Source organism: Nocardioides proteolyticus (genome assembly GCF_051280635.3).
GTDB lineage: Bacteria > Actinomycetota > Actinomycetes > Propionibacteriales > Nocardioidaceae > Nocardioides.
Map to the genome: position 1 here is coordinate 167,903 of NZ_JBNBPO030000001.1, position 56,306 is coordinate 224,208.

Annotated in this window: 53 protein-coding genes (2 of these 53 running past the window's edge); 17 read left to right on the top strand and 36 right to left on the bottom strand. The window is 74.2% G+C overall.

The window, feature by feature from the left end:
• Positions 1-70: the end of a response regulator gene (locus ACPOLA_RS00835; protein ID WP_435768450.1), read on the top strand. 617 nt of this gene lie to the left of the window's left edge; the window shows 70 of its 687 coding nt (coding positions 618-687); its start codon lies beyond the left edge, outside the window; it ends in the stop codon at positions 68-70.
• A gap of 179 nt (positions 71-249) precedes the next feature.
• A complete protein-coding gene (locus ACPOLA_RS00840; protein ID WP_435768451.1) occupies positions 250-726 on the top strand; it encodes an anthrone oxygenase family protein in 477 nt (158 codons plus the stop codon).
• Between the two features lie 220 nt (positions 727-946).
• On the opposite strand, the gene ACPOLA_RS00845 is transcribed toward ACPOLA_RS00840, so the two are convergent.
• The 11 genes from ACPOLA_RS00845 to ACPOLA_RS00895 are packed head-to-tail and all read right to left on the bottom strand — an operon-like array spanning position 947 to position 10,289.
• Positions 947-1,708, bottom strand: coding sequence for a 4'-phosphopantetheinyl transferase family protein (locus ACPOLA_RS00845; protein WP_435768452.1), 762 nt, complete (start codon positions 1,706-1,708; stop codon positions 947-949).
• 59 nt (positions 1,709-1,767) lie between these two features.
• Positions 1,768-2,220, bottom strand: a complete 453-nt coding sequence (locus ACPOLA_RS00850) for a carboxymuconolactone decarboxylase family protein (RefSeq protein WP_435768453.1) — start codon at positions 2,218-2,220, stop codon at positions 1,768-1,770.
• A 1-nt stretch (position 2,221) separates the two neighbouring features.
• Positions 2,222-3,121 carry an NAD(P)-dependent oxidoreductase gene (locus ACPOLA_RS00855; protein WP_435768454.1) on the bottom strand — a complete coding sequence of 300 codons (900 nt, stop codon included), beginning with the start codon at positions 3,119-3,121 and terminating at the stop codon, positions 2,222-2,224.
• Positions 3,118-3,864: an SDR family oxidoreductase gene (locus ACPOLA_RS00860; RefSeq protein ID WP_435768455.1), complete on the bottom strand. Its 747-nt coding sequence runs from the start codon at positions 3,862-3,864 to the stop codon at positions 3,118-3,120. Before ACPOLA_RS00860 ends, ACPOLA_RS00855 begins: the two co-directional genes overlap by 4 nt.
• A gap of 29 nt (positions 3,865-3,893) precedes the next feature.
• Entirely contained in the window at positions 3,894-5,366 is a 1,473-nt protein-coding gene (locus ACPOLA_RS00865) for an aldehyde dehydrogenase (RefSeq protein ID WP_435768456.1), read from the bottom strand.
• A complete protein-coding gene (locus ACPOLA_RS00870; RefSeq protein ID WP_435768457.1) occupies positions 5,363-6,010 on the bottom strand; it encodes a hypothetical protein in 648 nt (215 codons plus the stop codon). Before ACPOLA_RS00870 ends, ACPOLA_RS00865 begins: the two co-directional genes overlap by 4 nt.
• A 1-nt stretch (position 6,011) precedes the next feature.
• Entirely contained in the window at positions 6,012-6,209 is a 198-nt protein-coding gene (locus tag ACPOLA_RS00875) for a ferredoxin (RefSeq protein WP_435768458.1), read from the bottom strand.
• Complete coding sequence (locus ACPOLA_RS00880) at positions 6,209-7,621, bottom strand: cytochrome P450 (protein WP_435768459.1); 1,413 nt, start codon at positions 7,619-7,621, stop codon at positions 6,209-6,211. Before ACPOLA_RS00880 ends, ACPOLA_RS00875 begins: the two co-directional genes overlap by 1 nt.
• Before the next feature lies 1 nt (position 7,622).
• Positions 7,623-8,405, bottom strand: a complete 783-nt coding sequence (locus tag ACPOLA_RS00885) for an SDR family oxidoreductase (protein WP_435768460.1) — start codon at positions 8,403-8,405, stop codon at positions 7,623-7,625.
• Position 8,406: 1 nt separating this feature from the next.
• Positions 8,407-9,690: a cytochrome P450 gene (locus tag ACPOLA_RS00890; RefSeq protein ID WP_435768461.1), complete on the bottom strand. Its 1,284-nt coding sequence runs from the start codon at positions 9,688-9,690 to the stop codon at positions 8,407-8,409.
• On the bottom strand, positions 9,690-10,289 hold the full coding sequence (locus ACPOLA_RS00895) for a TetR/AcrR family transcriptional regulator (RefSeq protein WP_435768462.1): 600 nt from the start codon (positions 10,287-10,289) through the stop codon (positions 9,690-9,692). The genes ACPOLA_RS00890 and ACPOLA_RS00895 overlap by 1 nt, the downstream gene beginning before the upstream one ends.
• Positions 10,290-10,402: 113 nt before the next feature.
• On the opposite strand from ACPOLA_RS00895, the gene ACPOLA_RS00900 reads away from it, so the two are divergent.
• The 7 genes from ACPOLA_RS00900 to ACPOLA_RS00930 all read left to right on the top strand — a co-directional run bounded on the left by ACPOLA_RS00900 (position 10,403) and on the right by ACPOLA_RS00930 (position 19,718).
• Complete coding sequence (locus ACPOLA_RS00900) at positions 10,403-11,254, top strand: LLM class F420-dependent oxidoreductase (RefSeq protein WP_435768463.1); 852 nt, start codon at positions 10,403-10,405, stop codon at positions 11,252-11,254.
• Positions 11,255-11,257: 3 nt separating this feature from the next.
• A complete protein-coding gene (locus ACPOLA_RS00905) occupies positions 11,258-12,520 on the top strand; it encodes a hypothetical protein (RefSeq protein ID WP_435768464.1) in 1,263 nt (420 codons plus the stop codon).
• A gap of 124 nt (positions 12,521-12,644) precedes the next feature.
• The gene (locus tag ACPOLA_RS00910; protein WP_435768465.1) at positions 12,645-14,405 is read left to right on the top strand and encodes a sigma-70 family RNA polymerase sigma factor; all 1,761 of its coding nucleotides are present in this window, start codon (positions 12,645-12,647) and stop codon (positions 14,403-14,405) included.
• Between the two features lie 50 nt (positions 14,406-14,455).
• Positions 14,456-15,139, top strand: a complete 684-nt coding sequence (locus ACPOLA_RS00915; protein WP_435768466.1) for a sortase domain-containing protein — start codon at positions 14,456-14,458, stop codon at positions 15,137-15,139.
• A gap of 291 nt (positions 15,140-15,430) precedes the next feature.
• Positions 15,431-16,840: an HNH endonuclease signature motif containing protein gene (locus ACPOLA_RS00920; RefSeq protein ID WP_435768467.1), complete on the top strand. Its 1,410-nt coding sequence runs from the start codon at positions 15,431-15,433 to the stop codon at positions 16,838-16,840.
• A 213-nt stretch (positions 16,841-17,053) separates the two neighbouring features.
• Positions 17,054-17,725 (top strand): ICP22 family protein, encoded by a 672-nt coding sequence (locus ACPOLA_RS00925; RefSeq protein ID WP_435768468.1) that lies wholly within the window; start codon positions 17,054-17,056, stop codon positions 17,723-17,725.
• A gap of 154 nt (positions 17,726-17,879) precedes the next feature.
• Positions 17,880-19,718: an N-acyl-D-amino-acid deacylase family protein gene (locus ACPOLA_RS00930; RefSeq protein ID WP_435768469.1), complete on the top strand. Its 1,839-nt coding sequence runs from the start codon at positions 17,880-17,882 to the stop codon at positions 19,716-19,718.
• On the opposite strand, the gene ACPOLA_RS00935 is transcribed toward ACPOLA_RS00930, so the two are convergent.
• Entirely contained in the window at positions 19,694-20,146 is a 453-nt protein-coding gene (locus tag ACPOLA_RS00935) for a nuclear transport factor 2 family protein (RefSeq protein WP_435768470.1), read from the bottom strand. The genes ACPOLA_RS00930 and ACPOLA_RS00935 overlap by 25 nt on opposite strands.
• A gap of 43 nt (positions 20,147-20,189) precedes the next feature.
• Positions 20,190-21,380, bottom strand: a complete 1,191-nt coding sequence (locus ACPOLA_RS00940) for a saccharopine dehydrogenase family protein (RefSeq protein WP_435768471.1) — start codon at positions 21,378-21,380, stop codon at positions 20,190-20,192.
• 93 nt (positions 21,381-21,473) lie between these two features.
• On the opposite strand from ACPOLA_RS00940, the gene ACPOLA_RS00945 reads away from it, so the two are divergent.
• From ACPOLA_RS00945 to ACPOLA_RS00965, 5 genes are read left to right on the top strand one after another with little or no spacing between them, the layout of a single operon-like run.
• Positions 21,474-21,995, top strand: a complete 522-nt coding sequence (locus tag ACPOLA_RS00945; RefSeq protein WP_435768472.1) for an RNA polymerase sigma factor — start codon at positions 21,474-21,476, stop codon at positions 21,993-21,995.
• A complete protein-coding gene (locus ACPOLA_RS00950) occupies positions 21,992-23,899 on the top strand; it encodes a beta-propeller domain-containing protein (protein ID WP_435768473.1) in 1,908 nt (635 codons plus the stop codon). Before ACPOLA_RS00945 ends, ACPOLA_RS00950 begins: the two co-directional genes overlap by 4 nt.
• 29 nt (positions 23,900-23,928) lie before the next feature.
• Positions 23,929-24,195, top strand: a complete 267-nt coding sequence (locus tag ACPOLA_RS00955) for a DUF2277 domain-containing protein (RefSeq protein ID WP_435768474.1) — start codon at positions 23,929-23,931, stop codon at positions 24,193-24,195.
• Positions 24,196-24,198: 3 nt separating this feature from the next.
• Positions 24,199-24,756 carry a protein-L-isoaspartate O-methyltransferase family protein gene (locus ACPOLA_RS00960; RefSeq protein ID WP_435768475.1) on the top strand — a complete coding sequence of 186 codons (558 nt, stop codon included), beginning with the start codon at positions 24,199-24,201 and terminating at the stop codon, positions 24,754-24,756.
• 20 nt (positions 24,757-24,776) lie between these two features.
• Complete coding sequence (locus ACPOLA_RS00965) at positions 24,777-25,625, top strand: Sir2 family NAD-dependent protein deacetylase (RefSeq protein ID WP_435768476.1); 849 nt, start codon at positions 24,777-24,779, stop codon at positions 25,623-25,625.
• Here the strand turns inward: ACPOLA_RS00965 and ACPOLA_RS00970 are convergent.
• The gene (locus ACPOLA_RS00970) at positions 25,612-26,298 is read right to left on the bottom strand and encodes an iron-dependent transcriptional repressor DtxR (protein WP_435768477.1); all 687 of its coding nucleotides are present in this window, start codon (positions 26,296-26,298) and stop codon (positions 25,612-25,614) included. The genes ACPOLA_RS00965 and ACPOLA_RS00970 overlap by 14 nt on opposite strands.
• 85 nt (positions 26,299-26,383) lie before the next feature.
• On the opposite strand from ACPOLA_RS00970, the gene ACPOLA_RS00975 reads away from it, so the two are divergent.
• Together ACPOLA_RS00975 and ACPOLA_RS00980 are read left to right on the top strand one after the other, a co-directional pair.
• The gene (locus ACPOLA_RS00975) at positions 26,384-27,097 is read left to right on the top strand and encodes a hypothetical protein (protein WP_435768478.1); all 714 of its coding nucleotides are present in this window, start codon (positions 26,384-26,386) and stop codon (positions 27,095-27,097) included.
• Positions 27,094-28,695, top strand: coding sequence for a glycoside hydrolase family 13 protein (locus ACPOLA_RS00980; protein WP_435768479.1), 1,602 nt, complete (start codon positions 27,094-27,096; stop codon positions 28,693-28,695). Before ACPOLA_RS00975 ends, ACPOLA_RS00980 begins: the two co-directional genes overlap by 4 nt.
• Positions 28,696-28,705: 10 nt before the next feature.
• Here the strand turns inward: ACPOLA_RS00980 and ACPOLA_RS00985 are convergent, their stop codons facing one another.
• The 5 genes from ACPOLA_RS00985 to ACPOLA_RS01005 all read right to left on the bottom strand — a co-directional run bounded on the left by ACPOLA_RS00985 (position 28,706) and on the right by ACPOLA_RS01005 (position 35,546).
• Entirely contained in the window at positions 28,706-29,158 is a 453-nt protein-coding gene (locus ACPOLA_RS00985) for a MarR family winged helix-turn-helix transcriptional regulator (protein ID WP_435768480.1), read from the bottom strand.
• Positions 29,155-30,849 (bottom strand): MDR family MFS transporter, encoded by a 1,695-nt coding sequence (locus ACPOLA_RS00990; RefSeq protein WP_435768481.1) that lies wholly within the window; start codon positions 30,847-30,849, stop codon positions 29,155-29,157. The genes ACPOLA_RS00985 and ACPOLA_RS00990 overlap by 4 nt, the downstream gene beginning before the upstream one ends.
• 349 nt (positions 30,850-31,198) lie before the next feature.
• On the bottom strand, positions 31,199-33,181 hold the full coding sequence (locus ACPOLA_RS00995) for an ABC transporter ATP-binding protein (protein WP_435768512.1): 1,983 nt from the start codon (positions 33,179-33,181) through the stop codon (positions 31,199-31,201).
• A gap of 26 nt (positions 33,182-33,207) precedes the next feature.
• Positions 33,208-34,947, bottom strand: a complete 1,740-nt coding sequence (locus ACPOLA_RS01000; protein WP_435768482.1) for an ABC transporter ATP-binding protein — start codon at positions 34,945-34,947, stop codon at positions 33,208-33,210.
• On the bottom strand, positions 34,947-35,546 hold the full coding sequence (locus ACPOLA_RS01005; RefSeq protein ID WP_435768483.1) for a TetR/AcrR family transcriptional regulator: 600 nt from the start codon (positions 35,544-35,546) through the stop codon (positions 34,947-34,949). The genes ACPOLA_RS01000 and ACPOLA_RS01005 overlap by 1 nt, the downstream gene beginning before the upstream one ends.
• 225 nt (positions 35,547-35,771) lie before the next feature.
• Between ACPOLA_RS01005 and ACPOLA_RS01010 the strand changes: the two genes are divergently transcribed.
• A complete protein-coding gene (locus ACPOLA_RS01010) occupies positions 35,772-36,566 on the top strand; it encodes a serine/threonine-protein kinase (protein WP_435768484.1) in 795 nt (264 codons plus the stop codon).
• On the opposite strand, the gene ACPOLA_RS01015 is transcribed toward ACPOLA_RS01010, so the two are convergent.
• The 17 genes from ACPOLA_RS01015 to ACPOLA_RS01095 form a co-directional block, all read right to left on the bottom strand.
• Positions 36,547-38,028, bottom strand: coding sequence for an oligosaccharide flippase family protein (locus tag ACPOLA_RS01015; protein WP_435768485.1), 1,482 nt, complete (start codon positions 38,026-38,028; stop codon positions 36,547-36,549). The genes ACPOLA_RS01010 and ACPOLA_RS01015 overlap by 20 nt on opposite strands.
• Complete coding sequence (locus tag ACPOLA_RS01020; RefSeq protein WP_435768486.1) at positions 38,025-39,104, bottom strand: GNAT family N-acetyltransferase; 1,080 nt, start codon at positions 39,102-39,104, stop codon at positions 38,025-38,027. The genes ACPOLA_RS01015 and ACPOLA_RS01020 overlap by 4 nt, the downstream gene beginning before the upstream one ends.
• Positions 39,101-39,877 (bottom strand): phosphotransferase, encoded by a 777-nt coding sequence (locus ACPOLA_RS01025; protein WP_435768487.1) that lies wholly within the window; start codon positions 39,875-39,877, stop codon positions 39,101-39,103. Before ACPOLA_RS01025 ends, ACPOLA_RS01020 begins: the two co-directional genes overlap by 4 nt.
• A gap of 4 nt (positions 39,878-39,881) precedes the next feature.
• Positions 39,882-40,886 (bottom strand): UDP-glucose 4-epimerase GalE, encoded by a 1,005-nt coding sequence (gene galE, locus ACPOLA_RS01030; RefSeq protein WP_435768488.1) that lies wholly within the window; start codon positions 40,884-40,886, stop codon positions 39,882-39,884.
• A gap of 1 nt (position 40,887) precedes the next feature.
• A complete protein-coding gene (locus tag ACPOLA_RS01035) occupies positions 40,888-41,706 on the bottom strand; it encodes a hypothetical protein (protein WP_435768489.1) in 819 nt (272 codons plus the stop codon).
• Complete coding sequence (locus ACPOLA_RS01040) at positions 41,703-42,794, bottom strand: glycosyltransferase (protein WP_435768490.1); 1,092 nt, start codon at positions 42,792-42,794, stop codon at positions 41,703-41,705. The genes ACPOLA_RS01035 and ACPOLA_RS01040 overlap by 4 nt, the downstream gene beginning before the upstream one ends.
• Positions 42,791-43,912, bottom strand: a complete 1,122-nt coding sequence (locus ACPOLA_RS01045) for a glycosyltransferase family 4 protein (protein WP_435768491.1) — start codon at positions 43,910-43,912, stop codon at positions 42,791-42,793. The genes ACPOLA_RS01040 and ACPOLA_RS01045 overlap by 4 nt, the downstream gene beginning before the upstream one ends.
• A complete protein-coding gene (locus ACPOLA_RS01050; RefSeq protein WP_435768492.1) occupies positions 43,909-46,731 on the bottom strand; it encodes an oligosaccharide flippase family protein in 2,823 nt (940 codons plus the stop codon). The genes ACPOLA_RS01045 and ACPOLA_RS01050 overlap by 4 nt, the downstream gene beginning before the upstream one ends.
• A 40-nt stretch (positions 46,732-46,771) precedes the next feature.
• Positions 46,772-47,920, bottom strand: coding sequence for a cellulase family glycosylhydrolase (locus ACPOLA_RS01055; RefSeq protein ID WP_435768493.1), 1,149 nt, complete (start codon positions 47,918-47,920; stop codon positions 46,772-46,774).
• Entirely contained in the window at positions 47,917-48,723 is an 807-nt protein-coding gene (locus tag ACPOLA_RS01060) for a polysaccharide deacetylase family protein (RefSeq protein ID WP_435768494.1), read from the bottom strand. Before ACPOLA_RS01060 ends, ACPOLA_RS01055 begins: the two co-directional genes overlap by 4 nt.
• Positions 48,720-49,280: a hypothetical protein gene (locus tag ACPOLA_RS01065; RefSeq protein WP_435768495.1), complete on the bottom strand. Its 561-nt coding sequence runs from the start codon at positions 49,278-49,280 to the stop codon at positions 48,720-48,722. Before ACPOLA_RS01065 ends, ACPOLA_RS01060 begins: the two co-directional genes overlap by 4 nt.
• Complete coding sequence (locus ACPOLA_RS01070; protein WP_435768496.1) at positions 49,280-50,626, bottom strand: O-antigen ligase family protein; 1,347 nt, start codon at positions 50,624-50,626, stop codon at positions 49,280-49,282. Before ACPOLA_RS01070 ends, ACPOLA_RS01065 begins: the two co-directional genes overlap by 1 nt.
• Positions 50,617-52,770 (bottom strand): glycosyltransferase, encoded by a 2,154-nt coding sequence (locus ACPOLA_RS01075; RefSeq protein ID WP_435768497.1) that lies wholly within the window; start codon positions 52,768-52,770, stop codon positions 50,617-50,619. Before ACPOLA_RS01075 ends, ACPOLA_RS01070 begins: the two co-directional genes overlap by 10 nt.
• A complete protein-coding gene (locus ACPOLA_RS01080) occupies positions 52,767-54,104 on the bottom strand; it encodes an AAA family ATPase (RefSeq protein WP_435768498.1) in 1,338 nt (445 codons plus the stop codon). The genes ACPOLA_RS01075 and ACPOLA_RS01080 overlap by 4 nt, the downstream gene beginning before the upstream one ends.
• A 9-nt stretch (positions 54,105-54,113) precedes the next feature.
• Entirely contained in the window at positions 54,114-55,157 is a 1,044-nt protein-coding gene (locus ACPOLA_RS01085) for a glycosyltransferase family 4 protein (RefSeq protein ID WP_435768499.1), read from the bottom strand.
• A gap of 17 nt (positions 55,158-55,174) precedes the next feature.
• A complete protein-coding gene (locus tag ACPOLA_RS01090; RefSeq protein ID WP_435768500.1) occupies positions 55,175-55,900 on the bottom strand; it encodes a sugar transferase in 726 nt (241 codons plus the stop codon).
• A 130-nt stretch (positions 55,901-56,030) separates the two neighbouring features.
• Positions 56,031-56,306: the 3' portion of a GTPase gene (locus ACPOLA_RS01095; protein WP_435768501.1), read on the bottom strand. It continues 1,227 nt past the right edge of the window; 276 of the gene's 1,503 nt are visible here — the last part of the coding sequence; its start codon lies beyond the right edge, outside the window; it ends in the stop codon at positions 56,031-56,033.

The following is a 56,306-nucleotide window of genomic DNA, read 5'->3' on the forward strand; positions in this document are numbered from 1 at the left end:
GGTGCTCGCGGCCCGGCTCGTCGACCAGGAGGCGTCCGACGACTCCCGCCGCCGGCGCCACACCGCCTGACCCGGTTCAGCCTCGCGCAGGCCGGGTATCACCACAGGTGCCGGTGGCTCGGGACACAGAGCACCGGAACGGTCCCGGCCGGGGGTTGGCGCCTACAGGCCGGCCGGGGCCTCCCGGACTCTCAGCCACGTGGGACCCGGCGCCTTCCCCGTCGGCCGACGGTGGTCTTGACTCGTCCCATGACCGGGATCCTCGAGACCGTCCGCGAGCCGCTGCTGCTCGCGACCGCTGTCGCCACCGGCCTCCAGGCCGGCACCTACTACACCTGGGCGAGCGGCGTGATGCCCGGGCTGTCCCGGGTCACGGACCGGACCTTCGTGGAGGTCATGCAGCAGGTCAACCGGGCCATCGTGAACCCCGTCTTCCTGGCCTCCTTCCTCGGGGCTCCTCTCCTCGCGGTCGCCGCGAGCGTGACGGTGGAGGGGCCGGCCCGGCCGTGGGCGGTCGCGAGTGCCGTGCTTGCCGTGGCCACGGTGCTGATCACGGCGGTCGGCAACATCCCGCTCAACAACCGACTGGAGGCGGCCGGACCCGTCACCGACGCCCACGCCGTCCGCCGGCAGTTCGAGTCGGCCTGGGTGCGGTGGAACGCCCTGCGCGCGCTGACCTCGACCGCGGCGCTGGCGGCCGTGGCATGGGCCACACTCCAGGCGTGAGCGGCACGGCGGGGGACGGCGCGCGCCGCAAACTTCCCGGTTTCCTCGCGCGACACCGGGTACCGCGCAGATCAAGCCGGTGCTCCCGGGACACGGAGAACCGGCACGGTCCCGGCCGGAGGTTGGCGCCTTGCAAGGCCGGCCGGGGCCGCACCTCCCAATGAGGCTACCCCCACACCCGACGGAGCGCCACGGCACCCTGATCGGCGCTACGCACGCCTCAGCGGGCCGCTTCCGGCCGGCCGACGCCGTGCAGGGCCAGCGCGGCGCCGTACCCCTCGGGCACCACGACGTCGCGGACCAGCCAGTCGCCGACGGTCCGGCCCGACGCGTCGTCGGTGCCGAGGTAGTCCAGGTGCGGGTCGCGGCCCAGGCCGATCCCGATGCCCTTGAGGTAGGCCTCGGTGCGGGCCCAGGCTCGGGTGAAGCGGATCGCGGCCTGCGGACCGTCCCCGGCCCCGGCGATCTCCGCCGTCTCTCGGGGGTGCAGCAGCCGCGCGAGCGCGACCGGGTCGTCGGGGTGCCGCTCGACGTCGACGCCCACCGCCACGTCGGCCACCGCGATCAGGACCTGCCCCGGCGTGTGCGACAGCGAGAACTCGACCGCGGCGCCCTCGGCGCGCGGCCGGCCGTGGGGCTCGCCGCAGCCCGGGCAGGGGTGCCGGCCCCAGACCACCTTCTCCGGCGGGGTGTCGGTGGCCGCGCCGACGACGAGGCGCGCGGCGGCGTGCGCCAGCTCGTAGGCACGGCGCAGCTCGGCGCGGACGTACGACGACGCCTGCTGCCGCTCCGGGTCGTCGAGCCAGTCGCGCCCGACGTCCAGCTCCTCCTCGGGGAAGAGCGCCGTCTCGAGGAGCCACACGCCGAGGCGGACGCCTCCGTCGGCTCGCGGCGGTGGGTCGTTCCGGAGCGAGGTGAGTGTCGTCGGCTGCACCGGTCGGGCGGAGCGGTCCGGCACGGCTTCGGACGCGTTGCGGCTCATCAGGGGCGAGGCTACCCGCGGGCCCGAGCGGGGGCTTCCTCAGCAATCTCGGCCAGCGGTCACCGCCCGTCCGGATCTCCGTCCGCCTGCGCCGCGCGCTTGGCCTCCGCACGGCGGGCCTTCCCGATGGCGTCCTCGACGACGGCGTTCATCCGGGAGCCGTTCGGCCAGCCGTCGTAGTGACAGGCCAGGATCACCAGCTCGCGCAGTGCGTCCTCGTCGAGCTCGCCGTTGGCCAGCGCCGCCGGGACCTGGATGCCGAGCACGTCGTCGGCCCGCTGGCCGACGAGGAGGCCGATGAGGAAGAGCCGGCGGTCGCGGTCGGAGAGGCCGGGGCGCTGCCAGATGTCGCCGAAGAGGTGCTCGACGGTGTAGCGGAAGAAGTCGCCGCTGCCGTCGGTCATCTCGAAGCCGTAGACCTGCTCCATCTTCTCCAGGCCCCTGCGGCGGACCTCCGGGATCCCGGCGAACCGGTCGCCCGGGCCATGGCCCGAGGCGTGCTGGTCGGTCATCTCAGGCGCTCTCCTCGGGCAGGCCGAGCCCGGGACCGAGGCGGTCGAGGGCCAGGCGGGTCAGCGGTACGTCGACGTCGAGCTGCTCCGCGAGCGCGATCGCGAAGCGCAGGTCCTTCTCTCCGAGCGCGCGGACGTGGCCGAAGACGCCGTACCAGAAGTCGTCCTCGGGGATGGGCGCGGCGGTGTCGCGGTGCATGATCGCGCCCGCTCCACCGGTGATCCGGTCGGTGTGCCGGACGACGTCGCCCAGGGCGACCAGGTCGAGACCCGCCGCCTCCGCGAGCCGCTGGGCCTCGGTCGCCGCCGTGAAGGACACGAAGTGCAGCAGGTTGCGCGCCAGCTTGAGCCGGGTGCCGGCGCCGACCGGACCGGCGTGCAGCACCTTGGTGCCCATCAGGCGCAGGGTCGGCTCGACCGCGGCGAACGCCTCCGCGGAGCCGCCGACCATGATCGCCAGCGTGCCCTCGGCCGCGCCCATCGGCCCGCCGGAGACGGGTGCGTCCACGACGCGCACGCCGTAGGGCCGGGCCACCTCGGCGAGAGCCGCCGGCGTGTCCGGCGCGACGGTCGAGTGCACCACCACGGTCAGCGGGCGGTCCGCGGCGCGGCGGTCGGCGACGCCGAGCACCTCGCCGAGCACGTCGCGCACCTGGTCGTCGTCGCGGACCATCACGCACAGGGTGTCGACCGCCTCGGCCAGCTCGGCGACGGAGGCGGCCGCCTTGGCTCCGGCTGCGGAGAGCTCGGCGACCGGCTCCGCCGCCACGTCGTGGACCCACAGCTCCACCCGGTCGGCGGCGGCGAGCCGCTGGGCCATCGGCCTGCCGATGTTGCCGAGACCGACGAAGCCGGCCCGGATCGGCGTGGCTGCGGCCCCCGGCCCGGTCACGGCGCTCACGCCCGGAAGGTCTGGCCGCCGTCGACCGCCAGGATCTGGCCGGTCACCCAGGAGGCCTCGTCGGAGAGCAGGAACAGGCAGGCGCCCACCATGTCCTCGGGCTGGCCCATCCGCTTGAGGGCCAGGTTCTTGACCAGGTCCTTCGCGGCGTCGCCCGCCTGGGTGCGCGTCGCCTCGGTGTCGGTCGGGCCGGGGGCGATGGCGTTGACGCGGATGTTCATGCCGCCCAGCTCGTGGGCCAGCTGCTGGGTGAGGCCGTTCACCCCGACCTTGGCGAGGCCGTAGAAGCCGGCGTAGAGATAGGCCGCGGTGCTCGACTGGTTGACGATCGAGCCGCCGCCCCGCTGCTGCATCGCCGGGTAGACCGCACGCGTCATCACCAGCGCGCCGTCCATGTTGACGCTCATGAACCGGCGGTAGTAGTCCCAGTCGACGGTGATCAGCAGGTCGAACTGCATGCTGCCGTAGATGGCGGCGTTGTTGACCAGCCCGTCGATGCCGCCGTACTCGCCGGTCACGGTCGCGACGAGGGCGGCCGCCGACTCCGCGGAGGAGACGTCGCACCGGACGAACATCGCGTGCCCGCCGTCGGCCTCGATCTGCTTGGCGACCTGCTCGCCGGCCTCGGCGTTGACGTCGGCGACCACCACCGCCGCCCCCTCCGCGGCGAGCGCCCGGGCGTACGCCTCCCCGATCCCCTGCGCCGCGCCGGTGACGACGACGACCTTGTCCTGGAACCTCATGGCTCTCCTGTTCACTGCTGCCACACCCCTCACGCCGGCTCCGCGATCGTCTTCATCTCCAGGTACTCCTCGAACCCGGCCACGCCCATCTCGCGGCCGAGGCCGGACTGCTTGTAGCCGCCGAACGGCGCGTCGGGGCTGAACCACACGCCGCCGTTGACGGCGAGGGTGCCGGTCCGGATCCGGCGGGCGACGGCGTGGGCGCGCTCGAGGTCGGCGGAGTCGACCGAGCCCGAGAGCCCGTAGTCGCTGTCGTTGGCGATCCGGACGGCGTCGTCGTCCCCGTCGTGCGGGATCACCACGAGCACCGGGCCGAAGATCTCCTCCTGGGCGAGGCGGGAGGAGTTGTCGAGGCCGGCGACCACGGTGGGCTCCACCCAGAAGCCCGGCTGGTCGATCACCCTGCCGCCGGTCACGATCCGACCGCCCTCCTGCTCGGCGAGCCGGAGGTAGCCCTCGACCCGGTCGCGCTGGGCCCGCGATATGACGGGACCGCAGATGGCGCCGGGATCGGCGGGGTCCTTGGCGCCGATCGACTCCATGGTGGCAGCGGCGACCTCGACCGCCTCGTCGTACCTCTCCCGCGGCACGACCAGCCGGGTGGTGATCGCGCACCCCTGGCCGGCGTGGATGCAGGCCGCGAACGCGGCCGCCCCCGCCGAGGCCGCCACGTCGGCGTCGTCGAGCACGACGGCGGCGGACTTGCCGCCCAGCTCGAGGAAGACCTTCTTCAAGGTGGGCGCGGCCGCGGCCATGATCGCCCGGCCGGTGTTGGTCGAGCCGGTGAAGGAGACCATGTCGACGCGAGGGTCGCTGGAGAGCCGCGCGGCGACGGTGTTGTCCTGCGGCGTGACCACGTTGAAGACCCCGGCGGGGACGTCGGTGTGCTCGGCGACGAAGCGGCCGAGCTCGCACGCCACCCACGGCGTGTCCGGCGCCGGCTTGAGCACGACGGTGCAGCCGGCCGCGAGCGCCGGGCCGATCTTCGCGAGGTTGATCTGGTTGGGCACGTTCCACGGGGTGATCGCGGCGACCACGCCGATCGGCTCACGCACCACCGTGCGGCGGGTGGGGATGCCCATCGGCTCGGCGACGCCGAGGTCGGTCTCCCACTGGTAGCCCTCGAGGAGGTCGGTCACCCACTTCAGTCCCTCTACAGGCACGTCGAAGCCCGCCGCGCCCATCATGAAGCCGGGCATCCCGACCTCGGCGGTGGTCAGCGCGCGGAAGTCGTCGGCGTTGTCGAGCAGGGCCTGGTGCAGCTGGCGCAGGCACCGGACGCGCAGCTCGACGTCGGTCGACCAGCCGGTCTCGTCGAACGCCCGCCGCGCGGCGGCGATCGCGTTGTCGACGTCGGCGGCGGTGCCGTCGGGGGCGTGCCCGATCTGCTCGCCGGTGGCCGGGTTGAGGATGGGGTACGACGCCCCGCTGCTCGCGCCGCAGAGCTTGCCGTCGATCAGCTGCTGGGCGGGCGGGTTGCTCAGCGCCGTCGAGCCCGTCACCGCTGCACCTCCACCGGGGGCTGCTGCACGAACCTGCCCTCCTCGACCGGCGGCGGCCACACGGGCGAGGGGATGTCGGCGAGGTGGTAGTGGCCGGGCACGCCGTGGCCGGTGACCTTCATCCGCTCCAGCAGCCGCTCGGGGGCCTTCCCTGCCTTCAGGATCTCCATGAAGGTGTGGGCGGTCGACGGCATGTCGAACCAGTCGCGCTGCCAGGCGATCTTCAGCTGACCGTGGTCGGGGTGGTCGGCGCCGCGGTCCTGCCGCTCGATGCCGAACCAGGAGCCGCCGATCCCGAGGATCTCGTACTCGCCCTGCGACGGGTCCGCCTCGTCCTTGAGGATGCCCGAGCGCTGCTTCCAGAAGCCGACGACCATGCCGTTCGTCTCGTCCATCACGGTGGCGACGTAGTCGTAGTGCCAGCCGTCGAAGCCGTCCATCTCGATGCCGATCGCCCAGTCGCGGATCTGGTCGCGGCCGACGGCCATGAAGTGCTCGTCGACGGAGTACATCCAGCCGTAGCTGGCGTCCTCGGCGTAGTGCTCGGCCATGATCCGCCAGTCGCCGATCCGCTCGGCCTCCCGGTTGATCTCCAGCCAGGACTCCCAGAACTCCTCGAGCTCCGCGCGGGTCAGGTCACTCATGTCAGTCCTCTTCGATCGATAGTGCGAAAGCGGGGCAGTACTTCACGGCCTGGGTGACGTCCGGGCGGCGCGACTCGTCGGGGTGCTCCTCGAGGAGCACCACCACGTCGGCGTCCTCGTCGAACCCGAAGACGTCGGGCGCCTCGCCCTGGCACAGCTGGTGGCCCTGGCAGATGCCGGTGTCGGCAACGACGCGCATCACGACCGCCGCCGGTACTTCACCCGCGCCGGCTGGGCGAGCTGGATGACCATCTTGGTGAAGTCGTCGCGGTAGGAGTCCAGCGGCTGCGCGGCCTCGAACTCGAAGTCGCGGAGGATCACCGAGAAGATCGCCTTCATCTGCATCATCGCGAAGGCGTTGCCGACGCAGCGGTGCTTGCCGGCTCCGAACGGGATCCACGTCCAACGGTTCTGGAGGTCCTCCTGGCGCGGGTCGAGATAGCGGCCCGGGTCGAACTCGTCGGCCTTCGGGAAGTCCTCCTCGATGCGGTTGGAGACCCGCGGCGACGCCGCGACCACGGTGCCGGCGGGGATGGTCCGGCCCATCAGCTCGAAGTCCTCCTGGACCACGCGCATGAGGATCACCAGCGGCGGGTGCAGCCGCAGCGTCTCCTTGAGCGCCGACTCCAGCACGGGGATCGACCGCAGCGCCTGGAACGACACCTCCGGGGCGGCCCCGTCGTCCCCGGGGGCGTAGAGCTCGTCGAGCTCGCGCACGACGTCGGCCATCACGTCGGGGTGGCGAAGCAGCTCGATCATCGCCCAGCTCGCGGTGCCGCTGCTGGTGTGGTGGCCGGCGAACATCATCGAGATGAAGATGCCGGTGATGTAGTCGGCGTCCATGCCGACCGCGATCAGCACGTCGAGCAGGTCGCGGTCCTCCTTGGCGGCCTCGCCCCGCGCGAGGCGGTCGTCGAGGATCGCCTGGACCTTGGCGACCAGCTCCTCGCGGGCCTCGTCGCGGATCCGGAAGCTCTCGATGTCGGCGTAGGGGTCGACGTAGGCGATCGCGTCGGTGCCGCGCTCCAGGCGGTGGTAGATCTCGGCGAAGGAGCCGTCGAGCTGGTCGCGGAACGGCTTGCCGATCAGGCACGCGGAGGTGGTGTAGATGGTCAGCTCCGCGAAGAAGTCGAGCAGGTCGATCTCGCCCTCGTCGCCCCAGTCGGCCACCATCCGGCGGATCTCCGCCTCGATGGTCCGGGCGTGGCCGCGCATCATGTCGCCGCGCAGGGCCTGGTTCTTCAGCATCTGCTGGCGCTCCTCCGGCGAGGCGTCGAAGACCACGCCCTTGCCGAAGATCGGCGTCATGAAGGGGTACGCCGCCGCCTGGTCGAGCAGCTCGTCCGGAGCCCGGAAGAAGGCCTCGTTGGCCTCCGCGCCCGTGACCAGCACCACGTCCTTGTCGGCGATGCGGAAGCGGCCGACGTCGCCGCACTCCTCGCGGACCCGGTGGAACAGGGCGATCGGGTCGACCCGCATCTCCGGCAGGTGGCCGGTGCCCCTGATGATGTCGGGCACGTCGGCTCCCTGGTCGTCGACGACGGTCGACACCTCGGGGATGGCGGCCAGCAGGCTGGTCGAGGGGCCGGTCGAGGGGCTGGTCGAGACCATGTCAGTCCTCCACGGGAGCTTCGGGGTTCACGTCGACGGGGCTGATGTGCACGCCCCGCGGGGCGCTGACGACGGTGGTGACGGCGTCGGCGATCGCCCGGGCCTTGAGGAAGTGGGAGTGGCGGGCATGTCCCCACTTGACCCACTGGTTGAGCACGTGGGCGGCCTGGTCGGGGTCCCAGTCCATGCCCATCTCGCTCCAGGTGGGGCCGGGCCGTACGACGGACGCGCGCACACCGGAGCCCTCGAGCTCCATCTGGAGGGAGGCCACCAGTCCCTCGAGGCCGGACTTCGTGGCGCTGTAGCCGCCCATGAACGGGCGCGCGCGAACGGCCACGTCGGAGGAGACGAAGACGATGTCGCCGCGACGGCGCTCGACCATCGCCGGCACGAACGCCCGCACCAGGCGGTGCGGGCCGAGCACGTTGACGTCGAGCTCGCGGCGGAGCCGGTCGACGTCGGTGTCGAGCAGGGCGCCCGGACCGATCAGCGCGGCGTTGCTGATCACGACCTCGACGTCGCCGAGGTCGGCGGCGACCTTCGCCGCGAAGTCGGCGACCGACTGCTCCGCGGTCACGTCGAGGTCGTGGGCGACGGCCTCGCCGCCCTCGGCGCGGATCTCGGCTGCGAGCTCCGCGCACCTCTCGACCCGTCGTGCGCCGAGCGCCACCGGGAAGCCGGCGGCGGCCAGTGCCCGCGCGGTCTCGGCGCCGATCCCCGCGGAAGCGCCGGCGACGACGGCCGGTCGGCGCTCGGGCTGGACGTACTTGGCGGCCTTGCCCACCTCAGCCTCCCCTGCGCTCGGTGAAGGTCACGGGCAGGGAGGCGAACCCCCGCACCGACGTGGAGTGCACCCGGACCGCCCGGTCGGCGTGCACCTCGAGGTGCTCGACGCGGCGGACCAGCTCCTCGAGCACGACCCGCGCCTCGAGCCGGGCGAGGTTCGCGCCGAGGCAGAAGTGGCGCCCGGTGCCGAAGCTGAGGATCTGGCTGAGCTCGGCCCTGTCGCGGTGGATGTCGTAGACGGTGGGCTCGGTGAAGACCCGCTCGTCGCGGTTGGCGGAGCCGAGCAGCACCAGCGCCTTCGAGCCGCCGGGGATGGTGACACCGTGCATCTGGACGTCCTCGACGACGTAGCGCGCCAGCATCTGGCTCGAGGTGTCGTGGCGCAGGGTCTCCTCGATCCAGGGCACCACCAGGGTGCCCGGGTCGTCCGGTCGGCCCAGCACCTCGTCGCGCTGCGCGGGGTGCGCCGAGAGGTGGAACAGCGCGTTGCCGAGGAGCTTGGTGGTGGTCTCGTTGCCGGCCACCACCATGAGGAAGAGGAACGCCATGATCTCGCCGTCGCGGAGCCGGTCGCCGTCGAGCTCGGCCCGCACCAGGGCGGAGGTGAGGTCGTCGGTCGCCTGCCTGCGGCGCTGCCGGACCATCTCGGCGTAGTAGGTCATCAGCTCCACCGACGCCTCCATGCCGGCCTGCGGCACGTCGCGGACGCCGTCCTCGCGGTGCACGACCAGGTCGGCGAGGCGTCGTACCTCGTCGCGGTCGGCGACCGGCACGCCCATCATCTCGGAGATCACGTCCATGGGGAGCTTGCCGGCGAAGTCCGCGATCCAGTCGGCCTCGCCGCGCTCGGCGTTGGCCGCCAGGGTCGCCGCCAGGTAGTGGTCGGTGAGCCGCTGGACCTCGGGCTCCAGCTCCCGGACCCGGCGCGGGGTGAAGGCGGCGGAGACGAGCTTGCGGATCCGGGACTGCTCGGCGCCGTCGAGCGCCAGGAACGACATCACCTTGTGGGCGTCGGGGCTCCACGCGGTCGCGTCGAGGGACACCCCCATCCGGTTGGAGAAGGTGACGTCGTCGCGGAGGGCGGCGTTGACGTCGGCGTGCCGGGAGAGCACCCAGATGTCGTCGCGCTCGTTGTGGTGCACCGGGTCCTCGTCGCGCAGCCGCCGGTAGAGCGGATAGGGGTCCTCGTGGAAGCCGTAGTCGTAGGGGTCGAAGAGGAGCGGCCCGCTGGACGGCAGGGTGGCGGAGGGGCCGGACGGGGCGGAGGTGGAGGGGCCGGCCATCACAGGTTGCCTCGCAGGATCACGTCGACGGCGGAGACCAGGCGCTCGGCGATCTGGTCGTAGGTCATCAGCCCCATGCCGGCCTGGAGCAGCGCGCCGGAGAAGGTCAGCACCAGCACCTCCAGCACGGCCGGATCGGCCGGCTCGTCGGGCCGGTCGGGCCGGCGCAGCGCGGCCTCGAACCGGGCCAGGAACTCGCCGCCGATCCGCAGCCGCAGCCGCGCCACGTCGGGGTCGCTCCCGAGCAGGGCGGGGGTCACCGCGGCGGCCAGGGCCGGCTCCTCGACGATCCGCGCGGTGAGCGCGCGCACGGTGTGCTGCAGCCGCTCGACCGGCGTCTCTCCGGGCACCGGCTCCGTGGCGTCCTCGTCGGTCAGGTGGCGCCAGAAGAGCTCAGCGAAGAGGTGGTTCTTCGACGCGAGGTAGGTGTACGCCGTCGCCGGCGACACCCCGGCGCGCTGGGCCACGGTGCGCACCGTCAGCGCCTCGTGACCGACGGCCCGCAGCTCCTCGAGCCCGGCGACCATGAGTCGCTCGACCGTCTCGGCCTGGCGGCGGTTGAGCCCCTGGCGCGGCGTTTCGAACACCTGACTGGACATGTGTCCAACATAGGAGACATCCGCGCCGAGGGCAAGCACCTGAAGTAGAACCAGTTCTAGACTCGACCCGCTGGCTCGCCGCCGCGGGCCACGCAGCGACCGAAAGGCTTGGCATGCGCAACGGCATCGTCCTGTTCTCCTCCGACCGCGGCATCGCGCCGGCCGACCTCGCGAAGGCCGCCGAGGACCGGGGGTTCGACACGATCTACGTGCCGGAGCACACCCACATCCCGGTGCGCCGCGACGCGCTGCACCCCACCGGCGGCGAGGAGCTGCCCGACGACCGCTACCTCCGCACCCTCGATCCCTGGGTCTCGCTGGCGACGTGCGCCGCGGTCACCACCCGGATCGGGCTGTCCACCGCGGTCGCCCTCCCGGTCGAGTCCGACCCGATCACGCTGGCCAAGACGCTGGCCACCCTCGACCACCTCTCCGGCGGCCGGGTGTCGATCGGTGCCGGCTTCGGCTGGAACACCGACGAGCTCGCCGACCACGGGGTGCCGGCCGAGCGTCGCCGCACCGTGCTGAAGGAGTATCTCGAGGCGATGCGCGCGCTGTGGACCGAGGAGGAGGCGTCGTACGACGGCGAGTACGTCTCGTTCGGACCCAGCTGGGCCTACCCGAAGCCTCCGCAGGGCCGGATCCCCGTCGTCATCGGCGCCGGCGGCGGCCCGAAGACGATGCGCTGGATCGCCCGCCACGCCGACGGCTGGATGACCACGCCCATCGAGACCGACGTGGCGGCCAAGGCCGACCTGCTGCGCAAGGAGTGGGCCGAGGCCGGCCGCGCCGGCGAGCCGGACATCCGCATCCTCGTGGCCAGGAGGCCGACCGAGGAGGACTTCGCCGACTGGACGGCCGCCGGCGCCTCCGAGCTGATCTGGGGCGTCCCCGACGCGGAGCCCGAGGTGGTCGTGGCCGCGCTCGACAAGCTCGCCGGCCGGCTCGGCCTGACCGGGGGCTGATCGATGCCCAGCCGCTACGCCGACCTCACCCGCGAGGAGCTCGCCGTCCTGGTGCCGGAGCTGCTGCTGATGGGCCAGCTCATCGACCGCTCCGGCATGGCGTGGTGCATCGCGACCTTCGGCCGCGAGGAGATGCTGCAGATCGCGATCGAGGAGTGGGCCGCCGCGAGCCCGATCTACACCCGGCGGATGCAGCGGGCGCTCGGCTACGCGCCGCAGGCCGAGGGCACCGGTGACGTGGTGACCATCTTCAAGGGCCTGCAGCTCGACATCGGCGCGCCCCCGCAGTTCATGGACTTCCGCTACACCGTGCACGACCCGTGGCACGGCGAGTTCCGGCTCGACCACTGCGGTGCGCTGATGGATGTCGAGCCGATGGGCGAGGACTACGTCCGGGGCATGTGCCACGACATCGAGGACCCGACCTTCGACGCCACCGCGATCGCCACCAACCCCAAGGCGCAGGTGCGGCCGATCCACCGGCCGCCCCGCACCACCGAGCAGAAGGCGGACCCCGGCCGCCCGCACTGCGCGTGGACGGTGATCATCGACGAGTCGCACCCGGACGCCGAGGGCATCCCGGCACTGGCTCTCAACCAGCGGTCGCGCGCCGCGACCGTGGAGCTGGACCCGGTCGACCCCGCCGACGAGGGCAACGGCGACTACGGCGGGCCGCTGCTGTCCGACCTCGACTTCGGCGCGTTCTCGAAGTCCGCGCTCGTGCGGATCGCCGACGAGGTGTGCCTGCAGATGCACCTGCTCGACCGTGCCTTCGCGATGGCCGTCGCCGAGCGCACGGAGACCGACGACGAGCTGCTCCGGATCCGCCGCAAGCAGCTGGTCGGCGTCACCGGCATCGGCTCCGAGCGGATCGCCCGGGCGCTCGGGCTCATCGACCAGGACGATCTGGTGGCGGCGGCCGGCCGGCTGCTCGCCGTACACCCGCTGCTGAACCCGGCGGCGTACGTCGCCGCGGACATCTCCGGCGACGGCGTCGTCGTGCGGCCGGGCCCGGCGCACGAGGACGGCGCCTGGATCTCGCTGTGCGGGCCGGAGTGGACCGCGGCCCTGCAGGCGACCGTGCGCGGGCTCGACGCCCGCCTCGACGTGGAGGTCGAGGACCTCGGCGACGAGGCGTGGCGGCTCCGGGTCGTGCTGCGGGAGGTGCCCGCGATGGAGGCCGAGGAGGTGGCGGTGACCCGGTTCAGCACCGGCACCGCGTTCGAGTTCCAGCCCAGGAAGTCGCTGCCGATCACGCCGGTCTGACGGCGGAATAGTTGCAAGGTCGCGGTCCGCGCGCGCTCTCACCCGTGTCGACGACACCGAGAGCGAGAGGGACCGATGTGCGAAGCACCAGGCCGGCGGCGCCCGACGTACGTAGCATCACGCCATGAGCGCGGCCGCACCCCCGGGGGACGCGGAGCTGGTCGCCGGCGTGCTGGCCGGCGACCGGGAGGCGTTCGCCCAGGTCTACGAGCGCTATGCCGACCGGCTCTACGACTTCGCGTACTCCATGCTGCGCAGCCGGGAGCAGGCCGCGGACTGCGTGGCCGACTCGTTCGTGGTGATGGCGGAGAAGCTCGGCCAGCTGCGGGACCCGGCCAGCCTGCGGCCCTGGCTCTACTCGGTGGTGCGCAACGAGTGCCTGCGCACGCTGCGCGGCCGCGCGCGCGAGGCGCACGACGACGAGTGGCTGGCGGCCATGCCTGACGCCTCCGGCGGCCCCGAGCAGCAGGTCGAGCAGGCAGCGGTCGAGGACGAGCTTCGCGAGCTGGTGTGGGCGGCCGTCGAGGGCCTCAACGACCGCGACCGGGTGCTCCTCGACCTCCACCTGCGCCAGGGGCTCGAGGGCGCCGAGCTCGCGACCGCGATGGACGTGACCGCCGCCAACGCCTACGTCATGCTGAGCCGCGCCCGCGACCAGGTGGAGCGGTCGCTGGGTGCGCTGCTGGTCGCCCGCCGCGGCAACCGCGACTGCGAGCCGCTGGCCGAGCTGCTCCGCGACTGGGATGGCCGGTTCTCACCGCTGATCCGCAAGCGCGTGGCCCGCCACATCGACGGCTGCGACCTGTGCGAGAGCCGGCGCCGGGTGCTCGCCAGTCCCCTCGCCCTGCTCGCGGGCGTGCCCGCCTTCGCCGCGCCGCTGTCGCTGCGCGACCGGGTGCTCGACGACCCGCGCCTGGTCTCCCACTACGTGGCGCATCCCTCGACCGGCGGGGCCCGCGGGGCCGGCGGGTCCGGCGGGTCCGGCGGACTCGGCGGATTCGGCGGGTCCGGCGGGATCTGGCGGCGGGGCGTGCTCGTCGCGGCGGTCGCGCTGCTGCTCGTGGTCGGCGGCTGGGGCGTGCTCGCCTGGTCGTCGGGCTCGGGAGACGACCTGGTGGCGGCGGACCCGGCGACGAGCGTCGAGCCCGGCCCGACGACAGGGTTAGCCGAGCCGACCGAGGTCGCCGATCCGGTCACCACCTCCGCCCCGACCGGCGGCGCGACCGAGCAGGGGTCGGCCACACCGACCGACTCCCCGACGGCGACCGAGACCACCACCGCGACCAGCGCACGGCCCACGGCGCCCGCGGCGGCGTCGCTCGAGGCGTCCACGCGGCTGGTCGACCTCGGCGCCCGTGCCTCCTCCGGGAGCGTGCGACTGCGGAACACCGGCGGCGCCGCCCTGACCCTCGCGGTGACGCCGCGGGCCGGCTGGCTCGGCGCCGAGCCGGGCACCCGGACCCTCGGGCCGGGGGCCGCCACGACGCTGCGGGTGACCGCCGACCGGTCGGTCCTGCCGGAGGGGGGCCACAGCGGGGAGGTCGCGGTGACGTGGGACGGCGGGACGGTGCTCGTCACCGTGCGCCTCACCGTCGACCGGTTGCCGGTGATCGGCGCGCTCGCCGTGCGCGGCACCGACTGCACCAGCCGCGCCGTGTCGACCACGATCACCGACGCGCAGGGCGTCGACGCGGCTCAGGTGTCGTGGTCGGGACCGAGCGGCAGCGGCCGCGAGCCGATGGCCCGCGGCGGCGGCCGGTGGCGCGCGACGATCGGCCCCTTCCCCGTCGGCGGGTCGGTCCGGGTGACGGTCACCGCGACCGACCGCGGGGGGCACCGGTCGACGCGGAGCCGCACCGTGCACGTCGACCCCTGTCCCGGCTGAGCAGACCAGGAAAACCTGCAAGGTTCGGGGGCCGGCGTGCTCCCACCTGCATGAGTACGACGGCACGAACCGCCCGGATCACCGCCACCCTCGGCGTCCTGCTGGGCCTGGTCATGGGCGCCCTCGGCGCACTCACCCTGCTCGTCCCCGGGCCGGCCGATCCTGCGGGGTCGACCCCGGCACCGCCGACGGCGGCGGCCCCGGCGTCCCCGCCGTCCAGCTCGGTGCCGCCGGTCGTCGTACCGCCGGAGGCGGGGGCGCCCGCTGACGCGCGCGTCCCGCCACCGACCCGGATCGAGGTCCCCGCCATCGGCGTCGACGAGCGGCTCACCGGCCGTGGCCTCAAGGAGGACGGGTCGTTCGACACCCCCGACTTCGGCGCCGCCGCGTGGTACCGGCTCGGGCCGCGACCGGGCGAGGCCGGGGGCGCCGTCGTCGTCGCCCACGTCCACGGCCCCGCCGGACCCGACGTGTTCTGGGAGCTCGCGACGCTCCGCCCCGGCGACGAGATCCGGATCCACCGGCCCGGTGCCGTCGCCACCTTCGTCGTCGACGGCGTGGAGGCCGCACCCAAGGACCGGCTCCCCGCCGACCGGATCTGGCCGGCGACCGACGCGCCCCTGCTGCGGCTGATCACCTGCGGTGGTGAGCGGGATCCCGAGCGGGGCTATCCCGACAACACCGTGGTCTATGCGCGTCTGGTGTCGACGGTGTCGACTGCGCCGGTGGGGTGAGTGCTCTCGCCCGCTCTGCGTGGACCTCTCGGGGGGACTGTTCGTGGCCTGCGGTTACGTAGCGGTACAGGGCCGTAAGGGCTTTTACGGCGGGAGGCTTCGCGTTGGGGCTGGGTCGCGTTGCCGGGTCGCCTTCCGTAGGCGATGAGGCGGGTTCCGTAGGTCCGCACAGTCGGGCAGTGGGGCCGGTTCCCGCCACTTTCCGTCCACAGCTCCGGACGGCGAATCGCCTGTCCCCAGGCGGGTTTCCGGCCCGGGGTTGTGTCGGCGCGTGGTGCTTTGATGGGCGTCATGGAGCTCGGGAACCACAGCGACGCGGAGGGGCAGTACGACGGCTGCTCGACCGTCGAGCTGCTCGCCCACGCGGCCAGTGAGGTCCGGGCCCGACGTGCCTCGCTGATCCGGGAGTGGCAGGTGATCACCGCCTGGGCCGACCAGAACATCGTGGACTGCGAGGAGGGCGCCGCGACGCTGATCGAGGGGTATGTGGACACCGGGATCCCGATCGCCGGCCCAGGTGCGCCACTGGTGTCGGAGTTCGCGTTGATGGAGCTCATCGCCACCCTCGAGCGCACCCCCGACGGTGGCCGGGCGTATGTCGGTCGGGTGATCGGGTGTGCGTGGCGGCTCAAGCGCATCTACGCCGCCGTCCTCGCCGGACGGTGTGCGCCGTGGAAGGCCGAGCGGGTCGCCGACCTCACCCACGACCTCAGCCTCGAGGCCGCTGCGCACGTCGACCGCAAGCTCGCCCCACACATCCGGTCCTGTTCCTGGCGGGAGGTCGAGCACCACATCGACGAAGCGATCACCCTCTACGACCCCGAAGCCGCTGAGGCCCGGCGTGAGGAGTCGTCGGACTCCCGGCGGTTCGACGTCCACCTCGACCACGTCACCGACGGCGTGGTGCAGGTCGACGGGGTCCTGGACGCCGCTGACGGTGCCGACCTCGACACCGCCGTCAACCGCCGCGCCGTCCTCCTCGGCAAGCTCGGGCACGACGGGTCGCTCGACGTGCGGCGGGCGGTCGCCGTCGGCGACCTCGCCCGCAACGACCTCACCCTCGACCTCGAGACCGTCGACGAGTCCACCGGCGAGGTCACCACCGCATCGCCCGGCCGCAAGGCCGTGCTGAACGTGCATGTCTCGGATGCCGCCATCACCGGGAGCTCGGATGAGCAGGTTGCGCCGGTGGGGCGGTGGGAGGACCAGCAACGCCCCATCACCGTCGCACAGATCCGCGGGTGGCTCGGCACTTCTGGGACGACGGTGGTCGTGCGGCCGGTGATCGACCTCGCCGGCCACACCCCGGTCGACTCCTACGAGATCCCCGACCGCCACCGCCACCAGGTCGAGCTGCGCGACCACCACTGTGCGTTCCCCTGGTGCGGCCGCCGCGCCAGTCGCTGCGACCTCGACCACGCCCTCCCGTACAACCGGGGCGGGGTGACGTGTCCGTGCAACCTCGTCCCCGCCTGTCGGGCCCATCATCGGGCGAAGACGTTCTCCACCTGGCGCTACGTCATCGTCCAACCCGGCACCTACCTGTGGATCACGCCGAACGGGCGGCACTTCCTGGTCGACCACACCGGCACCCGCACCCTCGACCCACCCGTCCACCTCGACGAGACCGTGCACGGCCCGCCGCCCGACCACGACACCCGACCCTGGCCCATCCAGACCGGCCCACCCTGCCCCGGCTAGGCACCACGCCCCGGACCCCACCGCCAGGTGGGGCCAGAGGCATGCCTGGAGCCCGTTGACCGCCCGGACGAGGCGGCCCGAACGCTCCCGGAGAACTTCTCCAGGAATCTCGCAAGGAAATCTGCAAGGTCCGCTGTCCTTCGTGCTCCTACCACCACGAAGCCAAGCCGAGGACGACCAGGGAGGTCGTCCCCACCTCTCAAGGAGCACATCATGCACGCCACCACCCGCACCAGCGTCCGCCTCCTGGTCGCCGCCCCGCTCGCCGCCCTCGCCCTCGGTGTCGGCGCCGGCGCTGCCCACGCCGGGGACAACGGCACCGACCTGCCGTTCCAGGTCTCCCCCGGTGTCGTCGACCCGAAGGGCCCCGGTGACATCGCCAACCCGGAGCCGGAGGAGGACCCCAAGCCGCAGGGCCCCGGTGAGATCGCCAACCCCGAGGACGACGAGGACCCGAAGCCGCACGGCCCCGGCGACATCACCAACCCCGACGAGGACGACGAGCCGGGTCCGCAGATCCCGGGCGACAAGGACGGCCCCAACCCCGGCGACGGTCCGGACCTGCCCGGCCCGGGCGAGGTCGCCATTCCCGACGGCGGCGACCAGCCCGGCGACCAGCCCGGTGACAAGCCCGGTGACACGCCGGCCGACAAGCCCGGCAAGAAGGCGCCGGAGAAGGAGCAGGCGCCGAACGAGACGGCGCAGTCCCCGGAGGTCGACCAGGAGGTCGACGACGTGCCGGTGCCGGAGCGGATCGACGCCGGTGCCGGCCCGGTGCAGGACGACGGCGACCTGGCGCTCGCCTGGGTCCTCGCGGGCGGCGGGCTGGCCACGGCGGCCGGCTCCCTGCTGGTCCGCCAGCGGGTGGCGCGTCGTACGCGCTGAGCAACCCCACCAGACGGCCGGCCGGGCCCAGCCCGGCCGGCCGTCGCTGCGTCCCTGGGCCGGTCGCCGACCGGGGCAACCTCGTTGAAGGCTCGCCAATTGTGAGCGCGCTCACTAGGCTCGGAGACCCCGGCTGTCAGCGAGAGGTGAGCCGATGCCCCCCACCGAGACCGCGCCGTTCGACACGATCCTGCGCAACGGCACGTACTTCGACGGAAGCGGGACGCCCGGCGTCGTGCGCGACGTCGGGATCAGGGCCGGGCGCATCGCGGCCGTGTCGGAGACGCCGCTGGACGCGGCCGGCTGCCCGCAGGTGCTCGACGCGACGGGGAAGTGGGTGCTGCCGGGTCTGGTCGACATCCACACCCACTACGACATCGAGATCCTCGACGGCCCGGCGCTGACCGAGTCGCTGCGCCACGGCGTGACCACCATCCTGCTCGGCTCCTGCTCGCTGTCCACCGTCCACGTCGGCGGCGTCGACGCCGGCGACCTGTTCGGCCGGGTGGAGGCCATTCCGCGGATGGACGCGATCCGGGCCGTGGAGCGGCACAAGGACTGGAGCACGGCCGGGGAGTACATCGAGGCCCTCGAGCGCCGGCCGCTCGGGCCGAACGTCGCGGCCATGATCGGCCACTCCGACATGCGCACCGCGGTGATGGGCCTCGACCGCGCCACCCGCAAGGAGATCCAGCCGTCCCACAGGGAGCAGGTCGCGATGGAGCGGATGCTCGTCGACGCCCTCCGCGAGGGCTTCGTCGGGATGTCCGCGCAGCAGCTGCTCTTCGACAAGGTCGACGGCGACCGCTGCCGGTCCCGGACCCTTCCCTCGACGTATGCGAAGCGCCGCGAGATGCGCCGCCTCACCCGCCACCTGCGCAAGCGGAGCCGCGTGATGCAGGCCGGCCCTGACATCAAGAACCCGCTCACCATCGTCGAGAACGCCCTGCGCTCGATCGGCCTGGGCCGGCCGGCGCTGCGCACCAGCCTGCTGTCCGCGGCCGACATCAAGGCGATCCCGGCGGTCATCCACATCATGGGCCCCCTCGCCCGCCTGGTGAACTGGCTGGGCGGCGACTTCCGGTGGCAACACCTGCCGGTGCCGTTCGAGGTGTACGCCGACGGGATCGACCTCGTGATCTTCGAGGAGTTCGGCTCCGGCGCGGCCGCCCTCCACCTCCAGGAGGAGGTGGCGCGCAACGAGCTGCTGCGCGACGAGGAGTACCGCCGCTGGTTCCGCAAGGACTACGACAGCAAGTGGGGCCCGCGCGTGTGGCACCGCGACTTCTTCGACGCAGAGATCGTGGAGTGCCCCGACGCCTCGGTGGTCGGCAAGTCCTTCGGTCAGGTGGGCGTCGAGCGCGGCGGGGTGCATCCCGTGGACGCGTTCCTCGACCTCGTGCTCGAGCACGGCAAGCAGGTCCGGTGGCGGACGACGATCAGCAACCACCGGCCCGAGCTGCTCAAGAAGCTGGCCAGCGACCCCGGCATCCAGATCGGCTTCTCCGACGCCGGCGCCCACCTGCGCAACATGGCCTTCTACAACTTCGGGCTGCGGCTGCTGCGCCACGTGCACACCGCTGCGCAGGCCGGGAAGCCGTTCATGACCGTCGAGGCGGCGGTGCACCGGCTCACCGGCGAGCTCGCCGACTGGTACGGCGTCGACGCCGGCCGGATCCGCGAGGGCGACCGCGCCGACCTGTTCGTGCTCGACCCGGAGCGGCTGGACGCGACCCTCGACGACTACCACGAGGCGCCGGTGCCCCAGTTCGGCAACCTGTCGCGGATGGTCAACCGCAACGACGCGACCGTCGACGCCGTGTTCGTCAGCGGCCGGGCGGTCTTCCTCGAGGGGCGCCCCACGGAGACCGTCGGCCGGGAGCGGACGGGGTCCTTCCTCCGGGCTGGCGTACCGACGCCGCCGGTGCTGCCGCAGGCCCCGGCCGCCACCGGCGAGGCGACCAGCGGTCAGATCTCGCCCGTGGCGTCGTAGATCCAGGAGGTGTCGGCCGCCATCAGCTTCTCCATCCAGTCCGCCGGCGCCGCGTTCGCGACGGTCCCGAAGTCCCAGTAGTCCTTCCACAGCGCGACCCTGCCGTCGCGCACCTTGTGCACGGTGACGAACGGCAGGTGCACCACCTCGCCGGAGGTGAACCGCCACGTCTCGGAGTGCTCGTACAGGACGTTCGTGCCGTCGCTGACCAGCGTGCCGTCGAAGTTCTCGTAGCCCGCGAGCTCGAGGAGCCCGGTCTGCAGCCGGCGGACGATGTCGACCGGACCCTTCGCCGCGGCGGTCGGACCGACCGGCATGTCGACGTAGATGCAGTCGTCGGTGACCCAGTCGGCGATGCCGTCCCAGTCGCGGGCCGACAGCGTGCGCCAGAGGCCGAGCACGGCCTCCTCGGGGGTGCGGGAGCTCATCCGCGGATCCTAGAACCTGTTGCAGTTCCGCGGCGAGGCCGAGTCAGACCCGCTCGAAGCGGATGCCCGCCCGCTGCAGCCGGTCGAGCAGGGCGTCGCCCATCGCGGTCGCCGTGGTCACCTGGCCGGAGACGTTGGGATTGTCGTCGAGAGCCAGGCACATCGCCGACTCCGCCAGCATCTTGGCCGTCTCGGTGTAGCCCGGGTCGCCACCGGAGACGCGGGTGTGCACCTCGGCGCCGTCGCTCTCCGCGACGAAGTCGACGGTGAACCACGACCTCTCCCGCCGCTGGTCGGAGGGCCCCTCCCCCTGCGGCACCTTCTTCAGCAGCAGGTTGCGCAGGGGCGGCACCTGCGCTGCGAGCGTGAGGCCGGTGACGCCGACCGCGCCGCCGGCGGCGTACCGCAGGGTCTTGGTGCCGGCGTAGTGGGAGTAGGTGAAGTCCGGTCCGTACGACGGCAGCGCCGCCCCGCTCCGCGCCACGACGAACGGGTCGATGGTCGGCAGCGGCAGCAGCCAGTAGCCCAGGTCGCCGTCGCGCATCGGCTTGCCCACGCTCGCACGGGACCGGCGGCCCTCGGGCCGCGGCTCCATCCGGCGCCGGGCCGCGGACGCCTCCTTCATCTGGCGTGCCCGCGAGAACGCCGTCATCGCCGAGTGGAACGTGCCACCGGAGAACGCGGCGCGGGACCGCACGACGCCGCGCATCCGCACCGGCCCGTCGATCTCGCCACCCAGCTCGTCGGCGAGCTGCTTGATGGTGAAGTAGGCGCCGAGGTCGTGCGGGATCGAGTCGAACCCGCAGGCGTGCACCAACCGCGCCCCGCTGGTCTCGGCGGTCGCGTGGTGCTCGACGTACGTGCGGTCGACGAACTCCGGCTCCCCGGTCAGGTCGACGTAGTCGGTGCCGGCGGCCGCACAGGCGGCCACCAACGGGCCGCCGTACTCCAGGTAGGGCCCGACGGTGGTGGCCACCACCCGGGTGGCCCGAGCGACGTCGGCGAGCGCGTCGGCGTCGGAGGCGTCGGCGACCAGGAGCGGCAGCTCGGCCAGCGCCGGGTTGCTGCCGGCAAGCCGGTCACGCACCTTCTCCAGCTTCTGCTGGCTGCGCCCGGCGAGGGCCCAGCGCAGGTCGGCCGGTCCGTGCTCAGCGAGGTAGTCGGCGGTGAGGCCGCCGGTGAACCCGGTCGCGCCGAAGAGGACCACGTCATAGGGGCGGGAGCTGTCGGCCATGCGCCCGATCCTCGCACCCGGCCGAAAGTCGATGGAACCCCGGCTCGGCAGGCGCCCGTCATAGGTTCAGCAGCCCCGACAGACGGAGAGCCCGTGGACCCCGAGAGCGAGGCGGCCTACGCCGACTACGTCGCGCGAAGCTGGCCGACCCTGGTGCGAGCCGCCGTGTTCCTCGGCGCCCGGCCGCACGAGGCTGAGGACCTCGCCCAGACCACCCTGGTGCGGTGCTACACCGGCTGGGACCGGGTCGCCGGCGCGGAGAACCGCGACGCCTACGTCTACCGGATGCTGCTCAACTGCCTGCGCGACGTGCGACGCACCCGCTGGTGGCGCACCACCCAGACCCACGACGAGGACCGGCGCGCCGACGGGGTCACCGCGGACGCGTCGGAGGCGGTCGCTGTCGCCGACGCGGTGCACCGGGCCCTCGGCACCCTGACCAAGCCGAACCGCGACGTGGTGGTGCTGCGCTACTTCGTCCAGCTCAGCGAGCGACAGACCGCAGAGGCGCTCGGCGTGCCGCCGGGGACGGTCAAGAGCCGGCTGTCCCGTGCGCTGGCGCACCTCGCCACCAGCGACCACCTGCTCGACCTGTCCGGAGGGGGACCGCGATGACCGACCTCGAACGCCTCTGGGAGGACTACCCCGCCGGCGAGCCGCCGGTGCGGGCGATCCTCGCCGCCGGTGCCGCGCGGCCGACAGGCAGGCGGATCGTCGTGCGCCCGCTCCTCACCGCGGCGGCCGTCACCGTGGTGGCCGGCGCGCTCGCGGCAGGCGCCCTGTTGGCCGGCGGCGGCGAGGTCACGCCCCCCGGCGCCGAGCGGCTGCCGAGGCACGCGGCCTTCCAGGCCGACCTGGCCGCGGCGGAGTCGTGTGACGAGCTCCTGGACTCCTACGTGGCGCGAGCGCTCGACGTCGTCGGCCCCTGGGGCTGGGAGCCTGCGATCTACGCCCACGAGGTCGGTGACGTCAACGCCGCACGCGACGGCGGCCTCAAGACGGCCGGCCGCGCACCGCGGACCGAGCGGCAGGTCAACAGCGACACCGGCACCAACGTGCAGGAGGCCGCCGTCGACGAGCCCGACACGGTCAAGACCGACGGCGATCTCCTGCTCACCGTGCGCGACGACGAGCTGACGGCGTACGACGTGACCGGCTCCGTCACCGAGGAGCTGTCCACCCTCGACCTGCCCGGCCTGGAGGACGCGGAGATCCTGCTGAGCGGCGACACCGTGGTGGCCGTCGGCGCGGACGACCGGGCCGCGGACGCCCCCGGCGCCCGGGTGGTCACCGTCTCCATCGCCGACCCGGCGCGGCCCACCATCGTCGACGAGGTGAGGTACGACGCCGCGCTGCTCTCCGCCCGGCAGCACGGCTCCGTCGTCCGGCTGGTCCTGTCCTCCGGCCTGCCCGACCTCGCCTTCGTCGAGCCGAACGGGAGGCGGAGCGCGAAGCGGGCCCTGCGGCACAACCGGCGGATGGTGGCGAGGTCGACGATGGACGACTGGCTGCCCACGATCGCGGTGACGAGCGGCAGCGGTGACCGGGTTCAGCGGCTGCTGGACTGCACCGACGTCGCGATCCCACCCGACGAGCTCGCCCTCGACACGACGAGCGTGGTCGGCTTCGACGCCCGATCCGCGGGCGAGGTGGAGGCGATCGGCCTGGCCGGTGCGGCGCCGATCGCGTACGAGTCCGACGACCACCTCTATTTGATCGCCGCTCCGGAGGACGACGGCTCGTCGTACCTGTTCGACTTCGCGCTGGCCGGCGCCGCCGCCACCCACGTCGCCTCCGGAGAGGTCGAGGGCGCCGTCCGCGACCGGTGGTCGGTCGACGAGGCCGACGGCGTGCTGCGGGTGGCGGTCGGGCCGACCTCCGAGACCGGCAACCACAACGCGATCGTCACCTTCCGCCGCGAGGGCGACGACCTGGTCGAGCACGGCCGGCTCGCCAGGCTCGGTCGCAACGAGGACATCGAGTCGGTGCGCTGGTTCGACGACCTGGTGATCCTGGTGACCTTCCGGCGGGTCGATCCGCTCTACGCGGTCGACCTCACCGACACGGCGCGGCCGACGCTGCTCGGTGAGCTGAAGATCCCCGGCTTCTCCTCCTACCTCCACCCGCTCGGGAGCTGGCGCATGATCGGCGTCGGGGAGGGGCCCGACGGCAAGGGCGGCTGGGGCGCGCAGGTGGGCCTCTTCGACGTCCGCGACCTGCGGAACGTGCGGCGGCTCGACGTGCACGGCTACGGCCCGCGCTTCGAGGCGCGCGCCGGGTTCGACCCGCGCGCGTTCACCTGGCTGCCCGACCGCCGCACGGTCCTCACCGTCGTCGAGCGGTGGGCCGGCCGACGGGTCGGCTACGTCTCCGTCCTCAAGCTGCGGCACGGCCGCCTGCACGAGCGGCTGGTCCGCGTCGAGTACGGCCGGGACGTCGACGAGGTGCGCGCCGTTCCGCTGCCGGACGGCCGGGTCGTCCTGGTGACCGGCGAGAAGGCGCAGTTCTTCGAGCTCTGAGCGGCGCCGTCCGGCGTACTCTCGGAGGCATGTGCCGCAACATCCGCACGCTCCACAACTTCGAGCCCCCCGCCACCCGCGACGAGGTGACCGCGGCCGCGCTGCAGTACGTCCGCAAGGTCAGCGGTACGACGAAGCCGAGCCAGGCCAACCAGGCCGCCTTCGACCGCGCGGTGGCCGAGATCGCCCACGTCACCCAGCACCTGCTCGACGAGTTGGTCACCACCGCCCCGCCGAAGGACCGCGAGGTGGAGGCGGCCAAGGCGCGCGAGCGGGCGCGGCTGCGCTACGGCTGAGCCGTGGGACGGGTGGCGGACGCGTTCGGGGCGGTGCCCCGGGAGCCGTTCCTGCCCGCGGGCCAGCGGGACCACGCCGGCGCCGACCGGCCGCTGCCGCTCGGCCACGGCGTCACCAACTCCCAGCCCACGACGGTCCGCAACATGCTCGAGCTCCTGGGTCCGAGGCCCGGCGACCGGGTGCTCGACGTCGGCTGCGGCTCCGGCTGGACGTCCGCGCTGCTCGCCCACCTGGTCGGACCGGAGGGCCGGGTCGTCGGCGTCGAGCTGATCCCCGAGGTGCTCGAGCTGGCGCGCGGCAACCTCGCGGGCGTGGCCGGCGTGGAGCTGCACCAGGCCGAGCCCGGCGTGCTGGGCTGGCCCGCCGGGGCGCCGTACGACCGGATCCTGGTGTCGGCCGACGCCGCGGCCGTCCCGACGGCCCTGGTGGAGCAGCTGACCGAGACCGGCGTCCTCGTGGGGCCGGTGCACGGCGAGATGCTGCGGATCACCCGGTCGCCGGACCAACCGACCGTCGAGCGGCACGGCCGCTACAGCTTCGTCCCGCTGATCGAGGGCTGAGGCCGCCGTACGCTGGGGCCGTGACTGCAGCACCCCTCGCCGACGAGGCCCTCGACCTGCTGGCCGACCGGCCGCTCGTGGTGCTGACCGGCGCCGGCCTCTCCACCGACTCCGGCATCCCGGACTACCGCGGCCCGGGTGCGCCCGCGCGGATGCCGATGACCTACCAGGAGTTCGTCTCCGGCGCCGACGCGCAGCGGCGCTACTGGGCCCGCAGCCACCTCGGCTGGTCCCGGATGAGGCAGGCCGAGCCCAACCGCGGCCACCGCGCCGTCGCCGCGCTCGGCGCCGACCTGGTGATCACCCAGAACGTCGACGGCCTGCACGAGGCGGCCGGCACACCGCGGCTCGTGGCGCTGCACGGCCGGATCGCCGACGTGGTCTGCCTCTCCTGCCGGTGTACGACGCCCCGGGCCGGCCTGCAGGGTCGGCTCGAGGCCGCGAACCCGGGCTGGGCAGCGCGGCACGCGGACGTCGAGGTCCGCCCCGACGGCGACGTCGACCTCGACGACACCGCGGACTTCGTGGTGCCCGGCTGTGCGGAGTGCGGCGGGACGCTCAAGCCGGACGTCGTCTTCTTCGGCGAGAACGTGCCGAAGCCGCGGGTGGAGCGGTGCTACGCGGCGGTCGAGCGGCTCGCCGCGGCGGGAGGCGCGCTCCTGGTCGCGGGCTCCAGCCTCACCGTGATGAGCGGGCTGCGGTTCGTCCGCCGCGCAGCCCAGCTCGGGGTGCCCGTGGTGATCCTCAACCGGGGCGCGACTCGTGGTGACGCGCTGGCGACCCGGACCGTGGACGCCGGGACGTCGCAGTGGCTGCCCCGGCTGGCCGCCGCCAGGGCCGCGCGCCGCCCGCCGACTACAGCCGCTTGACGAAGATGTGGTCGGCGGCCTCGGGGAAGATCTCCGCGGTCTCGCCGCCCGCGCCGACCAGCACGCCGTCGGCGGTGGCCTGGATGGTGATCGTCTTGTCCGGCAGCGCGCCGACACGGCGCATGGCGCTCATCAGCGACTCGTCCTTCTGCATCTCCTCGGAGATCCGGCGCACCAGCGCGCGCGAGCTCTCCGGGGTCGCCGCCTTCGACAGCGGCTCGACGTCGGTCATGAAGTGCTCGCCGAGGGTCTGCTCGCCCAGCTCGTCGAGCCCCGGGATCGGGTTGCCGTAGGGCGACTCGGTGGGGTGGTCGAGGAGGTCGAGCAGGCGGCGCTCGACGGTCTCGGACATCACGTGCTCCCAGCGGCACGCCTCCTCGTGGACGAGCTCCCAGTCCAGGCCGATCACGTCGGTGAGCAGCCGCTCGGCGAGGCGGTGCTTGCGCATCACCCGGGTCGCCAGCCGGTGACCCTCCTCGGTGAGCTCGAGGTGGCGGTCGCCCTCGACGGTCAGCAGGCCGTCGCGCTCCATGCGGGCGACCGTCTGCGACACCGTGGGCCCACTCTGGTGCAGCCGCTCGGCGATCCGGGCCCGGAGCGGGACGATGCCCTCCTCGATCAGCTCGTAGATCGTGCGGAGGTACATCTCGGTGGTGTCGATGAGATCGCTCACGCCGCCATTCTGACCTATTCAGGGGAAGCCGGGCACGTCGCGGCTCGGCGCGGACCGCTTGCGCCCGGATGGGAGGCTGGGCCCCGTGCCGACCCTCACCGTCCCGCGCCGGTTCAACGGCCCACCGACCTCCGGCAACGGCGGCTGGGTCGCCGGCGCGCTGGCCGCCAGGTCGCCGGACCCGGGTGCCGCGCTCACGGTGACGCTGCGGCTGCCACCGCCGCTCGAGGTGCCCCTCGACGTGCGCACCGGCGCGGAGGCCTCCGACACCGGCGTCGCCGTCCTCAGCCACGACGGGCGCACCGTCGCCGAGGCGCGGCCGGCGGAGCAGCGGCCGATCCCCGTCGCGCCGGTGGGCGTCGCCGAGGCGGAGGCGGCGGAGGCGTCGTACGCCGGGCACCGCAGCCACCCCTTCCCCAGCTGCTTCGTCTGCGGCACCGCCCGCGAGCCCGGTGACGGGCTGCGGATCTTCGCCGGTCCGGTCGCCGACGGGGCCGGCCCCCGGGTGGCCGCCACCTGGACGCCGCCGGAGAGCGACGTGCCGGTGACCTGGGCGGCGCTCGACTGCCCCAGCGCCTGGGCCAGCGACCTGGAGGAGCGGCCGCTGGTGCTCGGGCGGATGACCGTCGAGCTCCACAGCCTGCCGCGTCCCGAGGAGCGCCACGTCGTGGTCGGCGAGGTGCGCCGGACCGACGGGCGCAAGACGTTCACCGCGGCCACCCTCTACCGGCCGGGCGACGAGGTGGTCGCCGCCGCCGAGCACGTCTGGATCGCCATCGACCCGGCGGGCTTCCGGTGACCGCGCCCGGGTCCGCGCCGTGGTGGCGCGACGCCGTCGTCTACCAGGTCTACGTGCGCAGCTTCGCCGACGCCCACCCCGACGGCGGCGACGGCGTCGGGGACCTCCCCGGCATCACCGCGCGGCTGCCCTACCTGCGGGACCTCGGCGTGGACGCGCTGTGGATCACGCCGTTCTACACCTCGCCGCAGAAGGACCACGGCTACGACGTCGCCGACTACCGCGACGTCGACCCGCTCTTCGGCTCCCTCCACGACGTCGACACGCTCCTCGACACCGCGCACGGCCTCGGGCTGCGGGTGATCGTCGACCTGGTGCCCAACCACACCTCCGACCAGCACCCGTGGTTCCGGGCCGCGCTGGCGGCGCCGCCCGGCTCGCCGGAACGCGCCCGCTACCTCTTCCGCGACGGGCGCGGCGAGCACGGCGAGGAGCCGCCGAACAACTGGCAGTCGGTGTTCGGCGGGCCGGCCTGGACCCGGATCACCGAGCCCGACGGCACCCCGGGGCCGTGGTACCTGCACCTGTTCGACGCCACTCAGCCCGACCTCGACTGGCGCAACCCCGAGGTCGGCGACATGTTCGAGGACGTGCTCCGGTTCTGGCTCGACCGGGGCGCCGACGGCTTCCGGATCGACGTCGCCCACGGCCTCGTCAAGGAGGAGTCGCTGCGCGACCAGCAGGTGCGCGAGACGGAGCGCAAGAAGGCGGGCTCCATGGTCGAGCGGGTGGTGGAGGACGAGCCGATGTGGGACCAGCCGGAGGTGCACGACGTCTATCGCCGCTGGCGTCGCGTCCTCGACTCCTACCCCGGCGACCGGATGGCCGTGGCGGAGGCGTGGACCCAGACCGCCGAGTCGATGGCGCGCTTCGTCCGTCCCGACGAGCTGCACCAGGCGTTCAACTTCGGCTGGCTCGGCACCCGCTGGGCGGCCGCGGACTTCGCCGAGGTGATCACCGGCTCCATCGCCGCCGTGGCTGCGGCCGGCGCCGCACCCACCTGGGTGCTGTCCAACCACGACGTGGTCCGCCACCCGACGCGGTACGGCGGCGGGCGGGTCGGGCTCGCCCGCGCCCGCGCGGCCACGCTGGTGATGCTGGCGCTCCCCGGCTCGGCGTACCTCTACCAGGGCGAGGAGCTCGGCCTCGAGCAGGTGGACGTGGCTCCGGACGCGCGGCAGGACCCGGCGTGGTTCCGCACCGGCGAGCCGGGGCGGGACGGGTGCCGGGTGCCGATGCCCTGGTCCGGCGACCGGCCGCCGTACGGCTTCGGCCCGGGCGCCGGGCAGCCGTGGATCCCGCAGCCCGAGGACTGGGCGCGGCTCACCGTGGCGACGCAGGAGGCCGATCCCGGCTCCACCCTGGCCTTCTACCGGCGCGCGCTCGCGAGCCGCCGTGACGTGCTCGCGGGCGCGGACGAGGCGACGACCGCATCCGCGACCGGCGGCGTGCTGCGGGTGGTCCGCGGGGACCTCACCGTGCTGCTCAACACCGGCAGCGAGGGCGTCGCGCTCCCGGAGGGCGAGGTGCTGATCGCGAGTTCGCCGCTGCCGGCGGACGGCACCCTGCCGCCGGACACGGCGGTCTGGCTGGGGTGAGCCGCCGGGCTCAGCGGTCGGTCGGCGGGCTGAGCGCGTCGTTGTAGCGGCGGAGCATCGCGGCGAACTCGCCCAGCTCCTCGGCCGACCAGTCGCCGAGCCGCTCGTCGAGCGCCCGGCGCCGCATCTCCGCGACCGCCTCGATCCGCCGCTCCCCCTCCTCGCTGACCGTGAGCAGGGTGGCCCGACCGTCCTCGGGGTCGGGGGCCCGGTCGACCAGCCCGAGATCGATCAGGTGCTGGGTGTGCCGGCTGATCGCTCCCTTGTCGATGCCGAAGACCACGCCGATCACCGACGCGCGGACCGGCCCGTGGTCGCGGACGTAGCCGAGCAGCAGGTACGACGCCGGCTGCAGGTCCGGGTGGACGGCCTCCGCGCGCTCGCGGATCACCCGGCGGACCCGCCGGACCAGGACGCCGACCTCGGTCTCGATCCGCGCCACCATCTCGGCCCGCGCGGTCATCGGTCGGCCCTCCGGCCTGCGGAGCCTTCCGCGGGCGTCCCGCCCCGGTCGGCCTCGTCGGCGTCGATGTCGTACGCGGGGTAGTCCAGGGGCTCACCGCCCGAGACCAGCCCGGCCTCGACCTCCGACTCCGCGACGGTCGGCTCGAAGGACGTGCGCAGCGGCACCTCCTTGATGAACAGGATCGCGACGAAGGCCAGCAGCGCGAAGGGCACGGTGAGCAGGAAGATGTGGCCGACGGCGTCGCCGAACGCGTTCTCGTAGAGGGCCCGGATCGGGTCGGGCAGCGCCGCGAGGTCGGGGATGTCGCCGGTGGAGTGCTCCATCTCGGCCAGCTGCTCGGGCGTGACCCGTCCGGACGCGGCCAGCCGGCGGACGCCGGCGCCGACGTTGTCGGCCACGTCGTGGGCGAGCACGGCCCCGAGGGCCGACACGCCGACCGAGCCGCCGATCGACCGGAAGAAGGCGACGACCGAGCTCGAGGCGCCCAGGTCGGCGGGAGCGCTGGTGTTCTGCACGGCGAGGACCAGGTTCTGCATGGTCGCGCCGAGGCCGACGCCCACCAGCGCCATGTAGCCGCCCACCACGACCAGGGGCGTGTGGGCGTCGATGGTGCCGAGGAGGGCGAAGCCGCCCGTCACGAGCACCATCCCACCCACCAGCCACCGCTTCCAGACGCCGGTGCGGGTGATCACCCGGCCACTGGTGATGCTGGAGACCAGCAAGCCGCCGACCATCGCCACCGACATCAGTCCGGCCTCGGTGGGGCTCATCCCGCGGGCGAGCTGGAAGTACTGGCTGAGATAGACCGTCGCCCCGAACATGGCGACCCCGATCAGCACCGACGCCGCGGTGGCCAGCGACAGGGTCCGGTCGCGGAAGAGCCGGAGCGGGATCACCGGCTCCGCGGCGACCCGTGCCTCGACGAGCACGGCGAGGGCGACCAGGAGGAGCCCGCCGCCGACGAGGAGGACCGAGGTGCGGGAGACCCAGTCGAAGCTCTGCCCGGCGAGGCTGACCCACACGAGCACGAGGCTGATGCCGGCCATGATCAGGGTCGCGCCGGCGTAGTCGATCTTCACCGGTCGGCGTACCACCGGCAGGTGGAGGGTCTTCTGCAGCGTGACGAACGCCAGCAGCGCCACGGGCAGCATCACGAAGAAGCAGCCGCGCCACCCGAGCGGGCTGTCCACGATGAGACCGCCGAGGAGCGGCCCGCTCACCGTCGCCGAGGCGAAGACCGCCCCGATGTAGCCGCTGTAGCGACCGCGCTCGCGCGGAGGGACCATCGAGGCGATCACCACCTGGACCAGCGCCGTCAGGCCGCCCACCCCGAGGCCCTGGAAGGCGCGGGCGCCGATCAGGAAGCCCATGCTGCCGGCCAGGCCCGCGGCGATCGAGCCGAGACTGAAGATGACCAGGGCGACCTGGACCAGCAGCTTCTTGCTGAACAGGTCGGCGAGCTTGCCCCAGATCGGCGTGGTGGCGGTCATCGTGAGCAGGGTCGCGACCACGACCCAGGTGTAGCCGGTCTGGCTGCCCTCGAGATCGGTCACGATCCGCGGGAGCGCGTTGCTCACCACGGTGCTGGACAGCATCGCGACGAACATCGCGAGAAGGAGGCCGGTGAGCGCCTCCAGGATCTCCCGGTGGCTCATCTGACCGGGCGCGCTGGTGGGGGTCGATGTCATGCGGAGGGTGGTCCCGCTTCCTCACGAGGGTTGGTTGCCGACATCAACCATAAGCTGGATTGGTTGTGATCAGCAACCTTCCGTCGCCACGGGGAAGCGCACCCCGAGAAATGCGGCAGCCCGCAGGTGTGGTCGGAAGACCTCCCCCGGTGGACGGGCCGGGGTCACCTGCGGGCCGGGTGACTGCGTTGTATTCGCACGCAGCCGCGATCGTCCTGAGCTCAGACACCGGTGAAAGGGGTCCGGCTCGAAACGGCGGGCTGCTAGCGGACAGCCACCTCACGCGTCCTGAAAGAAATCATTCTTCGGACCACCTCCTTTCCCGTGTGCGACAACGGTAGGTCGCCGGTCAAGGCCGCACAACGGCATTTCCCGCGGCGGCGAACTGCGCGCGGTGCAACCGCGCGAACGCGCCGTCCCGCTCGAGCAGCTCGGCGTGCGAGCCCTGCTCCACGATCCGGCCGTCCTCCATGACGAGGATCAGATCGGCGTCGCGGATCGTGGAGAGCCGGTGGGCGATGACGAACGACGTCCGGTCGGTGCGCAGCGCGGCCATCGCCTTCTGCAGGAGCAGCTCGGTGCGGGTGTCGACCGACGACGTCGCCTCGTCGAGGATCAGCAGCGCCGGTTGCGCGAGGAACGCCCGGGCGATGGTGATCAGCTGCCGTTCGCCGGCGGAGAGGTTGGCGCCCTCGTCGTCGAGCCGGGTGTCGTAGCCGTCGGGCAAGGAGTGCACGAAGCGGTCGACGTACGTCGCCCGGGCGGCCTCGCGGATCTCCTCCTCGGTCGCGCCCGGCCGGCCGTAGGCGATGTTGTCGCGGATCGTCCCCTCGAACAGCCAGGTGTCCTGGAGCACCATGCCGACCCGGCTGCGCAGCTCGGCACGGGGCATCCGGGTGATGTCGACGCCGTCGAGGGTGATCCGGCCCGCGCGCAGCTCGTAGAACCGCATCACGAGGTTGACGAGCGTGGTCTTGCCCGCCCCGGTCGGTCCGACGATCGCCACCATCTGGCCGGGCGCGGCGACCAGCGAGAGGTCCTCGATCAGCGGCACGTCGGCGTCGTAGGAGAACGAGACCTGCTCGAACGTGACCTCCCCCGCGCCGCTGGCCGCTCCGTTCGCCACCGGGGAGGTCCCGGCCGGCCTGGTCTCCGCCGGGTCGACCTCCTCCTCGGCGTCGAGCAGCTCGAAGACCCGCTCGGCGGAGGCGACCCCCGACTGCAGCAGGTTGGCCATCGACGCGATCTGGGTGATCGGCTGGGTGAACATCCGCGTGTACTGCACGAACGCCTGCACCTCGCCGATGGTGAGCGCGCCGCTGGTCACCCGCAGTGCCCCCACGACGGCGATCACGACGTAGTTGAGGTTGCCGATCAGCATCATCACCGGCATCACCAGACCGCTGATGAACTGGGCGCGGTACGACGACTGGTAGAGCTCGTCGTTGGACCCGTCGAACTCGGCCTCCACCGCCCGTCGGCGGCCGAAGACGGTCACCAGGGCGTGCCCCGAGATCGTCTCCTCGATGTGGGCGTTGAGCCGGCCCGTCTGCCGCCACTGGCTGATGAACTGCCGCTGCGAGTGCTTCATGATCCGGCCGGTGGTCCACATCGCGAGCGGCACCGAGACCAGGGCGATCAGCGCGAGCAGCGGCGAGATCCAGAACATCATGCCCAGCACGCCGACCACCATCAGCAGCGAGGTGAGCAACTGGCTCATCGTCTGCTGCAGGTTCTGGGCGACGTTGTCGATGTCGTTGGTGACGCGGCTGAGCAGCTCGCCGCGGGGCTGCCGGTCGAAGTAGCCCAGCGGGAGCCGGTGCACCTTCTCCTCGACGTCGGAGCGCATCCGCCGGACGGTGTGCTGGACGATGTCGTTGACGAGCCAGCCCTGCAGCCAGCCGAGGACCTGCCCGCCGACGTAGATCGCCAGCGCCAGCAGGAGCACGTCGGCGACCGCGCCGAAGTCGACACCCTGTCCCGGCACCACGTCGAGGCCGCGGAGGAACTCGGCGTACTGGTCGTCGCCGCGGGCCTCTGCCGCCGCGACCACCTGCTCCTTGGTGGCACCCTCAGGCAGCCGGCCGCCGATGAACCCCTCGAACACGATGTCGGTCGCCTTGCCCAGCAGCCACGGGCCGACGGCGACGGACGCGACGGAGCCGATGCCGAGGAGCAGGACGGCGACGGCACGGCCGCGCGCCGGTCGCAGGAGGGCGAGCAGCCGCCGGGCGGAGCCGCCGAAGTCGTCGGCCTTCTGCCCCACCATCCCGCCGCCCATCGGGCCACGTCCGGGGCCCGGCCCCTGGACGACGCGCTCGGTCTGTCGCATCTGCTGCGGCGCCTGCTTTGACCCGGTCACGACGCGACCCCCTCCAGCGTGATGCCCTGCGACGCGGCGATCTCCTGGTAGGTCGGGTTGTCGGCCACCAGCTCGTCGTGGGTCCCGCGACCGATGACCCGGCCGTCCTCGAGCACCAGGATCAGGTCGGCGTCGCGGATCGTGGCGATCCGCTGGGCGACGACCAGGACCGTGGCGTCGCGCGTCACCGGCGCCAGGGCGCCGCGCAGCCGCGCGTCCGTCGCGACGTCGAGCGCGGAGAACGCGTCGTCGAACAGATAGATCTCCGGGCGCCTGACCAGGGCGCGGGCGATGGCGAGCCGCTGCCGCTGGCCGCCGGAGACCGTCGTACCGCCCTGGGCGACGGGGGTCTCCAGCTGCTGCGGCATCGCCCGCACGAAGTCGGCCGCCTGGGCGATCTCCAGGGCCTCCCAGAGCTCGGCGTCGGTCGCGTCCGGCCGGCCGTAGCGGAGGTTGGACGCGACGGTGCCGGAGAACAGGAACGCCCGCTGCGGCACCAGCCCGATCCGGGACCAGAGCAGCTCGGGGTCGAGGTCACGCACGTCGACGCCGTCGACCCGGACCGCACCGCGGGAGGCGTCGAGCAGCCGGGGCACCAGGTTGACCAGCGTCGTCTTGCCGGCGCCCGTCGAGCCGATCACGGCGACCGTCTGTCCCGGCCGAGCGCTGAACGTCACGTCGGACAGCACCGGCGCCTCCGCGCCGGGGTAGGTCAGGCCCACGCCGTCGAAGTCGAGGTGACCCGCGACGTCGACGTGCGTCACCGGCGCGGCCGGCGGCACCACCGACGAGGAGGTCTCGAGCACCTCGCCGACCCGGTCGGCGCTCACGGCGGCCCGCGGGACCATCATCAGCATGAACGTGCCCATCATCACCGACATCAGGATCTGCATCAGGTAGGCGAGGAACGCGGTGAGCGCGCCGACCTCCATCTCGCCGCTGTCGACGCGCTGGCCGCCGAACCAGATCACCCCGACGCTCGCGACGTTCGCGACGCCCATCACGACCGGGAACATCGCCGCCATCCAGCGTCCGGCACGGACCGCCACCTCGGTCAGGTCGTCGTTGGCGGCGGCGAAGCGTCGTACCTCGTGCGGCTCGCGGACGAAGGCCCGCACCACCCGGATGCCGGTGATCTGCTCGCGGAGGACCCGGTTGACGTCGTCGAGCCGGGTCTGCACCGACCGGAACGCCGGCACCATCCGCGACACGATCACCCCGATGCAGGCGAACAGCACCGGCACCACGGCGACGACGATCCAGGAGAGGCCGAGGTCCTCCCGCATCGCCATCACCACCCCGCCGACCATCATGATCGGGATCGTGACCGCCATCAGGCAGGTCATCATCGCCAGCATCTGGACCTGCTGGACGTCGTTGGTGGCGCGGGTGATCAGCGAGGGCGCGCCGAACCGGGAGACCTCACGGGCGGAGAAGCTGCCGATCCGCTTGAACAGCGCCTGCCGGAGGTCGCGGCCGAAGGCCATCGCGGCCTGGCCGCCGAACCACGCCGCCGTCATCGAGCAGGCGCCCTGCACGAGCGCCACGGCGAGCATCACCCCGCCGATCCGGACGATGTAGCCGGTGTCGCCGCGAGCGATGCCGTTGTCGATGATGTCGGCGTTGAGGCTCGGCAGGTAGAGCATCGCGACCGTCGCGGTGACCTGCAGCAGCACGATGGCGGTCAACCACCCGCGGTACGGCGCGAGGTAGCCGCGCAGCAGGCGGAGCAGCATCAGCGGTCCTTCCCGGACGGGTCCTGCCGTACGACGCCGTGGAGCAGCACGTCGACGATCTCGGCGGGGGTGAGCAGGCGGCCGTCGGCGATCTCCTGGTGGGACCCGGAGAAGGTGAGCAGCCGGAGCAGGTGCATCACACGCTCGGGAGACACGGCGAGTCGCGCGGCGTCGGGCTCGATGAGGGCGACCATCCGGGCGTTCGCCTCGCCCAGGGAGTGCTGCAGGCCGGGGTGGTCGCGAAGCTGCTCCGGCGGCGCGACCAGGCCCATGGCGCGCATCAGCCCGAAGATCGCCAGGAAGCGCTGCTGGAGGATCGACGCCATGGCCAGCAGCCGCTGCTCGAGCGGCAGCGCGCTGTCGATCTCGTCGAGCCGGCGGAGGAACTCGACCGGGTCGAAGCAGCGGGCCAGGGTCGCGTCGACGAGCTCCTCCTTGGACGCGAAGACCCGGAAGATGGTGCCCTCCGCGACCCCCGCCGCCTCCGCGATCAGCCGGGTCGTCACCGCCCGTCCGTGCTCGTAGAGCAGCGGCCGGGTCGCTGCGATCAGCGCCTCCCGGCGCTCCTCCGGGGACAGCGGCGCGGCACGGGGGGACATGCCGCCCACCCTAAGTGAGTGAGTACTCACTCACAACTCCCTTTCCGCCGACTTGGGGTTTCCGCCCCGCGACTTGGGGGTTCCGCCCCGCGACTTGGGGCTTCCGCCCGGCGAGCTGGGCCGGAGACCACAACTCGGCGGGCGCAAGGCACAACTCGGCGGGCGGAAACCCCAACTCGCGGGAAAAGGGTCACGCGGACGGCGGCGCGGCGGCAGGATCGGGGCATGACCATGGGGGCCGATGTTGACGCGCGCGCCGCGCTGGAGGCGCTGATCGAGGCGGCCGCGCCTGAGCCGCTGCCCGCGGACCAGGCGGTGGCGCTGCTGAAGCGGGCGGAGACCAGGGACGTGGAGGAGCTCGGGCGGCTGGCCTACCACGCGCTGACCGGCGTCGACCCCGGCTCCGGGGAGCCCGTGCCGCCGGCGGAGGCGCTGCCCGGCTTCCCGCCGTTCGTGGCCGAGGTGCTCAACCGGGCGATCGTCGGTCCCGAGGAGCGCAGGCCGACCCGGCAGGCCCTGCTCATCGTGCTGGAGACCGTGCCCGCCGCGGCCTGGCCGACGCGGCGGCCCGCCGAGCCGGCACCCGCCAAGCCGGCACCCGTCGAGTCCGCGACCGCCGCGGACCCCGGGCCGGTCCAGCAGGTGGCCGAGCCGCCGGTGGAGACGGTGGAGAGGGTGGAGACCGGGCCGGCCGGCCGCGGTGCCGAGGACGAGTTCCGCACGATGGTGGCGCCCCCGCACGACGTGCCGCGGTTCGAGCCGCTGTCGGGGGCCGGAGAGCTGCCCGGGCTGGACCGGGAGCGGCGCCGCCGCAGCGGGCGGCGCGGGCGGCGACGCCGCAGGCGCAGCGGCCCGATGGGAGCGGACCGCCGGCAGACGCTGGCCATGGTCGCGGCGATCCTGGCGCTCGTGGCGCTGGGGGCGCTCTACGCGGCCAACCGCCAGCCGGAGCAGCCGGTCGAGACCGGCGTCCCGGCCGAGGGAGCGCCGGCGTACGACGCTACGCCGCGGCTCGGCTGAGCAGGTCCTCGGCGGGCCGGCGGCGAAGGGTCGCGCGCGCCGCGCTCCGCGCGAGGGCGAAGCCGGCCGGGTCGAGCACCCGGCTCGCTGCCGGCCAGGCGAGCAGGAAGACGACCATGCTGGCGCACACCGCGGGGACCGTCCGGTCGACGAGGCCCGCGGCCGCGGCCGCACCCGCCGTCGCGGCCACGACCGGCAGCAGCGCCCGGCCCGGCACGACGCTGCCCGCGACCCGCGACAGCGCGGTGACCAGGATGACCGACTGGACGAGGAAGGCCAGGCAGGTGGTGACCGCCGCTGCCGTGATGCCCCAGACCGGGATCAGCCACAGGTTCAGCGCCACGTTGGTCGCGAGCGCCACGACACCCGCCAGCAGGACCACCGGGTCGGGGCGCAGGGCGAGGAGCACGGAGGCGCCGAGGTGCGCGATGCCGAACAGCACCGGCGCTGCGGCGAGGCCCAGCACGACGCCGGTGTGGGCGTACGCCGCGCCGAAGAGCAGCCCGACCAGGTCGTCGCCGCGGACGGCGAGGACCGCCCCGAACGGCAGGTACGCCGCGCACACCACGACGAACGCGCGTCGCGCCCACGTCCGCACGTGGTCGGCGTCGTCCGGCCGGCTCGCGACCACCGGCATGTAGGCCCGGGAGAGCGTCCAGCTCACGAAGAGCACCGACTCGAAGACCCGGTAGCCGGCACCGTAGACGCCGACGGCCGTGGTGCCGAGCAGCAGCCCGATCAGGGCCGCGTCGAGCCGGAAGATCCCCATGCTGGCGACCGCCCCCAGCCCCATCACCGGCGCAGCGGCGAGCACCAGCCGCGCCTCGCGGCCGCTGCCGCGCACCCGCAGGCGCGCCCCCGCACGGCGCGCCGCGACGTACATGCCGACGGCACCCACCGTGGTGCCGAGGAGGTAGCCGAGCGCACCGGCCAGGGGCTCGCCGGTCCTGAGCAGGGCCGCCGCGGTGAGCAGCAGCGCGGAGAACCGCTGCACCACGAGCACCACCGCGGAGAGCTGCTGCCGCTGCAACGCGCCACAGGCGGCCCGGGAGGCGTCGGTGAAGGTGTCGACCAAGCAGCTCGCCACCAGGACCACCACCGTCGTGGCGGCGTCGGCGCCCATCGTGGCGAACAGCACCGGCGTGGCCACGCCGAGCACCGCAGCGGAGAGCACCGCCCGGATCGCCACCAGGGCGCCGAAGCACCGGTCGAGCAGGTCCGGTCGAGCGCTGCCCAGCTGCACGACGCGGGAGTCGAGGTCCAGCGAGGACACCACCGCGAGCAGCAGGCCGAGGCTGAGGCCGAAGGAGAGCAGGCCGAACTCGGCGACGCCCAGGAGCCGGGCCATCAGCAGGAACATCAGGAAGGTGGCGACCTTCCCCAGCAGCTCCGACACCCCGAGCGCCAGCACCGTGGCGCCGGTACGACGCAGCGCGTCGTGCCGCCCGACGGCCTCGGTCATCGCGCGACGAGCCGGCGGACCGCGGCCTCCGGCAGCGCCGCCTTGACCCGGCGCCGGGCCGCCGACTCCCACGCGTCGACCGTCGTGACCACGGCATGCGACACGGCACGCAGCTCGACCCGGCGCAGCTCCGCATTGCCGAACTTGGAGTCGGTCCGCCCCCGGAGCCAGTCGAACGTCGTGACCGACGGGTCCTCGGCGGCCGCCGCCACGGCGAGCAGGTCGCAGACCACGCCGCCGCGATAGGCCTGCAGGTCCTCGGCGACGCGGCCGTCGTAGAGCCGGTGCGTGTCGCCGTCGAGGACGGCGAGGCCGTAGCCGGCCGCCCGCCCGTCCACGGCGAGCAGATGGATCCTCGCACGCCCCTCCCCCACCAGCCTCCGGACCACGGCTTCGTAGAACGCCAGCACCTGCGGGTCGTCGAGGTGGCTGCGTCGCCCCGACGCGTGGTCGCGGCGGCGGCGCAGCTCCACGACCGCAGGCAGCCACCGCTCGAGCGCGGGCAGGTCCTCGACCACGACCGTCTCCCAGCCGCGGCCGTCGGCCTCGATCCGGTTGATGGCGTTGTTGAGCTTCTTGCGCCGGTTGCGGCTCAGGACGTAGTCGGTGCCCACCCCGCTGATCCGGGGCATCGGCGGCCCGGCGTGCACCGAGGCGTGAGGCAGCCGACCGAGGAGCGCCGCGAGGACCGGGGCGTCCTCCGCGAGCTGCCCGAGCGACAGCGACCACCGCCGCTGGCCGGCGAGCCAGGTCGCGATCGCGTCCGCCAGCGCCTCGGCCGCCCGCAGGTCGGCGTGGAAGAGCTGGCCGTAGTCGTTGAGGTCGCCGCCGAGCAGCTCGACCCGGCGCACCCCGCGGCGGCCGGCGACGGCGAGCGCGGCGACCGCGACCGGCTCGTCACCCGCGCTGACCGTGACCACGACCGGCTCCGCGGGAAGGTGCCGTGCGGCGGCGTCGAGCCAGGCGGCGGAGGTGCAGAACGCCTCACTGTGCCGGTCGACGAACTCGGAGAGCTCGGCCAGCCGGGCCACCGCCCGGTCACCGAGCGCGACGTCGGACGCGAGCAGGGGGGTCATCGGATCTCCTGGGGGTCGGGGACGAGCCCGGCGGCCCATCGTCGGGCGTCGAGCCAGCGGGCTCGGCGACGCGCTGCCTTGGTGGGGTCGAGCTCACGCGGCGGCACGGTCACCTCGGTGGCGTAGGTGCGCAGCGCCAGCCAGCGCAGCTGGACCCCGAGGGCCGGCCGCTGACGAGCGGCGACCGAGTCCACGAGCAGGCGCCATGCGGCGTGGGCGGTCTCCGCCTCCTGCAGGTCGACGACCAGCCGCACGAAGTCCTGGTGGCGCGGCCCGACGGCGGTGAACTCCCAGTCGATGACGGTGACGTGGCCTGCTGCGCTCGTGTTCAGGACGTTGGCCCGGTGGTAGTCGTTGTGGCTGGTGACGTCATGGGGCAGCGCCTCGAACGCGGTGCGCGCAGCGGTCAGGGTCCGCGGGTCGATGCCGGCCCGCACCAGGCGGGCCACCCGGGTCGGGACCGTACGACGCGGGGCGCGCCAGGTCGCGCCCCGGGTCGTGAACCGCGGATGCGGCAGCCGCTGGATCCGGTGCGACATCTCGAGGGCCGCGGCGACGTACTGCGCCGACTCCGCCGGGTCCTCGTGGACACGACGGCTCACGAGCCATCGGTCGGCGGCGTCCTTCGCGACCGTCTCGGCCGTCGGGATCCCGTGGCGCGTCGCCCAGGCGCGGCCCTCGACCTCCCTGCGGATCCGCAGCACGTCGCCCGGCTCCTCGGCCTCGTAGACGACCAGCTCGGGGTCCCGTCGATAGCTCCTCAGCTCGCTCACCGGCTCACCCCGCCGCCAGGTCGACGAGGACCCGTGAGCGCCGGTCGAACCACGCCAGGGTGTGCTCGACCCCGTCCGCCAGGTCGAGCTCGGGCCGCCAGCCCAGCAGCCGACCGGCCCGCTCGCTGCGGGTGTAGGCCCCGACGGAGTCCCCCGGGCGCCGCGGCGCCTCCACCACCGGCACCCGGCGTCCGGTGACGTCCTCGAACGTGGCGACCAGCTGGCGGACGGTGGTGCCCCGACCGGTGCCCAGGTCGATCGCCGCGGACGGTGCGCCGTCGAGCGCGCGGTCGAGGTCCTCGACGGCCGCGACGTGGGCGCGCGCGAGGTCCCACACGTGGACGTAGTCGCGGATGCCGGTGCCGTCGACCGTCGGGTAGTCCACGCCGGTGATCGTGAACGGCGTGCCGGTGCGGTGGGCGCGCACGAGGGCACCGAGCGCGTGGCTGGGGCTGCTGGCCGGGAGACCCGTGCGCAGCAGCGGGTCGACGCCGACCGGGTTGAAGTAGCGCAGCGAGAGCACCCGCAGCTCCGTCGCCGCAGCGACGTCGGCGAGCATCCGCTCGGCCACAGCCTTCGTGCGGGCGTAGGGGCTGGTGGGGTTCCAGGGTGCGGACTCGTCGACGGTCAGGTCGGGTCCGGGCTCGTAGATGGACGCCGAGCCGCTGAACACGACGTCGGTCACCCCGCAGTCGAGAAGCGTCTCGACCAGGGACAGCGTGCCGACGACGTTGGTGCGGTAGTAGCCGGCGGGCGCGGCCACCGACTCCGGCACCACCACGCGGGCCGCGCAGTGCACCACTGCGCTGATCCCCGGGTGCTCGGCGACGATGCGGCGGAGGAGCCGGCGGTCCGCCACGTCGCCGACGTACGCGGTGTGGCCGCGGAGGAACTCCCGCCGCCCGGTCGACAGGTCGTCGAGCACGACGGGGCGGTGGCCGGCGTCACCGAGGGCGGACACGACGGTGCTGCCGATGTAACCGGCACCGCCGGTGACGAGGACGTCCATGTCAGCGACACCTCCACGGCACGTGGGGGCGTACGCCGGGAGGCAGCGCGTAGGCGACCACGCGGTCCAGGCGCAGGGACCGGGGCACGGGGTGGAACAGGTGGAGCCGGACCTCTCCGGTGCGGTCGGCGCCGAGGCAGAACCGCCCGGAGATCACCTGGCTCACCCGGCCGTCCGGACCTGCGAGGAACGCCTGGACGGCCACGTAGCGGACCGGCGCCCGGCCGCGGGCGGCCAGCCGGGCCACGACCACGGTGTCGTCGGCGCGCCGCTCCAGCCGCGGGCGCCGCACCGCCACCCGCGGCACCGCACGCTCCGCCGGCTCCGCGGACACGGGCTCGACCTCGACGGCGGCGACGTCACGGGCCGACGGTCCCAGCTCCGCGAACAGCCCGAAGCTCCTGCCCGGCGGCAGTCCGACGACGGTGCAGCAGACGTCGCGCTCGGACCCGGTCGTGGACACGACGGTGGCGCCCGACTCGTCGAGGGCGGTGATCCGCACGCGCAGCTCCTCGATGACCTCCGTCGACCGGTTGCGCACCTCGACCGCCAGCTGGCCGCTGGCCCGTCCCCACGACACCACCTCGAGGATCGGCACGGACCCCGCGTCGTCGGGGTCCGTCGGGTCCGGCGTCTCGACCTCCTGGGCCGGGCCATCGGGCGAGGCGCTCACGGCGGGGGTGGCCGGGCTTCGGCCGGCTCCGCCGTCCCCGTCGGCGCCCGTCATCAGCAGGTAGCCGGCCACGATGCCCAGGACGATCAGCGCGAGTCCGGCGTAGACGGGCCAGCGACGACGCCGGTTGTCGCTCCAGGGACTCATCGGGTTCCTCCTGCGGTGACGTGGGGCGCGTCGGCGCGGGCGGCGACGCGGACGTAGAGCTCTCGGTAGCGGTCGACCATCAGCCGGCTGCCGAAGCGCTCCGCCACCAGCGCGCGACCGCGCTCGGCGAGCAGTGCGCGCAGCTCGGCGCTGCCGACCACGTCGCGGAGGGCCGCTAGCAGCGCAGGGGCAGAGCCGGGGGCGACGAGCAGTGCCGCGTCGCCGAAGTGCTCGTCGACCCCGGCGACGCGGGACGCCACCACCGGGAGGCCGGCCGCCATCGCCTCCAGCACGGCGATCGGCAACCCCTCCCAGTCGGTGGGCAGCACGAGGAAGTCGCTGGCCGCCAGCAGCCGGCCGACGTCGGACCGCTCCCCCAGCCGTCGTACGACGCCTGCGAGGCCGTGCCGCGCGACGGCAGCGTCGATCCGGGGCCGGTTGGGGCCGTCGCCGGCCAACAGCAGCAGCGCGCGCCCGTCGAGGTGCCGCCAGGCCTCGAGGAGCAGGTCGTGGCGCTTCTGGTCCACCATCCGGGCGAGGCAGAGACCCACGACCGCGTGCCGCGGCAGGCCGAGGTCGGCCCGGGCGCTCTCACGGTCGCAGCAGTCGGGCGGCGGCACCGCGTTGGGCACCACCTCGATCCGCGACTCCGGGAATCCGGCGCCGACCAGCTGCTCGGCGAGGTGGGGCGAGACGGCGACGACGCGGTCGGCGGCCCGGCGCAGCAGCCGGGCCGCCCGCGGGAGCTCCGCAACCGGGACGCCGTGCAGCGTGGTGAGCACCGGGACCTGTCGGCCGAAGGCCAGACGGGCGACGAGCGTGGCCTTCGGGTTGTGCGCGTGCACCAGGTCGGGCCGGTCGACCGCCCGCAGCCGTCGCACCGCAGCCGCCAGGGCGCGCGGTCCGCGACCGGCGAGCGGGACGGGCAGGTGTCCGACGCCCGCCGAGCGCAGCTCCGCGACGCGGTGGCCGGGCGTGCTCGCGACCGCGACGCGGTGGCCGTCCGCCACGGCCGCGGCGGCCAGCGTCACCGCGACCACCTCGGCGCCGCCGACACCCAGCTCGGCGATGACCATCTGCACCCTCATCCGGCCACTCCCGCGTAGATCTCGAGCAGCGACCTGACGGTGTGCTCGATCCCGAACTCGGTGGCCACCCGTGCCCGACCGGCGGCCCCGAGGCGGTGTCGCAGGGCTGGCCGGCCGGCCAGCAGCGCCAGCGCGGCCGCCAGGTCGGCCGGTGAGCCGGGCGGGACGAGAAGACCGTCGCGGCCGTGGCGGACGATCTCGGGCACGCCACCGACCCGCGTGGCCACGACGGGCAGGCCGCACGCCATCGCCTGCAGCAGCGCCATCGGGCACGCCTCCGCCGCGGAGGGCAGCACGAACACGTCGCCCGCACGCAGGTGCGGCGCCGGATCGGCGCAGTGGCCGGTGAGCCGCACGCGGGCGCTGCTGCCGGCTGCGGCGGCCGCGGCCTCGATGCGCGGCCGCTCCGGTCCGTCGCCGACCAGCACCAGCTCCACCTCCGGCACCAGCGCCGCCGCGCGCACCAGGTCGGGCACCCGCTTGACCGGCTGCATCACGCCCAGCCAGACGACGCGGACCGTCGGAGTCTCCGATGCGGTGGTCGTCGGGGGCTCGCGGAGCCAGGAGGGCCCCACCCCGTTGGGCACGGCGTGGACGCGGTCCGCCGGGACGCGGACGTGGTCGCGGGCGTAGCCGGCCAGCGCCGCGCACGGCGTCACCACGGCCGACCGGGGAGTCGCGGCGAGCAGCCGCTCCAGCCGCAGGTAGGCCCAGCGGTCGCCCCGCCGCCGAGCGGCGACCTCGAGGTTGCCCGGGACCAGTGCGGCCAGCTGGTCGGGCACGCCGTGCAGCGTGTAGACCGACGGCCTGCCCTGCCGCGCCGCGAGCAGCCGGCCGACCAGGCCGGCCCGGCGGTCCTGCAGGTGCAGGACGTCCGGCGCGACCCGGCCGACGACGCCGGCGGCGGCGCGGGCGCCGGCCAGGTCGTGCCTGCTGCGGACCGCGACCCGGTGGGTCCGCACACCGGACCCCGCCGCGACCGTCAGGTGCTCGCCCGGCGGCCCGGCCAGATGGCTGTCGTGGCCCTGTCGGGCGAGCTCGACGGCCACCTCGACCGCGTGGTCGACCGGTCCGCCGCGCGTCTGGGTCAGCAGCTGGAGCACCCGCACGCCGCTCACCCCGCCTCGGCCCGCGGACGGGCCGGGTCGAGGGCGATGCCGAGGGCCGCCAGCAGCCAGACCGGCAGGTAGAACTGCTCGCTGAGGAAGCAGGCGGCCACCAGGGTGCCGGCGAAGCCGACCAGCACGGCGTCGCCGAGCCACCGCAACTGGGGGCGGCGGCGGGCGCGGGCGGCCCCGCGGACGCCGTAGCCGAGGACGGCGAGGAACGCGACCAGGCCCACGATGCCCAGCTCGGCGCTCACGTCGAGGTACATCTGGTGGGCGACCGTCTGGTCGACGGACACGACGCCCGCGGGCACGAACTCCCCGCGGGCCGCGGCGAACCCGCCCGGGCCCTGGCCCAGCAGCGGGCGGTCGGTGGTCATCGCCGCCGCCATCGACACCGTGGTGAGCCGCAGGTCCACGTTGGCGGCGGCGACGTGCTCCTTCTCCGCGAGGCTGCGCGTGACGACGTCCGCGTGGGTCAGCCACAGGGCGCCGACGGCGGCCACGGCGACCGCCGCCACGGCGAGGGCCACCGTGGCCCGGAGCGCGCCGAGGACGACGGCGACCGCGGCCATCACGACGAGAGCGATCACGGCTCCGCGGGAGAACGTGGCGAGCGTGCCGACCACCAGCACGCCGCCGGCCGCGGCGAGCACGAGGACGGGCAGCCGACGTCGGGCGACCAGCAACAGCGCCAGTGCCGCGACCAGGAAGAACGCCAGGTCGTTGGGGTCCGCGAGCGGTCCGGACGCTCGGCCGCCCCGGCCGAGGAAGCCCAGCAGCCCGACCGCGGCCGCGGCGGTGCCGGACGCCGCGAACACCAGGGCCAGCCGCGTCGCGAAGGTCACCGGGTCCGGCCGGGCCCGCCGCACGGTGTCGACGAGCACCACCACGACCAGGGCGTACGACGCATAGCTGACCGCGTGGTCGAGGCCCGCCCGCGGATCCGCTCCGCGCGCCACGAACGAGCCGAGCACGGTGAGGGCGAGGGCGCCGACGGCGTACACGCCCGGGTGCCGGAGCGCGACCCGCGGCTGGTGCGCCAGCCGCACCAGCCAGGAGAAGAACAGGAGCGCGCCCACCGCCTTCACCGCGCCCGGGTGGACCTCGCGCAGGAGGTCGCCGAACGGCTCGACGGCGACGAGGGCGAGGGCGGCCCACTCGATCCGCGCCACGGCGATCGCCACGGCGGCCGCGGCCACGACCGCGACCAGGGTCGCGCGGGGCGCCAGCACCGCGGCGGTCGCGCCGCCGAGGCCGGCCGCGATCGCCGCCGCCGTCACCGCGGCCCGACCGGCCCAGTCGGTACGGGCCCAGTCGAAAGTGGCCCGGTCGGCCGGGACCAGGCTGCGGTCCAGGAACAGGAGCGTGGCCGCGTAGGCGACGGTCGCCGCGACTCCGACGACGGCGAGCGTGACCATCGACACCGGCGGCAGGACCGGCAGGCGCAGCAGCGCCAGGGCGCTCGCGGCCATGACCACCGCCGCGGCGGCGACGGGGGCCAGCCGACGCGCCAGGGTGCGGACCAGCCGCGCCCACAGCGCGGGCGGCACCCGGCGGCCGACCACCAGCACGGCGGCGACCAGCGTCACCAGCCCCGCCGCCAGCTGGGCCGCGGCCACCGCGGTGACCCCGCTGTCGACGTAGCGCACCAGGAGGACGAGGAGGACGCCGACGTGCAGGGCGCCCAGGCCGAGGACGTCGGAGGTCCGGCCCACCGACCTGAGCGCGACGAGGAGGAGCTCCAACGCGCTCAGCACCAGGCCGTAGCCGGCGAGCCACCGCAGCGCCGGGACCGCGGCCGACCACTGCTCGCCGAGGAGCTGCAGCTGCGGCGCCAGGACGAGCACGGCGACGTACGCCGGCACCACCACCGCGTGCAGCACCACCGCCGCGTCGACGACCGACCGCCACAGCGCGTCCCCACGCATCCGGCACAGGTGTGCGAACACCGCGCCGCCGATCACCATCGCGATCAGCAGGTAGGGCAGGTAGGCGATCCGGAAGGCCATCGAGTAGACGCCCACGTCGTGGACGCCGAGCCGGTTGGCGATGAGGAGGTAGTCGACGTTGAGCACGAGCAGCGCGAGCAGCCCGCTGCCGGCGAGGCTGACGCCGTACGACAGCAGCGTGGCCGCGTCGCGGCGCGACCAGCCGAGGCGGACCAGCGGCCGGAGCCGCCACACCAGCAGCAGGGACACCAGCGCCTGGGCGACGGTTCCGTAGACGAGGGAGAAGGCACCCTCACCCGACGCCAGTGCGGCCACGGTGACCACGGCGCCGACCAGGTTGCCCGCGATGTCGGGTAGCACCCGCCGCCGGAAGTCCAGGGCCCGGCGCAGCAGCTCGCAGCTCACGCCGGCGACGGAGGCCAGCGGCACGGCGAGGACGACGCCGCGGAACACCTCCGCGCCGGCCTCCCCCACGCTCAGCAGCGTGCTGAGCCAGGGCGTGGCGAGCCACACGAGCGCGACGAGGGCCATCGAGGTGGCCAGCGCCACGGTGACGGCCGTGCGCGCCGCCCGCTCGGCGTCCCCACGGAAGTGCACCAGCGCGGTGCTGGTGCCGAGGCCCGCGACGACGGTCGTCACGTTGAGCACCACGGCTCCGAGCGAGATCACGCCGAACGCGTCAGGCTCCAGCACGGCGGCGAAGACGAGGAGGACCGCGGTCTGCGCCGCCTTCGACACGACCGCGCCGACCGCCAGCCAGCCGGCACCGGAGACCGGACCCGAGACGGGAGCCGGCTCCTCGGGCGCGCGCACGCCCCGGTCCGGCGACCGCACGGCGGGCGCCGGGTCGGGCGCCAGGTCCGGCGCGAGCATGGTCATGCCCCTCTGGTGCGCGCGGGGGCGCGCATTGATCCAGCGGTCACCGGCGCGGCCGCCGCTCACCGGCGGCGGCCGCCGCGAAGGCCCTCATCGCCGGCTTGGCGCGCAGGTCGGGGTGGAGCAGCCCGAAGCCGTCCTGGTAGGCGTCGGTCGGCCCGTCGATGTCGCGGTACCAGATGATCGGTCCGACGTAGGGGTACTCCGCGCGGACCAGCTCGACCGCCTGGGCCAGGAACCGGGCCTGCGTGCGCGGGGACACCGAGCGGTCCCACGGGTTGCCCCGGTTGTCCGGTCCGGACGACCAGCCGAGCTCGGTGATCCAGATCTGCTTGTCGGCGTCCCCCCACCGCTCCATCACGGCCCGCACGGCCGGCGTGTGCGTGAGCCGCCAGACCGCGCCCACCGACGGCGTGTCCGGGGCGGCGTCGCTGGGCCCCACGTAGGGATGGGTGGCGAGCGCGTCGAAGCAGTCACCGGCTCCCGCGGCGTACGCCTCCTCGAGCCAGGCGTCGTCGTTGTACATCAGCCCGCCGAACAGGACCGGGGAGTCGTCGTGCCGCTTGACCGCGGGATAGGCCGCGCACAGCAGCCGGGTGTACGTCGCCGGGTCGGCACCGGCGAAGAAGGTGTCGAAGTTGGGCTCGTTCCAGACCTCCCAGGCGGCGACGTCGTCGCCCCAGCGCTGCGCGGCCCTGCCGATCGCCGCCGCGTAGTCGGCCGCGTCGTCGGGCGGTGCGTGCAGGCTCCCGGTGGCCGACGCCCACGGCGGCGTGAGCCACAGGTCGAGGATCACCCGCAGCCCCCGCTCGCGCGCGCCCGCCAGGACGGCGTCGATCAGGTCGACGTACCACTGGTCGAACGCCCCGGGGCCTCTCGGCTGCAGCGTGGCCCAGCCGACGTCGACCCGGACCCAGCCGGCGCCGGCCTCGGCGAGGCGGTCCATCACGGCGAGCGCGGGTGCCGGGTCCGACCCGTGGTGCGCCGAGAGCTGCACGCCCAACCCGCTGTCGGCGCGGCGCCGCGACGGCTCCCGGTCCGATGCGTCGGACCGCTCCTCCTGCGCGGCGGGCCGGGTACGGTCGGCGTCCGGCAGGGCGTCGGTCTGGGTGGGCACCCGCGAGCCGAGCAGCCACACGCCGAGCGCGGCGACGGCGAGGACGACGGTCGCGCGAACCAGCACCCGGCTCATCGGGATCCCCCCAGCTCGGCCGGCACGTCGGGCACCGGCGCGGCGCGGCCGAGCAGGTCGTGCGCGGCGCGGCGTACGGCGGGGAGGCGGCCACTCACCCGACGCGCGGCCGGGTAGAGCCGGCTCAGCTTGACCCGGAAGGTGCGCATCGTGTCCGACGCGTTGACGTCGACGCGCGGCACCGAGAGGTCGTCGCAGCCGTCGTGGACGGCGAACCCCGCCTCGTAGCCGGCGGCGCGCACGGCGGCCCGGGCCCGGGCGTCGTGGGTGCCGTAGGGGTAGGCGAACGAGCGGATCGGCACGTCCAGCAGCGACTCCAAACCGTGCCGGGTCTGGGCGGTCTGCCGGCGCAGCTCGTCGTCCGGCACGGTCGTCAGGTCGCTGTGGTCGAGCCCGTGCGCGCCGATGGCCATGCCGTGCGCGGCCACCGACCGGAGCTCGGCGGAGCCCATCAGCGGATGCCGGTCGCGGGGGGCGAGCCAGCTCGACCAGCCACCGACCAGGCCCGCCGGGACGTAGAGGACGCTCGGCACCCCGAAGGAGGCGAGCACCGGGGCGGCGTGCTCGCCGACGCCGACGTAGCCGTCGTCGAAGGTGATCAGCACCGCCTTGGGCGGCAGCGGCGCTCCCCGCAGCCCGGCGAGGTAGACGTCCTCGGAGATGGGGACGAAGCCCGACTCCAGGAGATGCTCCACCTGGTCGCGGAACGCAGCGGGACTCACGAACATCCCGTGCGGGTCCCGGGCCGTCGGGACCCGGTCGACGCCGTGATACATCAGCACCCGCACCGGCGGCCTGCTCATGAGCTGCGCTCCCGGATCCGGTAGAGGCCGCCGGCCAGCAGCAGTGCGGCGAGCGCGAGCAGGGCGGCGACGTACAGGTGGCGCGGCGGGTCGGCGCTGACCCCGGCGGTCCCGGCCTCGACGACCACGACGACCTTGGCGGTCTCGTCGCTCCGGCCCAGCTGCTCGGCCCGGCGGGCCAGTCCGTTGGCGACGTCGACGGCGGCGTCGCGGTCGGTCGATGCCGTCTCGATCCGGATCGTCGCGGTGCCGGTGTCCTGGGTCGCCGAGACCGTCACCTCCGGGCGGCTGCCGGAGCGGAGCAGACCGTCGACGACCTCCGCGGTGGTCTCCTTGGCCCCGAGGAGGACGCCGTACTCGTGCGCCTGCATCTCGATGCTGTCCGCCGACTGCTCGGCCGTCAGCGGGCGCAGTGCGATCGCGCTGCTCGCGGTGTAGGTGGTCGGGATCAGCAGGATCAGCTGGACGCCCAGCGCGACCAGCAGGCCGAGCCCGATGACGAGCAGTCCCACGTGGCGCCACCTCTCTCGCTGCTGCTGCGCCTCTCCTGCGGTCATCACCATGGGCTCGTCCTGTTCCGATGAAGGGCGGCGGCCCCGTGCTGCGGGTCGCCGACGGTCGTGGGGTCGTCGTCGTCCGGTCCGGACGTCTCCACCACGGCGGCCATGCCGAGGAGGGTCCAGACGAGGGCGGCGACGATCGGGTTGCGCAGCGGCATGTCGAAGGAGCCGTGGACCGCCACCGCGGTCAGGGCGGCGACCACCGCGACGTTGCGGGTCCGGGCCCCGTCGCGGCCGGCGGCGGGCGGCCCGGCGAGCAGCTGCCGGCGTACGGCGACGACGCAGCCGGCGACGACCAGGACGCCGAGCGCCAGGCCGACGACACCGCGGTCGGCGAGCACGGTCAGCAGCAGGTTGTGGGGGTGGTCGGCCGGGTCCGCCGAGACGGTGCTGACCGAGTCGCCGGCAGCGCTGTTGAAGCCGCCGGGCCCGACGCCGAACCAGGGATGGTCGGTCGCCTGCCGCCAGGCCTCGGCCCAGGTGAGCGGCCGGTCGTCGTACTGATTGCCGGTCGGGTCGCCGAGGCTGCGGATCCGCTGCCCGAGCACCCCGAGCACCGCCGCGTCCGGCGGTACGGCGAGCGCCGCGAGGCAGGTCGCCGCGACCGCGGCGGCCGCCGTCGCCAGGGCCCGGCGGGTCCGCGGCTCGCAGACGGCGAGCGCGACCAGCGCGACCAGCGCCCCGATCCACGCCCCGCGCGACATGCTGAGCACGCACGCCGCGGCCAGGCACCCCACCGCGCCCGCCAGCAGGACGCCGCGACGCCGCGACGCCGCGGTCACCGCGCAGGCGACGCCGAGCGGCAGCAGGGCCGCGCAGAAGACACCGAGCTCGTTGGGCTGCGCGAACGGTCCGGTGAGCCGGCCGTCGACCACGTTCCCCGCCTCCGCCGCCCGGAGGGAGCCCGCCGACACCAGCGCCATGGCGGCGACGACGCCGCCGACGGCGACCAGCAGCTCGGCGAGGTCGCGCTGGCCCCGCCCGTGCTGGCCGGCCACAGCGATCGCCAGCGCGTAGCCCAGCGTGACGACCGAGAGCACCAGCAGCGGGATCGAGCGGTCGGGGTCGACGCCGCCCGCAGTGGAGACCACCGCAGCGGCGAGCCCGAGGCCGGAGCCCAGGAGCACGATCGAGGCGGGCAGCCGCACCTCGTCGCGGACGACCAACAGGACGGCGATCGACGCCGGCACCGCCGTCGCGACGTAGGAGAGCCGCAGGCCCAGCGCGGGCACGGCGACGTCCCCGAAGGGAAGCAGCACCACGGCGAGGCCGATCGTCAGCGGGAGGACCTGCGCGGCCCTCGAGCGAGCCGGCCTCGCCTGCGCTCGGGCGGTCAGGGGCACGGTGTGCTCCCCCGGCGACGGGCGGCCGCGCTCAGCGCGCCGTAGGCCTTCACCAGGTCGCGGGCCACGGCCAGCGGCGGCACCAGCGCGGCGGTGGCCAGCGGCCGGGGACCGCGCAGCGCGCGGGCGAGCGGCAGCGAGAGGTAGAGAGCGGCGCCGGCGGCCACCGCCGACCGGGCCGACGGCCCGCCGCGGACCGCGGCGCCCGCGGCGGCGGTGTAGGCCACCGCCCGGGCGAGGTCGCGTCCCATCAGCCGCGCGTCGAGCGAGTTGCCGCTGCCCTCGCCGTACCGCCGGAGCATGCGGAGGTTGGCGCGGAGCGTCGGGCGCTGGGCCCAGTGGACCTCCGCGTCGCGGACGAGGCCCGCGCTGTGGCCGGCCGCGACGACGCGCCGGCCGAACAGGACGTCCTCCCCCGTCGCGAGGTGCTCGGGGAACCCACCCGCGGCCCGCCAGGCACTGCGGGTGAACGCCACCGAGCGGCCGGTCGGCATCGAGGCGTCGAAGGCCCGCCCGAACAGCCGCCCGTAGGCGCGCACGAGCGGTGTCCGGCGCCCGGCCTCCTCGATCGAGGGGTAGCCGACCGCCACCAGCGCGAGCTCCCACGGCCTCTCCCCCAGCACCCGGTAGGTGCCGGTCCACAGCCCGACCTCGGGGTGGCGATGGCAGGCGCGGCGCATCGCGTCGAGCCAGCCCGGGACGGGCACGCAGCCCGCGTCGGTGCACGCGATCAGGTCGTGCCGGGCGAGCGCGATGCCGACGTTGCGTCCCCGGGAGATGCCGGCGCCGGGCTCGACCACGACCCGCACCCGGGGGTCGGCCTCCGCGGCCCGCCGGGCCACCGACGCGGTGCCGTCGGTCGACCCGCCGTCCACCACCACCAGCTCGTCGCCGTCGGCCAGCTGCGGCACGATGGCCGTCAGCAGGTCGGTCAGCCCCTCCACGTCGTCCAGCACGGTCGTCACCACGCTCATCGGCGGCGTGGTGACCCGCAGCCCGGCGCCCGGCCGGTCGGCGGCCCGACCGAGGAAGTCGGCGAGGATCCCGGCGGCCTCTCCGGCGGCCGGGAAGGCCTGCGCCCGCTCGCGCCCGGCGGTCGAGAGCCGGCGGCGGGTTCGCTCGTCCGCCAGTGCCGCCAGCACCCGGGCGACCGCGGCGGGGCTCTCGGGCGGTACGGCGACGCCTCCGCCGCCCACGAGCGCGTCCACCGGGGGTACGGCGACCACGGGCACGCCGCCGGTGATCGCCTCCAGGGCGGTCATGCCGAACCCCTCGCGGTACCACGGGAGGTCGGGGCTCGGCCGGGTCAGCACCGCGACGGCGTCGAAGGCGGAGACGACGCGGCCGAGGTCCGGCACCTCGCCGAGGAGGCGGAGCCGGTCGGCGACGCCCAGGTCGGCGGCCAGCTTGACCAGCCGGTCCTGCTCGTCGGGCTCGCTGGGGTCGTGGATGCCCGCCACCGCCAGCACCCACCGCTCGGCGCCGGGCTCGGCGAGGGCACGGACGGCGTCCTCGATCCCCTTGTTGCGGGCGAGGCGGGCGGCCATCCCGAGCACGAGATCGCCGTCGTCGACGCGCAGCCCGAGCCGCGCCCGCGCCTCCCCGGTGGGCACCGGGTCCGGCATCCGGGGCGGGTTCAGCACCAGCGGGTTGCGGGCGGCACGCCCCTCGAGCAGCCACCGGCTGGTGGCCAGCTGTCCGTCGGTCAACCGGTCCAGCAGGGCGACCGGGCGACCGGCGAACGAGGCGTCGTGGCGCACCCACACGACGGGGATGCCGAGCAGGCGGGCGGCCGGCGCGGCGACGAGCGCCGCCTTCACGCCGTGGGCCACGACCACGTCGGGCTCCGTCCTGCGCAGCTCGGGCACGGCTCGCGCCGCCAGCGCGAGAACCTGCAGCGCGGTGCGCCGGTCGGGCAGGGTCCGCACGGACCAGCCGCGACGACGCCACTGCGCCGCGGTCGGCCCGCCGCCCAGCCCGAGCACGCGCACCTCGAGCCGGTCGGAGGCGTCGGCGAGGTGCAGCTGCCACCGCTCGGCGCCACCGAGGACCCCGCCCTGCTGGACGACCGTCACCCGCAGCGGGTCGGCCGCCGCCGGGCGGGCGCGCGCCGCCGCCATCGCGCCGCGCTCCGACCTCGTCACGCCCGGCTCCGGCGGGGGCGGCGCGAGCGGCGGACCCCGATCAACACACTGCCCAGGACCCGCAGCCGGATGCCCCGGAGGTGCTCGGCCGCCCTGCGCACGAAGCGCGGGTGCACCGTCCCGGCGGGCACCACCATGAGCAGCGCGCCGTGGATCGCCATGATCCGCGCGTCCTCCGAGGTCGGCACCGGTGCCGCGTGCACGATCACCACGTCGTAGCCGTCCTCGGTGTCCTCCAGGAGGCCGCGGAACCGCATCTCCAGCAGGCTGGGCGCGGCGAGGTGCGCGTCGCCGAGCGGCAGCACGTCGACCATCTCGACCGGCCCCTCGCGCACCGCGTCCTCGAGCGCGGTCTCGCCGGTGAGCACGTCGTACAGGCCCGGCTCGCCGGAGGCCGAGAGCGCGGGGTGGACCGGGCCGCCCTCGCGGTCGGCGTTGACCACCAGCACGCGGTGGCCGACCTCCGCGAGCGCGGCCGCGAGGTTGACCTCGGTCCATCCCGCCCACGGGTCCGACCCGCTCGCCGAGGTCACGACCAGCAGCCGGGTGGGATCCTCGGCACTGGCGAACTCGACGGCGATCCGCAGCGCCCGTACCGCCTGGAACTCCTCGGACCAGAAGTCGACCGCGGAGACCCCGTGCGGGTCCGCCGGACGGGGCACGACGCCGAGCACCGCCGTCTCGGAGATCTCGCCCATCTCCTCCGGCTCGTTCACCGTGCGGAACACGCGGTCGGCCACGACGGCTCCGGCGATCGCCAGGAGCACGGCCAGGACCAGGCCGGCCAGCACCGTGATCGGAATGTCCGGCGAGCTGAAGTGCTCAGGCACCACGGCGTGCTCGGTGACGTGGTAGTCGAACGCGCCGCTGCTGGCGTCGTGGGTGGGCAGCAGCTCGACGATCAGGTTGGCCGCCTCGGCGGCGCGTTCGGGGTCGGTGTCGGTGACCGACACCTGGATGATCACGGTGTCGGGGACGACCTCGCCGTCGACGTCGTCGAGCAGCTCGTCGGCGGAGCGGTCGTCGATCCGCTCGGCGACGTCGTCCAGCAGCGGTCGGGACTCGGCCACGTCGGCGACGGTGCCGAGGAGGTCCTCGTAGCTCGCCGGTGACGGCGAGATGCCCTGCTGCGGCGTCGCCGCGATCCGCGCCGACGCGGTGTACTCCTTGTCGGCGAGGACCAGGCCCGCGGCGATCGCGTTGGCGACGAGCGCCAGGATCAGCACCACCGTCCACCGGCGGCGCCACAGCAGCGTGCCCAGGGAGCGGAGGCCCCCGCGCACGGCCGGCGGCGGATCGGTCTGCTCGACCGGGACAAGGGTTGTCGTCGACATCGTGGTTCCTTACCTGAGTACGAGCTCTGCTGGAGCGTGGCGGTAGGCCTCGTGCAGGCGCTCCCGTTGCCGGCCGGCCGAGTGGGCGGCGGCGAAGGCCAGGGAGCGCTGCTGCTCCGCCGACCAAGTCGCGGGGTCGTGCAGCCGGACGATCCGTGCCGCGAGGTCCGCCGCGGTGCCGACGGTGCCCGGGACGCCCAGGCTGGTCAGCGTGTCGATGCCTCGGGCGGCGATGGGCAGGCCCACCTCGGCGGCCTCGAGCATGCTGATCGGTGCGGCCTCCCACGCGGCGGTGTGCACGTAGATCTGGGCCTCCCCGAGCCGCTGCATCACCTCGTCACGGGGCAGCCAGCCGGCCACAGTGACGCCCTGCGACCGCAGCCGCTGCTCGGCGGCCCGGTCGCCGCCCCCCAGCCACTCCCACGCGACTCGGTGGTGGAGCACCTCCTCGAGGTAGCCCTTGACGGTCAGCAGGTGGCGCCAGTCCTTCTGCGGCCCGATCCGGCCGACGGTGACGACGCGAGGCGCGGCGGAGAAGCGCGCGCGCACCTCCGGCGGGTGGAGCGCCCGGTTGGGCACCGTGACGACGCGGCGGTGGCCGAGCTGCACCGCCAGCTCCGCCTCGAACGGCGAGCACGCGACGAGCACGGACGTGCGCTCGACCAGGGCCCGCTCGACGCGGTGCAGCGCCGCCCGGGCGGCCGGGCCGAGGTCGCGGCGCTCGAAGGCGAAGCAGTGGGGGCTGTAGACCACGTCCACGTCCAGGTCGACCGCGCGGGCGAGGATGCCGGCGTACGACGAGTGCGCGTGCACCGCCGTCGGCGCCAGCTCGCGCACGAGGTGGCGCAGGCGACGGACGGCCGCGAGCGGGCGGCGCGGGAGCTCGCGGACGCTGTCGAACGACGTCAGCCGGTCACCGGTGTCGGCGTGGGCGCGGCGCGGCCAGAACGCGAGGTGGTGGTCGAGTCCGGGGGTGGCGTCGACCATGGCGAGCACCGAGCTGAGCACCCCTCCTCCGAGGGACTCCACGACGTGCAGCACGCGGGCAGGCATGGGATCTCCGATCCGTCTCAGTAGGCGCCGCGGGCGCGGAGCACGGCCGGAACCGTGCGCAGCAGGATGCGGACGTCGAGTGCCAGCGAGCGGTGCTCGGCGTAGTGGAGGTCGAGGCGGACGGCTTCCTCCCAGGCCAGGTCGCTGCGACCGCTGACCTGAGCCAGCCCGGTGATGCCGGGCCGCACCGAGCAGCGGGCGTGGTCGCCGGGGGCGAACCGCGCGACCTCGCGCGGGACCGAAGGCCGTGGACCGACCAGCGCCATCGTCCCGTTGAGCACGTTCCACAGCTGGGGGAGCTCGTCGAGGGAGTAGCGCCGCAGCCACCGGCCCGGCAGCGTCACCCGGGGGTCGTCGTGGCGCTTGTTGAGCGGGCCCGACCCGTCGTCGTGCGCGGCGAACACGGCCTCCGCCGCGCGGTCCGCGCCCGCCTCCATGGTGCGGAACTTGACGATCTCGAAGGGCCGGCCGCCGGCGCCGATCCGCTGCTGTCGGTACAGGACCGGGCCGCGGCTGGTCGTGACGACCAGCACCGCGATCAGCGCCAGGAGCGGGAGCAGCGCCGCGAGGGCGGTCGTGGCGACGAGCAGCTCGAGCACCCGGCGGGCGCGGCCGTGGTCGCGGACCTCGATCGGGGGGACCTGCGGGGTCTGCGGGGTCTGCGCAGCGGGTACGGCCGCGAGACGTGACGGCACGGTCGCGGCGTCCGGCCGCAGGTCGACCGGTGCCCGGACGGCGCTCACGAGCCGCTCCCGTCACCGTGCCGCGTCGACGCCAGCAGTTGGGTCTTCACGCATCACTGGTGCAGCGAGACGGCCCGCCTGATCCACCGGAACGCCGGAACTTCGACCGGGCCGGCGCAGAGTCGGGCGCTCAGCCGCGCGCGGCGTCGAGGCCGCGCCGGAAGCGGGCGTAGCACGCCAGCTCCGCCCGCACCGGAGCCAGCACCTGCCCGCGGAGGACCCGCTCCACCGCCTTGCCAGCCTCGTCGGCGAGAGCCTCGGCCTCCCGGTCGGCGGCGCGCTCGGCGGCGACCCTCCCGACCCTGGTCCCGACGGCCGTCGCCGCGGCGACCGCCAGCAGGCCGACGGCGGGCGGCAGCGGGGCGAGGCCGCCCGCCGCCGCTCCGGCCAATATCAGCGCGGCGAG

Bases quoted from the DNA above. Each gene is read 5' to 3' on its own strand.
- ACPOLA_RS00840 (WP_435768451.1), top strand. From the start codon at position 250: ATGACCGGGATCCTCGAGACCGTCCGCGAGCCGCTGCTGCTCGCGACC.
- ACPOLA_RS00845 (WP_435768452.1), bottom strand. From the start codon at position 1,708: ATGAGCCGCAACGCGTCCGAAGCCGTGCCGGACCGCTCCGCCCGACCG.
- ACPOLA_RS00850 (WP_435768453.1), bottom strand. From the start codon at position 2,220: ATGACCGACCAGCACGCCTCGGGCCATGGCCCGGGCGACCGGTTCGCC.
- ACPOLA_RS00860 (WP_435768455.1), bottom strand. From the start codon at position 3,864: ATGAGGTTCCAGGACAAGGTCGTCGTCGTCACCGGCGCGGCGCAGGGG.
- ACPOLA_RS00870 (WP_435768457.1), bottom strand. From the start codon at position 6,010: ATGAGTGACCTGACCCGCGCGGAGCTCGAGGAGTTCTGGGAGTCCTGG.
- ACPOLA_RS00875 (WP_435768458.1), bottom strand. From the start codon at position 6,209: ATGCGCGTCGTTGCCGACACCGGCATCTGCCAGGGCCACCAGCTGTGC.
- ACPOLA_RS00880 (WP_435768459.1), bottom strand. From the start codon at position 7,621: ATGGTCTCGACCAGCCCCTCGACCGGCCCCTCGACCAGCCTGCTGGCC.
- ACPOLA_RS00890 (WP_435768461.1), bottom strand. From the start codon at position 9,690: ATGGCCGGCCCCTCCACCTCCGCCCCGTCCGGCCCCTCCGCCACCCTG.
- ACPOLA_RS00895 (WP_435768462.1), bottom strand. From the start codon at position 10,289: ATGTCCAGTCAGGTGTTCGAAACGCCGCGCCAGGGGCTCAACCGCCGC.
- ACPOLA_RS00900 (WP_435768463.1), top strand. From the start codon at position 10,403: ATGCGCAACGGCATCGTCCTGTTCTCCTCCGACCGCGGCATCGCGCCG.
- ACPOLA_RS00905 (WP_435768464.1), top strand. From the start codon at position 11,258: ATGCCCAGCCGCTACGCCGACCTCACCCGCGAGGAGCTCGCCGTCCTG.
- ACPOLA_RS00910 (WP_435768465.1), top strand. From the start codon at position 12,645: ATGAGCGCGGCCGCACCCCCGGGGGACGCGGAGCTGGTCGCCGGCGTG.
- ACPOLA_RS00915 (WP_435768466.1), top strand. From the start codon at position 14,456: ATGAGTACGACGGCACGAACCGCCCGGATCACCGCCACCCTCGGCGTC.
- ACPOLA_RS00920 (WP_435768467.1), top strand. From the start codon at position 15,431: ATGGAGCTCGGGAACCACAGCGACGCGGAGGGGCAGTACGACGGCTGC.
- ACPOLA_RS00925 (WP_435768468.1), top strand. From the start codon at position 17,054: ATGCACGCCACCACCCGCACCAGCGTCCGCCTCCTGGTCGCCGCCCCG.
- ACPOLA_RS00930 (WP_435768469.1), top strand. From the start codon at position 17,880: ATGCCCCCCACCGAGACCGCGCCGTTCGACACGATCCTGCGCAACGGC.
- ACPOLA_RS00935 (WP_435768470.1), bottom strand. From the start codon at position 20,146: ATGAGCTCCCGCACCCCCGAGGAGGCCGTGCTCGGCCTCTGGCGCACG.
- ACPOLA_RS00940 (WP_435768471.1), bottom strand. From the start codon at position 21,380: ATGGCCGACAGCTCCCGCCCCTATGACGTGGTCCTCTTCGGCGCGACC.
- ACPOLA_RS00950 (WP_435768473.1), top strand. From the start codon at position 21,992: ATGACCGACCTCGAACGCCTCTGGGAGGACTACCCCGCCGGCGAGCCG.
- ACPOLA_RS00955 (WP_435768474.1), top strand. From the start codon at position 23,929: ATGTGCCGCAACATCCGCACGCTCCACAACTTCGAGCCCCCCGCCACC.
- ACPOLA_RS00985 (WP_435768480.1), bottom strand. From the start codon at position 29,158: ATGACCGCGCGGGCCGAGATGGTGGCGCGGATCGAGACCGAGGTCGGC.
- ACPOLA_RS00990 (WP_435768481.1), bottom strand. From the start codon at position 30,849: ATGACATCGACCCCCACCAGCGCGCCCGGTCAGATGAGCCACCGGGAG.
- ACPOLA_RS00995 (WP_435768512.1), bottom strand. From the start codon at position 33,181: ATGCGACAGACCGAGCGCGTCGTCCAGGGGCCGGGCCCCGGACGTGGC.
- ACPOLA_RS01000 (WP_435768482.1), bottom strand. From the start codon at position 34,947: ATGCTGCTCCGCCTGCTGCGCGGCTACCTCGCGCCGTACCGCGGGTGG.
- ACPOLA_RS01005 (WP_435768483.1), bottom strand. From the start codon at position 35,546: ATGTCCCCCCGTGCCGCGCCGCTGTCCCCGGAGGAGCGCCGGGAGGCG.
- ACPOLA_RS01010 (WP_435768484.1), top strand. From the start codon at position 35,772: ATGACCATGGGGGCCGATGTTGACGCGCGCGCCGCGCTGGAGGCGCTG.
- ACPOLA_RS01015 (WP_435768485.1), bottom strand. From the start codon at position 38,028: ATGACCGAGGCCGTCGGGCGGCACGACGCGCTGCGTCGTACCGGCGCC.
- ACPOLA_RS01020 (WP_435768486.1), bottom strand. From the start codon at position 39,104: ATGACCCCCCTGCTCGCGTCCGACGTCGCGCTCGGTGACCGGGCGGTG.
- galE (WP_435768488.1), bottom strand. From the start codon at position 40,886: ATGGACGTCCTCGTCACCGGCGGTGCCGGTTACATCGGCAGCACCGTC.
- ACPOLA_RS01035 (WP_435768489.1), bottom strand. From the start codon at position 41,706: ATGAGTCCCTGGAGCGACAACCGGCGTCGTCGCTGGCCCGTCTACGCC.
- ACPOLA_RS01040 (WP_435768490.1), bottom strand. From the start codon at position 42,794: ATGAGGGTGCAGATGGTCATCGCCGAGCTGGGTGTCGGCGGCGCCGAG.
- ACPOLA_RS01050 (WP_435768492.1), bottom strand. From the start codon at position 46,731: ATGACCATGCTCGCGCCGGACCTGGCGCCCGACCCGGCGCCCGCCGTG.
- ACPOLA_RS01055 (WP_435768493.1), bottom strand. From the start codon at position 47,920: ATGAGCCGGGTGCTGGTTCGCGCGACCGTCGTCCTCGCCGTCGCCGCG.
- ACPOLA_RS01060 (WP_435768494.1), bottom strand. From the start codon at position 48,723: ATGAGCAGGCCGCCGGTGCGGGTGCTGATGTATCACGGCGTCGACCGG.
- ACPOLA_RS01065 (WP_435768495.1), bottom strand. From the start codon at position 49,280: ATGACCGCAGGAGAGGCGCAGCAGCAGCGAGAGAGGTGGCGCCACGTG.
- ACPOLA_RS01080 (WP_435768498.1), bottom strand. From the start codon at position 54,104: ATGTCGACGACAACCCTTGTCCCGGTCGAGCAGACCGATCCGCCGCCG.
- ACPOLA_RS01085 (WP_435768499.1), bottom strand. From the start codon at position 55,157: ATGCCTGCCCGCGTGCTGCACGTCGTGGAGTCCCTCGGAGGAGGGGTG.